This is a genomic window from Actinoplanes lobatus (assembly GCF_014205215.1).
GTDB lineage: Bacteria > Actinomycetota > Actinomycetes > Mycobacteriales > Micromonosporaceae > Actinoplanes > Actinoplanes lobatus.
The window spans coordinates 6,352,716-6,408,966 of the sequence record NZ_JACHNC010000001.1; the positions used below are offsets into that span (position 1 = coordinate 6,352,716).

Consider the following 56,251-nt stretch of genomic DNA (forward strand, 5'->3'; position numbering starts at 1 on the left):
CGTTCGCCCACTCCAGAGCCGCGGGCGTGTAACCGGAGCGGCTGTAGAAGAACGCGGTCGCGGCGGCCGCCTGGGCCACCCCGAACAGGTCCCGCAGCGACGGCTGACCGACCGGCTTGGCCCAGTGCTTGACCTGCGCCACCACACCGGTCGCCACCACGTCCACGCCACCGTCGGCGCCGCCCGCGGTGGTCCGCGCGTCGTGGAAGCCGAGCTCCCGGAGATGCCGCACGGCCAGTTCCTCGGCGGCCCGCCAGTCGGCGGCCGGCTTCGCAGTGGCCTGCCAGTCGGCGGCCGGCTTCGCGGCGGCCTGCCAGGCACCGGCCGGTTCCGCAGCGGCCCGCCAGGCACCGGCCGGTTTCTCGGCGGCCTGCCAGCCGTTGGCCGGCTTCTTGGCCTGCCAGTCGCCGGCCGGGCTCTCGGCGGGCCGCCATTCGCCGACGATCGGATCCTCGGCCACCGCGAACGCCCGGGACAGGCCGGCGAGCGCCCGCTCGCGTACGTCGGAGATGTCGAAACGCCCGGTGCGGCTCTCCAGCACCACGGTCGGGCCGGCACTGAACCGGACGGCCTCGACCGGCTGGTCGAGCCGGACCGGACTGGTCTGCCGCGCGGCGTGCCCCATGTCGGAGAAGAACCCGACCGCGACCACGATGACCCGGCCGTCGGCGACGGCGATGACCACCGCGTCCCGCCCGTGCCGGCCCCGGGCCAGCGCGTTCACCCGTCGTGCCTTGCCGAGCGCCGCCAGCACCGCCGGACTGTCCGTCACATCCTTGCAGCCGGAATCGGGGTACACGGAAGCGGTCCGGCGATCCAGCGACAGCAATCCTCCCAGTGCCACCGCGTAGTTCTATCGCGGCGGCCCGGACACCGGCATCCGCCGACCCGGCGATGATCCCGTTGGCTTCTCCGTCAAGATCCACCTATGGTGGTCTGATGCCGGCAGCGACAGTGCGTCCGCTCGCCGCCACCGTGGTGGCGGCCGTTCGTGCTGTCCACCGGCCGATGGCCACGACGGCGACCAACGGGCTGCCCCGCCCGGTGACCGCCGGTCGTGGCCCACCGGCGGATCCGCATCCTCGATCCGCCGCCAGGGCGAAGCTCATCAGCTTCGGCCCTTTTTCTTTTTCCGGCTCATTCATCGAACAGGAGCGACCATGAGTCTCCAGATCGAACGTCCCGGCCAAGACCGGCTCAGCACCGTACGATCGTTGCTGAGTGAGGAGTTCGCCGCCCAGACGGCACGGCTCAAGGACCTCACCGAGATCAACGCCGACACCGGCGACCCGGCCCAGGCCCACGACCGGGCGGCCATGCTGGCGGCCACCCGGCAGAGCCTCGACCAGATCACCAGCGCGCTGAGGCGCATCGCGGAGGGCACCTACGGCAGCTGCGATCGCTGTTCGACCCCGATCCCGGCCGACCGCCTGGAAGTGCTGCCACACGCCCGCTACTGCGTACCCTGCCAGCAGAAACAGCACGGCTGAGCCGACCGGCTGCCGCGCCACCCGGTGCGGCAGCCCCCGCCCTCGTCGTACCCCAGAAAGGATCTGCATTGACCACCTCACCGGTAGCGCTCGCCGTCGACCTGGGCAGCAGTACGGCCTCGGTGTGGGCCACCGGCCGTGGCGTCGTCAGCGCCCCCACCGGCGTCGGCGCGCTGGTCCGGCGCGGCCGTGTCACCGACGTCGACGGCTGCGTCGCCCTGCTGACCCAGCTCGTCGACCGCTTCCCGCGGCCGGCGCCGGTCGCCGACGTCGTCGTGGCCTGCCGGCCGGTGCTGTCCACCGAAGCCGACCAGGAGTTGATGCGCCGCGTGATCGACGGCGCTTTCGCGCCCCGCCGGACACTGTTCATCGACACGGTCCGTGCCGCGGCCATCGGATCCGGCGCGACCGCCGGAAACCTGCTGGTCGTCGACATCGGCGCCCAGCTCACCGAGACCGCCCTGCTCGAACACGGCCGGGTCACCGCCGCCCAGCGCGCCGACTACGGTATCCGCGACGGCGCGACCGGGCTGCTCACCGACATCGTCGCCCAGCACGTCGCGAACCTGCGCGCCACCGGCCACGCCGAAGCCCTGGCCGAGGCCACCGCCCGCGGCATCCTGCTGACCGGCGACGGCGCCCTGCACCCCGGCCTGCCGGAAGCGCTGGCCACCACCCTCGACGTACACGTACACCGCGCCGCCGACCCCCGCACGGCCGCCCTCGACGGCGCCGGCCGGGCCGCCATGTCCGCCCTACGCCATCCCGGGTTCGCTTGACCTCCCTCTGGCTGTCGTTCGGCGCCGGCACGGACCTCGCCGGCCTGCGGGCGTCGGCCCGGACACATCTTGACGGCCAGCTCGGCAGCGGGCACCTCGACGAGGCCCTCACGGTGATCGCCGCGCTCGTCGACCACGCCGGCGGCGAGGGCGAGCTGATCGTGAGCCGCCGCGACAACAACCTGCTCATCGAACTCGTGACCCGAACGGTCCTCGGCGGCTCACCGCCGAGCCCGCCCACACCGTGCTGGACCTACGGCGCCCACTCCACCGGCACCGGCGGCGTCATCTGGGCAGAGCTGGCTGCCCGGCCCTGCTCCAGCGGGGTCACCGCCGGGTGGAGACGATAGATCGCGCTCTCACCCTCACCGTCGTCCAGCGGTGCGAGGCTGAGCTGCTCGGCGGGGACCCGTCGTACGTAGCCGTGGCCGGATCCGCTGTCGATCCACACGTCGGCCCAGCCGTCGGCCGGCAGCACGCGCGGCCCGACCACCAGGACCGTTCCCGGGGTCACGGCTGTGGACCGGCTGGGCTCTGCTCGGCCAGGCAGTGGCCGGCTCCGTAGTCGAGGATGCGGCGTATGGCCTCCGAACGCTCGGCGGCCTGGTGCCGCTCGGCGTCACGCCACGCGCGCGCCGCTCTCGCCCGCCGCCGCCACAGCAGGCGGCGCATCGCCTCAGTCAGCATCTTCGCCTCCCGGTAGTCGGGCGGCGGCGAGGGAAATGACAGCACTCTCGCCGCCGCTGCACTGATCGTGCAGGGACGGCGGGCCGCAATGCGGGGGAACGCGTCCGGACACTGTCCAGGCCGGAGACTACGGACGCGGACACTGTCCGTGGACAGCGTGGACAGCTACGAGTCGGCCCGCGCCGCCCGCACCGCCTCGGTGTACAACTCAGTGGTCAGCTGACCCTCGTCGACACCGAGGTCGGCCAGCACCGCACGGACCGCGTCGAGCGCTTCGGCGAGGTCCTCCTCAAGGGCTTGCGTCTCCACTTCCAGGAAAGTGCCGTCCAGTTCGGGGACGCGGACCACGGTCGCCAGAAAGCTCCGCCCGCCGGAATCGAAGCGGAAATTCTCGCAATCCTTCGTCAACATCGTCGCCGGCGGGTATCCCAGCGCTTCGATGATGTACGCCACGGCGGCCGGGTCGGCCAGCGTGGTCTCGTACTCCGGCTTCGAGCCTGACCCGGCGTCCACCGCCGGCTCCTTGTACGTCAGCAGGTGTCGCACGCCGGCCACCGTTTCGACCGTGCGCACCCGCAGCTCCCGTCCGGCGCGGTCCAGGCTCCCGTCGGCCGTGTCGTAGTAGGTGTCTCGGTAGGTCGCCATCTCCGGCTCGGCGAACTCGGCAAGGGCGTCCCGGACGGTGGCAGGGTCGGCAAGACGGGCTTTCAGCTCGGCTTCGATCACGAAGACTCCTCAGATGACGCGGCGGGCGTGGGCGAACAGATCGTCGATCTGGCGCCGGAAACCCTGCCACAGTGAGCCCCGCTCGCTGTAGACCAGCTCGTGCATCGTCGACTCGTGCCCTTCCCAAGCGGCGGCGAAGCTGCCGACCCACATCAGCTGGTCGACGCGCAGAATTCGCCACACCGGCAGGCGGGTGTAGAGCCGCACTTCCAGGTCGAGCCCCGTGGCGGCCGCCGCAACCTCCTCCAGCCGTGCCAGCGTGTACTTGATTCCTGCCGTGAATGTTGCCGGCGACTCGCCGATCTCGGCAGCACGCTGGCCGGCGGCGTCGCAGTCCGGGTCGAGAAGCAGGATCCGGGCCCGCAGCGGCTTATCGCGGGAGTCGAGCCAGGATCGCAGGAGGGAATCGTTGAGCGCGATGAGGCCGAGGCCTCGGACGGCGAGCAGGTCGAGTTCCTCACCGACCGCGGCCCGTCGTCGGATCTCGGCCGCGACCCGCGCCTGGCCGGCGAAGTGCCGAGATATCTCGGGCACGAGAGCCGCCGTCACGGCTGTCCCGCCTATCTCGGCGGCGGCCCGTAGAGCACCTCCACCATGTAGCAGCGTGTCCAGCCGTTGCACGGTATCCCTGTCAGGCGTGGGTTTCCGATCCCGCTCCCACTCGGAGAGGATCGTGCGCGAGTGCTGGGTCAGTTTCGCAAGGTCACGCAGAGAAAGGCCTTGGCGGTCGCGAAGTCTGCGGAGCTCCTCGCCGAAGGTAGACGGTCGATCCACGGTCCAATCCCCTGCTAGCCGGTCAGGGCCCGGTCCGGCTAGTGTCCGGCCGCCGACATCGACGGTACGCCATGCAAACGCTCCGGCGGGCCGGTGGCGAGGTCGGCCGATAGGGTGAATATCGAGCAGATAGCCGTGCCGGAAGGCCGGGTCAGATCTCCAGGCGGGAGAGGCCGAAGGCCAGCAGGAAGCCGGCCACGGTGATCAGGCCGACCAGCAGGTGGGCGTTCTCGAAGGCCTCCGGGATCATCGTGTCGGCGACCATCGCCAGGATCGCGCCACCGGCCAGGGCGGTGATGGATGCCATCAGGCCGTCGGAGGCGTCACCGAGGACGGTGTAGCCGGCGACCGCGGCCAGGCCGCTGATGACGGCGATGCCGGTCCACAGGCCGAAGACGTACCGGCGGCTTCGGCCCGCGGCGCGCATTCCGGCGGCGCTGGACAGGCCCTCGGGGACGTTGCTGATGAACACCGCGCCGACCGTCACCGCCCCCACCGTACCGCCGGTGAGCAGGGTCGATCCGATGACGATGGACTCCGGAACGCCGTCCAGCAACGCACCGAGCGCGATGGCCGTACCCGAGCCGCCCTGGTCTTGCTCTGAAGGTTGTTGATCGCCGGAGCGTTTGCGGTGGCGGGCGCCGCGCCGGGCCAGCAGGACGTTGCAGCCGGTGTAGATCAACGCGCCGGCGGCGGCGCCGAACGTGGTGGGCCGCATGCCGCCCTGCTCGTAGGCCTCCTCGAAGAGTTCGAAGGCGACGGTCGACAGCAGCACGCCGGCGCCGAACGCCATCACCGACGCCAGCAGCTTGCGCGGCACCTTGACCAGGTAGCCGATCGCCGCGCCGAGCAGCAGCGCCGACCCGGCGAACAGCCCCCACAATCCGGCCTGCAACCACATGGGCATCATGCAGCGAGCGTACGAGCTAAACGGTGATCAACAGCGGCGGCGCGGCGATCGCTCACGTGGGAGGGCGCCGCGGACATTGACAGGGCCCGCCTCGGAGAATCACGCTGGCCGATACGAGGATGCGACTCTTCGAGGTGAGAGCCAATGTCGGCTGAGACTCGGGAACAGGTGGGCCCGCGCCCCCTTCCGCGCCTGCGACGTGAGGATCGTGGTCTGCCCTGGGTGGGCAATCTCTTCAAGTACCAGCGGGATCCGGTCGCGCTCTACCGGCGTCACTGGGAGCATTACGGGCCGGTCGCGCCGTCGTACATGTTCGGGAAGATCACGGCGATGATGCTCGGGCCGGACGCCTGCGGTGAGGTGCTGCAGAACCGGGACAAGGCGTTCGCCAACGGGCCGGCCTGGTCGCAGCTGGTCGGGCCGTTCTTCCGCCGCGGTCTCATGCTGATCGACTTCGACGACCACCACGGCCATCGGCGGATCATGCAGGAGGCGTTCACCCCGCAGCGGCTGGACGGCTACACCCGCCGCCTGCATCCGGCCGTCGAACGCGCCTTGGCGAGATGGGAGGCCGGCACCGAGATTCCGGCCTACTGGCGGCTCAAGCAGCTCACCCTGGACATCGCCGCCGACCTGTTCATGGGCGGTGTGGGCGCCACGGACACGGACGAGATGGACCGGATCAACCGGGCGTTCATCGCCTGTGTGCAGGCCGCCGCCGGCATCGTCCGGGCGGATGTGCCGATGACCCGCTGGGGACGCGCCTACCGTGGCCGGCGGAAGCTGGAGAGGTTCCTGCGCGGCTACCTGCCGGCGAAGCGGGCCACGGTCAGCGACGACATCTTCTCGGTGCTCTGCCACATCGAGACCGAGGACGGCGACCGGTTCAGCGACGACGACGTCATCAACCACATGATCTTCCTGATGATGGCGGCGCACGACACGTCCACCATCACCACCACCGCGATCCTGCAATACCTCGGCCAGCATCCCGGCTGGCAGGAACGCTGCCGGTCCGAGGCGCTGGCCCTCGGACCGGCCCCGGACCGGGCCGGCCTGGACTCGCTGGTCTCGGCCGACCTGGTCATGCGGGAGGCGCTGCGGCTGCGGGCGCCGGTTCCGGTGCTGGTCCGCTACGCCGTCAAGGACACGGTCGTGCAGGGAGTGCGCATCCCGGCGGACACGTTCTGCTCGCTCGGCATCCAGTTCACCCATCTGATGCCGCGGTACTGGACCGATCCCGAGGTTTTCGACCCGGAACGGTTCGGCCCGGATCGCCGGGAGGACCGGTCGCACCGGTTCGCCTGGATGCCGTTCGGCGGCGGCGTCCACAAATGCATCGGCATGCACTTCGGCGGCCTCGAGGTGAAGGCGATCCTGCACCGGCTGCTGCGTGAGTACCACTGGAACGTCGACCCGGACTATGTGGCGCCGCTGGACCACCACGCGCTGCCGTTCCCGAAGGACGGCCAGCCGATCACCCTGATCAGGAACTGAAGGGGACCAGGATGGATTTCGACGACACCCCCGACGAGGCGGCCTGGCGGGCGGAGGTGCGTTCCTTCCTGGACCGGCACCCGTCCGCCCCGGAGCAGCCGCGGGCCTGGCAGGCCATCCTGTACGACGCCGGGTTCGTCGGCGTCACCTGGCCGGTCGAGGCCGGTGGACGTGGCGGCACACCGATGCAGCAGGCGATCGTCGACCAGGAGACGGCCCGGCACGGCCTGCCCCCGCTGATCAACCTGATCGGGATCGGGATGTGCGGGCCGACCGTGATCGTGCACGGCAGCGACTCGCAGAAGCAGCGCTACCTCAAGCGGCTGCTGCGGGCCGACGACCTGTGGTGTCAGCTGTTCAGTGAACCGTCGGCCGGCAGCGATCTGGCCGCGCTGCGCACGCGGGCGGTCCGCGACGGCGACGGGTGGCGGATCAGTGGGCAGAAGGTGTGGACGACGCTCGCCCACCTCGCGGACTTCGGGATCCTGCTCACCCGTACCGATCCGGATGTGCCGAAACACCGCGGCCTCACGATGTTCGTGGTCGACATGAAGGCCCCCGGCGTCACGGTCCGGCCGCTGCGGCAGATGAACGGCGACGCCCACTTCAACGAGGTGTTCTTCGACGACGTACGGATCCCCGACGAGGAGCGGCTCGGCGACGTCGGCGACGGCTGGCGGGTGGCACTGACGACGCTGATGAGCGAGCGGCTGTCGCTCGGCGGCGGTGGCACGTCGATCGGCCCGAAACCGGAGGCGGTGGCCAGGCACGTCGCCGCGCACATCGGCGCGCTCCCCGAGGACCGGCAGGTGCTGGCCCGTCAGGAACTCGGCCGGGGGTACGTGGCCGCGCTCGGCGCCCGCTACACCGGCTACCGGCAGCTGTCGAAGCTGAGCCGCGGTGAACTGCCCGGCCCGGAGGCGTCGGCGGGCAAGCTCAGCGGCACCCGGTCGGCGCGGGACCTGACCGACCTCGCCGTACGCGTGCTCGGCCCGGACGCGGCGACCGCCGACGCCGCATGGCAGGACATGCAGGCACTGCTGCCCGGCATGGCCATCGCCGGCGGCAGCGACCAGGTGCTGCGCAACATCATCGGCGAGCGGGTCCTCGGCCTGCCCGCCGAACCTCGTGCGGACAAGGGCGTCACGTTCAGGGAGAGCATCCGATGAACTTCGATCTGGATCAGGAGCACCTCGACCTCGCCGACGGCGCCCGTGACTTTCTGTCCGCCTCGGCCTCCCCGGCTGCCGCCCGGTCCGCGCTCGACGAGGGCGCCGGTGTGCGGCCGGGCCGCGCCGAGCTGATCAAAAGCGGCTACGCGACGATCACCATCCCGGAGAGCGCCGGTGGGGGAGGCGGCACCGTTCTCCAACTCGCCGTGGTCGCCGAGCAGGCCGGACGGGTCCTCGCGGGTCCATCCCTGGTGAACTTCGCGCGCGCCGCCGTACTCCTGGAAAATGATCCGGACCGGCTTGCCGGACTCGCCGACGGCAGCCTGGCCGTCGCGGTCATCGACGACCATGACCCGGTTCTCGACGCGATCGGCGCCGACACCTTCCTCACCTTGCGCGACGGCACGCTGGTCTGCGGGCCGGGCCGGGTGACGGCACGCCGGCCGGTCGACGCGACTCGCGGTCTCGGTGACGTCACCCTGGGCGAGACCACCGATCTGGTACGCGACGCGCGCCCACGGTGGGCGAAAGCGGAACGCGTCGGCCGTACCATTCTGGCGGCCGAAGGCCTGGGGGCCGCGTCCCGGCTGCTGGGCATGGGTGTCGGGTACGCGAAGGAGCGGCACACGTTCGGCCGCCCGATCGGCTCCTATCAGGCCGTCAAGCACATGCTCGTCGACGTCTACGTGGCGGTGGAGCAGCTGCGGTCGCTGGTCTGGTGGGCCGCCTGGGCCGCCGACCGGGCACCCGGCGAACTGCCGCTGGCCGCGGCCGCCGCGAAAGCCGCCGCCGCGACCACCCTGGAACTCGCGGCCGAGACGGTGATCCAGGTGCACGGCGGCATCGGGTACACCTGGGAACACGACGCCCACCTGTACTGGCGGCGCGCCAAGACCGACCGTTTCCTGCTCGGTGACGATGTGGCGGCCTTCGACGAGGTCGCCCGGCTCGCGATGGGGGAGGCGGCCCGATGAGTCACCACCTCGGACTTCTCGCCGAGCAGGCCTACCAGCGTCTCGGCCACTACGAGTCGCTGTTCTTCGAGGGCCGGTGGCTGACCTCCACGGAGATTTACGAACGGTCCACCCGGGTCGCCGCCGGGCTGCGCGCGCACGGGGTGCGGCCCGGGGACCGGGTGGTCGTGATGACGATGAACACGCCGGAGGTGTTCATCTCCTACCGGGCGATCTGGCGGGCCGGTGCGGTGGTGACGCCGGTGATCTTCCTGCAGAGCGAGCCGGAGCTGCGGCACATCCTCACCGACTCCGGCGCCACCGCGGCGATCATCAGCCCGGAGCTGGCCGGACTGTTCGGCAAGGCCGCCGACGGGCTGGGCATCACCACGTTCGTCATCGGCGGCAACTACGCCGACCTCGAAACCGGGGAACCCGCGGGGATCGAACCGCGTGCCGACGACGACCTCGCGGCACTGCTCTACACCGGCGGCACCACCGGACGGGCCAAAGGCGTCATGCTCAGCCACCGCGGCCTGTGGGAGAACGGCCGCGGTCTCGAACAGGTCGCCCGGTCGGCGAACACCACCAGGTCGCTGCTGCCGTTGCCGCTGTCGCACGCGTACGGCCTGATCGTCGTCATCGGCGGCCTGCACTCCGAACGGCGGCTCGTGTCGGTGCTGCAACGCTGGTTCGACCCGGTCGGCTGGCTGGAACTGGTCGCCGAACACCGCCTCGAATCCAGCCCGGTCGTGCCCACGATGCTCCAGATGCTGCTCGCCCAGCCGTACGGGGATTACGACCTGTCGTCGCTGCGATCCTTCGGCTCGGGCGGCGCCACCCTGCCGCCCGCCATCCGCGCCGCCGCCGAGAAGGCGTTCGGCGTGACCGAGACCAGCGCCGTCGTGTCGGCGGAGACCCTCACCGGGCATCGTCCCGGCAGCGTCGGCAAGCCGCTGCCGCACGCCGAGGTCGCGATCGTCGACAGCGAGATCTGCGTCCGCGGTCCCGGCGTGATGCTCGGCTACTGGAACGACCCGGACCTGACCGCGCAGACCATCCGGGACGGCTGGCTGCACACCGGCGACATCGGCCGGCTCGACGACGACGGCTACCTCTACGTCGTCGACCGGATGAAGGACCTCATCATCCGCGGCGGCTTCAACGTCTACCCCCGCGATGTCGAGGATGTGCTGCTGGAACATCCGGCCGTGCAGGTCGCGGCGTGCGTCGGTCGACCGGATGCGGAGAGCGGTGAGGAGGTGGTCGCCGTCGTCCAGTTGGCGCCCGGGGAGCAGGCGACCGGGGCGGAGCTGGTCGCTTTCACCCGCGAGCGGATGGCCAAATACAAATACCCCCGCGAAATCACCGTCCTCGACGCGGTCCCGCTCACCAGCGTCGGAAAAATCAACCGCAAGGCGGTACGCGACATGCTGGCTCCTGAAAGCTGAGCGGGGTCGATGCGTCGGGTGGTGGCGGTGGGGCAGCTCTGACGTCCACGTCTCGATCAGGGCCACCATTTTCCTCATCCCCGGGTGACAGCAGACGATCAACGATCACGACTGCCTTCACCCCAAGGAGTGATCATGTCCGTAGGTTCCATCGGACCCGTCGCGTTCAGCGTGATCGCACCGGGCCAACTGCAAGACCCGCAGGCCCGGCAGGACCAGGTCAACGCCCAGGCCGACCTGCTCCAGGCGATGGTCAGTTCCGACCTGCCCATGAAGATGGTGCAGACCCTCAGCGACGGCAAAGGCGTCGACCTGTACCTGTGACCGCGTCCATGTGGTCACCTGACGGCTCGCAGGCTCCGCGCCAGGCTGGGGATCATCACCGCCGCCGGCACCAGGTGCAGCCCGACGAGGGTGACGGCGGTGGTGGTGGCCGCCCCGGAGATCAGGGGCGGGATCAGCGAGATCGCGGTCAGCGACACGGCCGTCCACACGAACAGTTCGGCCGGGCGGGCGCTCCAGCGCCGAAACGCGACCGCGATGACCACGCCCACGGCCGAGAAGAAGCCGGTCACCGTGGCGAACCCGGCCAGCGGGATCGCCTCGCCGCCGTCGGGGATCTCGAAATCGACACCGGCGGCCAGGGCGAGCGCGGCCGCGGCGGTGGTCGCCACCACCGCCACGACCACGGCGAGCAGGCCGGCGCCGACGAGCCTGATCGTGCTGTTCATCGCCGAACCTGCTCGGTGCCGTCCGCGGGCAGGCGCTCCGGCAGCCCGAGCCGTGCGAACCGGTCGGCGTGGAACGTGATGATCTCGGTGATCCGGCCGCCGACGATGCGCAGGACGTCGATCGTCAACGGCAGGTACGCACCCTCCCGCTCATTCCAGTGGTAGAAGGCGACGGCGGGCTGCCGGTTCACGGCCGTGGGGACGGCACGCAGGCCCGTCATGCCCTCGAAGCCGCACCTGGCCCAGAACCGCACGACCGTGTCGCGGCCGACGTACAGGCCCGGGGTCGGAGGCATCGAGGTCCGTACGTCCTCGCGCACCATCGCGGCGAGCGCCGGAATGTCGGTGGCCACGCTGGCGTCGGTGTAGCGGCGCACCAGCTCGCGGGTGGCGGCGTCGTCCGCACCGCCGGTCCAGTCCTGCCGTTCGGCCGGCAGGTGCTCGCGCATGCCGGTGCGGGCCCGCTGGAGCGCGCTGTTCACCGAGTTGACCGAGTCGCCGAGCAACTCGGCGACCTCCTTGGCTGGCCAGCCGAGCACGTCGCGCAGGATCAGTACGGCCCGTGGGCGCGGCGCGAGATGCTGGACGGCGACCAGGTACGCCAGCTCGATCGTCTCCCGCGCCACGGCGAGGGCCTCCGGCTCGTCGGCGGACAGTTCGTCGAGCAGCCGGTCCGGGTAGGGCTGGAGCCACAAAACCTCACCGCCGGTCGCCGGTTCCGGCCGGCACTTGGCGAGCAGGTCCAGGCAGGCGTTGGTGGCGATCCGGTACAGCCAGGCCCGGAACGTCGACCGCCCCTGGAAGGTCTCCCGCCGCCGCCAGGCCCGCAGGAACGTCTCCTGCACGGTGTCCTCGGCGTCCTCGAACGATCCGAGCATCCGGTAGCAGTGCACGTGCAGCTCCCGCCGGTGCCGCTCGGCCAGCCCCGAGAACGCCGGCTCGTCGATCTCACCCAGGTCCGCCGGCTGCGTGTCCGTACCCATGACGTCATCCTCCCGCTCATCGTGTGCCGTCACAGATAAGACGGGTACGGGCGGGGAAACTCATCACCGGCGCCGGCCGATCACAGCAGAGATGTCAGCGGGGCATCGGGCCCGACGGTCTCCAGGCCGAAATCAAGTTCCTCCCGTACGTTCTCGACGGTGTCGTCGTGGCCCAGCACCTCAGGAACGTCGTTGCTGAGTTCCAGCTGCTCGAGCATGTCGTAGGCCTCGCCCAGCGTCGTCGCGCCCATCCCGTACGCCCAGCGCAGCGTGTTCAGCGCCCCGGCCGAAGGGGAGAACTCCTCGTCCCACGTGTCAGTCACCGTCTGAAGATAGCGCCGGCGCCGACCAGGATGCGGACCGGCAGCTGTAGCAGCTTTGACCTGCGAAAACGCGCCGTAGATGGCCACCAGGGCCGTTTCGGTCGACCGGCGTGTGTTGTCGCCGAACGCTAGGCTCCTGCGGTGATCACCTGCGTCGTGCATTACACGATCGACCCGTCGAAGATCGAGGCGTTCGAACGCTTCGCCCGCGAATGGATGCGGCTGGTGACCGCCCACGGCGGCATCCATCATGGATACTTTCTGCCGGCCGAGGGCGCGAGCGACAAGGCCGAGGCCCTTTTCAGCTTCGAGAGCATGGCCGCGTACGAGCGTTACCGCACCCTTTTCGGCGTCGACGCTGAGTTCGTCGCCGCCGACCGGATCCGTGAGGAGTCCGGTTGTGTCCTGCGCTACGACCGCACCTTCATGCGCCCGCTCCTGCCGAACGGCTGAGGTCGAGGGATCGGTCATCCCGCGCCGAACGGCGTCCCGTCGCCTGCGTCACGCGGCGGAGAGGATAGTTGATCAACCTCCAGGGCGGAAGGTTGAGTCAAGATCAGGAGTGCTCTCACGCTGCCGCAAGGACGATCGGCGCCTCAACTCGGGCGGCGGAAGTCGGTGACGTCCGGGAGTCTCCGGAAGTCGGCTCGGTCTGATCGGGCCGGGCGTCCAGTCCGGAATGCCCTGTTATCCAGGGCTGGGTTAGGGTCGGCGCGTGCAGCCGGTTCCGTACGACCTCGCCGACACACCGACGAACCGTGCCGTGGCCGCGGCCCGATCGGTGGTGTCGTCACTCGGCCTGGCGGTCGAGGACACGGTCGTTCTCCAGGAGTCGAACCGGATCACGCTGCGCCTGCTGCCGTGCGACGTGCTGTCCCGGGTGTCCCGGGTGGGGCTCCAGGCCGCCCGGTTCGAGATCGAGATCGCGCAGCGGCTGGCCGCCGCGGGCAGCCCGGTGGCGGCACTCGACCCTCGTGTGGAACCGCGCGTCCACCAGTGGGACGGCCACGAGGTCACGCTGTGGGCCTACCACGAGCCGTCGACCCGGGAGATCACGCCGGCCGACTACGCCGGGGCACTGCGGCGGCTGCACGCCGGCATGCGGGGCCTCGACATCCCGGCGCCGCACTACACCGACCGGGTCGAACAGGCACAGCGCCTCCTGGCCGACCGCGACCGTACGCCCGATCTGGCCGACGACGACCGCGAGTTCCTCGACTCCACGATGCGGCGGCTGCGCCGGAGCATCGGCGAACGCGCCCGCGCCGAGCAACTCCTGCACGGCGAGCCGCACCCCGGCAACGTGCTACGGACGGGGACCGGCCCGCTGTTCATCGACCTGGAGACGTGCTGCCGGGGCCCGGTCGAGTTCGATCTCGCACACGCGCCCGAGGAAGTCGGCGACCACTATCCCGGCGTCGACCACGCCCTCTTGCACGACTGCCGGCTGCTCACGCTGGCGATGGTCACCACCTGGCGCTGGGACCGCGACGACCGGCTCCCGAACGGCCGCCACCTCGCGGCCGAGTGGCTCAGCCGGCTCCGAACACCGGCGCCCCGATGAACGTGGCCTCCGATGGCCTCAGAATCGGAACCGCAGGATGCGGCTGGACCGCCTGAAGCTTGGAATCAGATTCAGCAGGCGATATATACGACGTATGGTCGCAGGCGCCCGGTCCATCAGGACCGGCGAGTCGTTCATGGGCGCCTCGTCGACGTATTCGAGCAGCGGGTGCCAACTGGCCAGCGCGGCCGGGTCGTCGAAGCCGCACCGGAACACGGCGTTGTACATACGCCCGATCGGATCCCATCGCGAGCCGCGCCATGCCGAGACCGACACCGTGTCGAACAGCATCCGGCCGGTAGGGAAGGCGTCGACGACGCTGGTCAGGAGCCGCCGGACATCATCCTCCGTCAGGTAGGGCACCAGGCCCTCGGCGACCACGAGTACCGGACGGCCGCGCGGAACCTGCTCCAGCCAGGCGAGGTCGGTGACGTCTGAACCGATCAAGGTGCAGTGTTCGCGCGGCGGCAGGTGTTGCCTTCGCAGGTCGATGACGGAGGGAAAGTCCAGGTCATACCACTCCACGGTGACCGGCGGATCGATCCGGTACACCCGGGCGTCGAGGCCGCAGCCCAGGTTCAGCACCACCGCGTCGCGATGATCGGCGAGGAAGTCTCGTGCCCAGTCGTCGAGGGCCTTGGCGCGCACCACGGCGGCGAGGCCCAACTGACTGGCACGGAATCTGCCCTTGTCGTAGCCGGGGTCGAGACGGCGCATCACCCGCTCGGCGTGCGGGTCGCCGAGGATGGGTACCGGCAGCCGGTTGTCCAGCGCTTTGGCCTTGAGGACGGGGTTGAGGGTCTTCTGCACCCCGACGAGATCCACGTCAACGACGATACCTCCGGCGAGTACGCGTCCGTCGACGTCGACGACCTGTCCCAATGAGTCCGGCGTCACCCGCCGCATCGTGATCGACATGCGCCGACCCAACCACATCACGGCGACGGCGCAACCGGGTTTCACCGCCGACCACGGAATCGGGGATCTTGGATATTGTCTGTCGCATGTCAGTGGATCTCGTTGATAAAGCGGTCGAGCTGCTCTGCGACAACTACATCTTTCCCGCCAAGGCTCAGGCGGCGGCCGCGGGCATCCGCCGACGGCGGGCGGCCGGCGAGTACGACGGCTTGGACGAGGCCGCTCTCGGCGAGCGGTTGACCGCCGAGCTGTTCGAGGTGTGCAAGGACAAACATCTTCGGGTACGGGTACGCGAGGAGGGAATGCGCGCTGCCCTCACCGAGCCCGAGCTGGAGGCGGCGTGGCGTGAACAGCTGCGGCTCACCAACTACGGCATCGCCCGGGTGGAACGCCTGGACGGAAACGTGGGCCTGGTGGATCTGCGGTCGGTGACCTCAGCGGACGTCGGAGGGCGTGCGATCGCCGCTGCGATGGAGCTGGTGTCACAGACCCACGCCCTGATCGTCGACCTGCGCAAGAACCGTGGTGGCGCTCCCGACGGGGCCATTTTCTGGACCAGCTACTTCTTCCCCGACGGGGAGACCCACCTCAACAGCGTCTACATCGGTGCGACCGGCCACACTCGCCAGTACTGGAGTCATTCCTGGCTGCCCGGCGAGCGGTATCTGGACCGGCCGGTGTATCTGCTGACCAGCGGAACCACTTTCTCCGGCGGTGAGGAGATCTGTTACAACCTCAAGGCGCAGGGTCGTGCGGTTCTGATCGGTGAGACGACGCGGGGAGGCGCCCATCCCACGCAGCCGTTCCCGATCACGCCCACCTTCGAGATCACCGTGCCGGTGGCCCGTTCGGTCAATCCGGTCACCGACGGCAACTGGGAGGGCGTCGGCGTCGAGCCGGACGTGCCGGTGCCCGCCACGGAGGCGCTCGACGTGGCCTACCGGCAGGCCCTACAGCACGTCCTGGCGACCAGCATCTCACCCACCGTCCTGGCCGAGGCGCGATCCGCACTGAGCTGACCGTCCTGAGCGGCGGCGTAGGGTGCCATCGTGATCAATGCTTCTCGTTTGGTGGTCGTGTCCGGTGGTGCGACGGGGATCGGTCGGGCGATCGCCGGCGCGTTCGCGACTGATGGCGACCGGGTGGTCATCATCGGCCGGCGGGAGGAACTGCTGCGCCAGGCGGCCGAGGAGATGAACCGGGCGGCCGGCTCGGCTTCCGTGATTCCGATCGGGGCGGATCTGACGGAGCCGTCCGAGGTCGAGCGTGCGGCGGATCGGATCGCCGAGCTGGGCACGGTCGACGTGCTCGTGAACAATGCGGGCGCGATCATCACGCCGCCGGCCGAGAGTGGTCTCGGCGCGCTGGCCGCGTCCTGGCGTCACGACCTGGAGATCAACCTGATCACGGCGGTGTTGCTCACGAACGCGCTGCTGGACCGGTTGACCCGGCCGGGTGGGCGGCTCGTCATGATCAGTTCGGCGGCGGCCCAGCGGGGCGGTGCGGGTTCGCACTCGGCCGGCTCGTACGCGGCGGCGAAGGCCGCCCTGCACGGGTGGGCTCTCGGCCTGGCCCGGCAGCTCGGCCCGGACGGCATCACGGTGAACATCCTGGCTCCCGGCTACATCCAGGACACCGACATCTTCCGAGGCCAGGACACCCCGGAGTTCGTAGCCGCGAAGATCGCCGACACGCTGGTCGGGCGCCCGGGGACACCGGCCGATGTGGCGGCCGCGGTCCGCTACATCGCCTCCGCCGACGCCGGCTACCTCACCGGCCAGATCATCGGCCTCAACGGCGGAGCGGTTCTCGGCCGTTAGAGACCCTCCACGGTCGAGGTCCGCGTTTCGCTCGGGAACGGACATGCTCAGTGGTGCCGGCGGCGACCCCGGGACAACCGAAATGCGTGACGGCCGGGACCGCGGGGGAGAACCCGCGACCCCGGCCGGGGATCAGGCGCTCGCGGTGGCGAGCTCGCGCTCGGTGGTGGCCAGGTGCCGGGCGAGGGCCGCACCCTCGACGTCGACGTTCGGCAGGATTCGCTGGAGGCCGGCCGGCAGCCACCACGCGGCCCGTCCCATCAGGGAGAGCACCGCGGGCACGATCGTCATCCGTACGATGAAGGCGTCGACCGCGACGCCGACGGCGAGCGCGAAACCGAGCGACTTGATGATCGCGTCGTCGGCCATGATGAAGCCGGCGAAGACGCTGATCATGATGAGCGCCGCGGCGGTGACGACCCGGCCGCCGTGCCTCATGCCGCTGATGATCGCCTCGTCCGGCGCCGCGCCGTGCACGAAGTCCTCGCGGGTCCGGGTGACCAGGAAGACCTCGTAGTCCATGGCCAGGCCGAACAGGATGCCGACCAGGAAGATCGGCATGACGCTGACGATCGGGCCGGTGGTGTCCAGGCCGATCAGGTCGGCGAGGTGACCGTTCTGGAACACGGCGACCAGGGCGCCGAACGCCGCCGCGACCGACAGCAGGAACCCGGCGGTCGCCTTCAGCGGCACCAGGATGCTGCGGAACACCAGCATGAGCAGGACAAGAGCCAAACCGACAACAATGATCAGGTACGGGATGAGCGCACCCGACAGCTTGGCCGAGATGTCGATGTTGACCGCCGTGCTGCCGGTCACCGACACCCGGGTCCCGGCGCTCTCCGGCAGGTCCCGGATCGCCTGGACCAGGTCCTGGGTGGCCTCGCTGGTCGGCGCGCTCTCCGGCAGCACGGTGAGCATCGCGGTGCCGCCCGCCTTGTCGACCGTGGCCGGCAGCACCATGGCGACGTCGTCCATGCCGGCGAGGGTCTTCTGCACCTGTGCGGCGGCGGTCGCCGCGTCGTCGCTCTCGACGACCACGACGAGCGGGCCGTTGAAGCCGGCGCCGAAGCCCTCGGCCAGCTGGTCGTAGGCCCTCCGTTGGGTGGAGGTGACGGCCGCGGAGCCGTCGTCGGGCAGCGCCAGGCGCAGGTCGGTGGCGGGCAGCGCGACCACGGCGAGGACCGCGGCGGAGACCAGCAGGGCCGCCCAGCGGTGCTTGACGACGATGCGGGCCCAGCGCTCCCCGAACGGCATCCTCGGCGTACGGTCCGCGTGCTGTCCGCCGTCGCGCAGCCGCTTGGCGATGACCCTGCGGCCGGCGAAGCCGAGGATCGCCGGTACCAGGGTGAGGGTGACCAGTACGGCGACGGCCACGGTGCCGGCGGCGGCGATACCCATCGCGGTCAGGAACGGGATGCCGGTGACCGCCAGCGCCGCCAGCGCGATGACCACGGTGAGGCCGGCGAAGACGACCGCGGACCCGGCGGTGCCGACCGCCCGTCCGGCGGCCTCCTCGGGGTCGCGGCCCACCGCGAGTTCGCCCCGGTAGCGGGAGACCACGAACAGGGCGTAGTCGATGCCGACGGCGAGGCCGAGCATGGTGGCCAGGGCGGGCGTGGCCGCGGACAGGTCGAAGAAGCCGGTGGCGATCTGGATGCCGAGCATGCCGATGCCGACGCCGATCAGGGCGGTGAGCAGCGGCAGGCCGGCCGCGACGAGGGAGCCGAAGGTGAGCAGCAGGACCAGGGCGGCGACGGCGATACCGAGCGTCTCGCTGGAGTGGCCACCCTCGGCGAGCTTGCTGGCCTCACCGGAGAACTCGACGCCGATGCCGGCGGCCCGGGCGGCGGCACCGGTGTCCAGCAGCGCCTCGCGCGCCTCGTCGGTGACGTCCGCCGCGGCTTCGGTGTAGGTGACCGTGGCGTACCCCGTCCGCAGGTCTTGCGAGATCGTCTTGCTCTCGTAGGGGCCGGCCACCGACGCGACCTGGGGCGCCTTCGCCAGTTCGGCGATGGTGGCCTCGACGGCCGCCTTCTGCGGAGTGCCGGTGAGGGTGGCGTCCCCGGTGACGGTGAAGACGACCTTGACGCTGGCGGTGCCGTCGCCGCTGCCGCCGAACTTCTCGGTGATGACGTCCATGGCACGCGACGACTCGGTGCCCGGAATGGAGAAGGCGCCGCTGGTCGGGCCGGAGAGCGTGGCCGCGCCGAGCCCGAACAGGGCGAGCACGGTCACCCAGATCGCGAGGGTGAGCCGGCGGCGCCGGAACGAGAACCGGCCGAGCCGGTAGAGCAGGGTGGCCATGAGAGGGGCCCTCCGACGGTCGTGAACTGGGGACGCTCTCAACGATCGCGATCGCGGGGCCTTCGGTCGTCGTGTCAGCGCGGGCATCGGTGTACCGCGGACGCGGTATCTTCGCCGGACCCCGGATACTGCGGGAACAGGACGATCCCGGGGCCGCGGCCGCCTACCGTCGGGGCCATGCACGTCAACGGCACCGGACGGATCCCTCCCTGGCTGGGTGACGCGGCCCTGGCCGGCGGCCTGGTGGTGACAGTGCTGACGCTGGCGCCCCCGGCCGACACCGGGCTGACCGTCACGCTCGCCGCCGTCGCCGCGGGCGCGGCCATGCTGCGCCGCCGGTACCCGGAGCAGGTGCTGACCGTGGCCACCGCCGTCGTGGTGCTCACCCTGCTGACCGGCACCCCCGCCGCCGGGCTGTTCATCGCGCTCGGTGCGCTGAACTACTCGACCGCCCTCTACAGCCGGCGCCGCCGGCCCTGGTTCTACGCGGCGACCGTGTGGGTCGCCATCGTGACCGCCGGCACGATCATGAGCGGCGCCGCCTGGTGGACGTCCGATCAGTGGGCCCTGTTCGCGTTCATCTTCGGCGGGGCCGGTGCCGGTGACTCGACACGGATGCGGCGGGCGTACATCGCCGAGGTGACCGAACGCGCCCGCCAGGCCGAACAGACCCGTGAGGAGGAGGCCCGGCGGCGGGTCATGGACGAGCGCCTGCGGATCGCCCGCGAACTGCACGACGTCGTCGCCCACCACATCGCGGTGATCAGCGTGCACGCCGGCGCGGCCGGGCACGTGCTGCGCAACGACCCGGAGAAGGTGTGGCCGGTGCTCGGGCACATCCGGCAGGCCGCCGACACCGTCCTCGACGAGATCAAATCCGTGATCGGCGTGCTCCGCGACCCCGGTGAGCTGCCGGCCACCGAACCCACCTCCGGCCTCGACCGGCTCCCCGGCATGCTCGCCGGGCTCGAGGCCATGGGCTTCGAGGTACGCCATCGGCAGACCGGAACGCCCCGGCCGCTGCCCGCGGTGGTGGACCTGGCCGCCTACCGGATCGTGCAGGAGGCGCTCACCAACGCCCACCGGTACGGCGACGGCAGCGCCGACCTCGACCTCACCTACACCGACGGCGAGGTGACGATCGAGGTCGTCAACCGGGTGGCCCGGTACCGCGGCCGCTCCGGCTCCGGGTTCGGCCTGCTCGGGATGCGTGAGCGGGCGGCCGTCGCGCACGGCGCCGTCACCGCCGGTCCGGTGTCCGGTGGCCGGTTCCGGGTGCACGCGGTGCTTCCCGCCGCCGAGAACGGGCTGAGCTGGAACGACGAACCCACCGAACTGACGCCCACCACCGCCGAAGGACGCTGACCACCGTGCCGATCCGTGTGCTGCTCGCCGACGACCAGGCCCTCATCCGCGCCGGCTTCAAAATGATCATCGACGCCGACCCGGACGTCGAGGTGGTCGCCGAGGCCTCCGACGGGCGGGAGGCGGTGGATCTCGCGCACACCGCCCGCATCGACGTCGTCCTGATGGACATCCGGATGCCGAACCTCGACGGCATCGAGGCCACCCGGCGCATCTGCGCCGACGACCGGCTTGCCGGGGTACGGGTGCTGGTGCTCACCACGTTCGACAACGACGAGAACGTGGTGCTCGCGTTGCAGGCCGGGGCCAGCGGCTTCCTCGGCAAGAACGTCCACCCCGCCGAACTGGTGAACGCCATTCGGGTGGTCGCGGCCGGTGACGCGCTGCTGTCACCGAAGGCCACCCGCGGTCTGATCGGCGCCTTCGTGAGCCGCACCCGCCCGGCGGTCACGACGCGACCGCCCACGCTGGACCTGCTCACCGACCGGGAGAAGGAGCTGATGATCCTGGTCGCGCACGGCCTGTCCAACGACGACATCGCCCAGCGGCTCCACCTCTCACCGCTCACGGTCAAGACCCATGTCAATCGTACGATGAGCAAACTCGCCGCCCGTGACCGCGCGCAGCTGGTGGTGATCGCCTACCAGAGCGGCATGGTCCTGCCGGGTGACGCGCTGCCAGCGCATTGACGTCAATCTTTCTCGAAAAGTGTGATCCCGGTCGTCGTCACGCATCTGCAACACGATGGGAACGCTCCCAGTAGGAAGGGTTCAGCATGTCCGTGACCAGATCCGTCCTGGCCGTCGCCGCCGCCGGAATCCTCGCCGCCGGTGCCGTGGTGCTGACCGGCCCGCCCGCCAGTGCCGCCACCGTGGCGGCCTTCCCGGGCGCCGCCGGCCCGGCGATGTACGCCACCGGTGGCCGGGGCGGCGACATCTACCACGTCACCAACCTCACCGACAACGCGAGCAGCCCGGCCGCCGGCTCCCTGCGGTACGGCATCACCACCGCGCCCGGCAGCGGCCGGACGATCGTCTTCGACGTCGCCGGAACGATCAGACTGTCCCCGGCCGGGCGGCAGGGCTGGCTCGGCATCGGCACGAGCAACCTGACCATCGCCGGGCAGACCGCGCCGAAACCGGGCATCACGATCATGGGCCAGGCCACCAAGGTGACCGGGAAGAACATCGTTCTGCGGCACCTCAGGTTCCGGCCCGGCAAGGACCAGGCCAACCCGGAGGTGGCCACCAACGACGGCCTCTGGATCACCGGTGACCAGGTCATCGCCGACCACGTCTCGGTCAGCTGGCACGACGACGAGGGCATCAGCACCAGCGACGGCGCCGGACAGGTGTCGGTGCAGTACGCCATCGTGTCCGACGGGCTCAACTACAACGGCCACAGCTACGGGGCGCTGATCGGCAGCGACGTGACCGGGTCGAACATCGCCTACCATCACAACCTGTTCGCCCACCACATCAGCCGGCTGCCCCGCCTCGGCAACGAGACCGGCGCGGTCAACAACGTGGAGTGGAGCAACAACGTCGTCTTCGAGGGCAAGGGCTACAGCGGCACCGACCAGCTCGCCAACGCCAACTTCGCCGGCAACACCTACCTACGGCACAACTCCGGCAACCCGGAGGTCTACACCGGGGCGACCGGCACCAGCGCCTACCTCTCCGGCAACCGCGCCGACTACGACGGCGACGCCAACCTGACCAACGGGGTGGACATCGCCTGGGACCGGTACACCGGCATCCCCACCCACAGGACGGCGCGATTCGACGTACCGAACATGACCACCGAATCCGCCGGCGCCGCCCTCACCCGGGTGCTGAACAACGCCGGCGCCTTCTGGTGGGCCCGCGACGCCGTGGACACGCGGGTCGTGACCGAGACCAGGAACACCAGCGGTGGCGTGATCAACGACCCGAACGCCACCGAGTGGAACAACCTGTGGAACGCCTCGCAGGTCAGCAGCCCCAGCGGCTGGGACACCGACCGGGACGGCATGCCGAACGCGTGGGAGAGCGCCAACGGCCTGAACCCGAACACCGCCGACCACAACGGCGACGCGGACGCCGACGGCTACCGCAACATCGAGGAGTACCTGGACTACGCCGCCCAGGGCAGCCCCGCCCTGCCCAGTTCGTCGCCGACCACCTCGACGCCGCCGGTGACCGGCGCTTGCGCCGCGACCTACCGGACGACCAACTCGTGGAGCGGCGGCTTCCAGGGCGAGGTCACCGTGACCGCCGGCAGGGCCATCAGCGGCTGGAGCACCGGCTGGACGCTGGGCAGCGGCCAGGCCGTCAGTCAGCTCTGGAACGGCACGCTCAGCACCAGCGGAAGCGCCGTCACGGTGACCAACGCGAGCTACAACGGCGCGCTCGCCGCCGGAGCGTCGACCACGTTCGGGTTCACCGCGACCGGTACGGCGACCACGCCCGCCATCAGCTGCACCGGAGCCTGACAGGCGTCTGAACCGGGCCCGCACGGGGTAAAACGGGACACCGGACCCGCCGCCGTGGAAGACCAGCGGCGACCGGTCCGGCGGCCTACCCGATCGTTGACACATTAACTATCGCGACATATCGTGACCGCACACTGAGGCCGCCGGTCGCATGGTTCCGGCCGTCTGCCGAACAGTGAGCACCGAGAAACCGGGAGGACAACCGTGAACGACAACCCCCGCCGCGGTGGTGGCCGACACCGGCCGCCGCCGCAGGTCGTCGAGGTGGTCCGAGTCGACCGGGTCACGCCGAGGCTCGTGTCGGTGCACCTCGGCGGGGCGGATCTGAGCCGCTTCCAGACCGCGGCGCCGACCTCGCACATCAAGGTGTTCCTGCCGGCTCCCGGCCAGGACGCGCCGGTGATGCCGACGGTGACACCGGAGGGACGGATGTGGCCGGAGGGCGTGGCGCGGCCGGCGATGCGGACCTACACCCCGCGGGCGTACGACGCGGCGGCCGGCACCCTGGAGGTGCAGTTCGTGCTGCACGGGGAAGGCCCGGCATCGGAGTGGGCGGCCCGGGCGAAGCCCGGAGACCGGATCGCGCTCGGCGGCCCGGGCGGCCGGTTCGCGGCCGACCTCGACGCCCCACGCTGGTGGATCGCCGGCGACGAGAGCGCCCTCCCGGCCATCGGCAGCCTGCTCGACGCCCTGCCCGCCTCCGCGAGCGCCCACGTACACGTCGAGGCGGCCGGTCCGGCCGACGAGATCCCGCTGCTCAGCAAGGCCGACCTGACGGTCGCCTGGCACCACCGGCCGACCGCGGACGGTTTCGGCGACGGCCTGCACGCGGCCGCCGAGCGGGCGCCGATCACCGGAGCCACCCGGTTCTGGGTCGCCTGCGAGGCATCGGCGATGCGCCGGATCCGCCGAACCCTGCTGGACCGCGGCGTCGCCCCATCCGCGCTGATCACCCGAGGCTATTGGCGGCTCGGCGCCGCCGACCACCCCGACCACGACTACGGCGACGACTGATCCCGCCGAGCCCCGGCCACCACGACGTGCCGCCCGCCTCGGCGAGGAATCTCCAGCTGTAGGCCGCCGCCGGCCGGTGTCCACCACCGCCTCCTCGGAGACCGCGATCGTCAAGAACGCGCGGCAGGCCCTCGTTCGAGGTTCGCGTTTCGCTTTCCTCGTGTGTCGCCGCCCTTGCTTTCGGTCACGCTGGGCGGTGGTCGCGGTGTTGCTTCCCAGGCACGGGGTTGCCTGCTCCCGGCCGTTGCGCCGGTCGGGCTGGGTGGGTGGTCGCGGTTTGGCTTCCCAGGCACGGGGCTGCCTGCTCCCGGCCGTTGCGCCGGTCGGGCTGGGTGGGTGGTCGCGGTTTGGCTTCCCAGGCACGGGGCTGCCTGCTCCCGGCCGTAGCGCCGGTCGCCCTGGGTGGGTGGGCGCGCTTTCGCGAGGGTGGGTGGGCGCGCACGGTGGTGGTGTCGTGGTCGCCTACGTGTCCTATCGGGGCGATGGCCGCACACGTGGCGGCGTTCGTGTGCGCTCACCTCCGAAAGCCCGGCCGGCCGGAACTCCGTGTGAGCGAGGGACCCGGTTCACCGGCTCTTGTGGAGGATCGAGGTAGTCAGGGAGTCTCTTTCTCGGTTGTTGCCGGGGTGGATGTGTCACATGTTGGCGTGTTTCCCGTCTTTGCCGCGAGGTTCGGCCGGTCGCCGTCGGCCGCGCGAGTCATCTGCAGGCATCGATGTAGATCTTGGGTGATCGTCACCGAACGCGCGATCTTGCGCCATTGTGGCCATTCGGGAGCATTCTTCTTGGTCGCCCACGGCCGAATCCGCATCCCTCGACAGCAGGACGCGTCACCCGGAGCGATCTTGAACGATTTACCACCCGAGGCGGTGGTAAATCGTTCAAGATCGCACAACGGCAGCGTGCAAAGCGGGCGAAACGGGCGCCTGTTTCCGGCGGAAGCCCCATTTCCGCCCAGCGCGGCGGACGGCGCCCCCATTTGGTGGTTCGCCCGACCGGGCGCTTGACGTAGAACCGCAAACACCCGAGAAGAAGACTCCCGGAGGTATCCGATAACCCAAGGTCTTCCAGCGGAAATGGATCATGGGTGATGATTGACCGCTGGACAACAGTCAGGAATCAAGATTGGCCGGACAGCCACCATCGCCCAAGATCGCCGGTGAGTCGGGGTGACGCCGCAGCCATCCGTGGCGGGACCGGCATGAAGCGCCGCCACCGACCCAGCGCCACCGACGTAACGGCCGCGAGCAGCACCCCGGGTGCCTGGCGACCGCCACCGCGACCGCCCACCCGGAGCGAGCGACAGCACATGCGGGAGTGTCCAATCGATCTCAGCCCGGCGGGGGCGGCACAGGCTGGGGTAGGCGGCGAGATCGCGCCGACCGGACGGGACGGCCCTGGTGAAGGCGGGGCGAGGAGTCGCGTACCGGAAGAAGGAGCTGGAAGCGAAATGCGGACCTTGACCACCTGGCGTCTTCTGACTGAGCGGTGGGACGAAGCGATCAGCGGGGGCCGCGGAGATGGAGGACGGCGAGGGCGGCGGTGGAGCAGACGACCATGGTGGCGCCCATGGCGGTGGCGGTGACGTGGCCGGACAGGTTCATGGCGGCGGCGGCCAGGCTGCCGACCAGGAACTGGAGCAGGCCCTGCAGCGAGGAGGCCGCCCCGGCTGCGGAGGCGTGGCCGGCCAGCGCCAGCGAGGTGGCGTCGGCGAGCACGATGCCCAGCATGGATACCAGCAGGAACAGGCAGATCAGCAGCAGCGCCAACGGCAGGTCGAACAGCGCGCACGCCAGGACCCCGGCGGAGCCGAGGACGGCTACCGCGAGGCTGATCCGCAGCAGCGTGTGCTCGTCGGCGACCCGGCCGACGAGCATCCGGTTGAGCTGGCCGCACAGGATGATGCCCAGTCCGTTGACGGCGAAGACGATGCTGAACTGCTGGGCGCTCAGCCCGTACGCCTCTTGGAGAACGAACGACGAGCCGGAGATGTACGCGAAGACGGCCGCGAACATGAGCGCGGCGGCCAGTACGTAGCGCAGGTAGTGCCGGTCGGTGCCGAGTGTGCGGAAGGTTCGCAGCGTCGCACCCGGATGAGCCGGTGCCCGCCGGTCGCCGGGCAGTGACTCGGGGAGGGTGAAGACGACCGCGATCAGCAGGACGGCGCCGATGGCGGCGAGGACTCCGAAGACGGCCCGCCACGTGGTGAACGTCAGCAGTTGGCCGCCGATGACCGGCGCCACGATCGGCGCGACCCCGTTGACGACCATCAGGGTGGAGAAGAAGCGGGTCATGGCGGTGCCCTCGTACAGGTCCCGGACGACGGCCCGGGCCAGGACCGTGCCCGCCGCCGCGCCCAGCGACTGCAGGACCCGGCCGGCGAGCAGCCAGCCGACACCGGGTGCCAGGGCGCACCAGAGTGAGCCCGCCACGTACAGGATCAGGCCCGCCAGCAGCGGGCGGCGCCGGCCCCAGGCGTCCGAGAGTGGTCCGACGATCACCTGGCCGAGGGCGAGCCCGACGACGAAGACGGTGAGGGTGAGCTGGACCTGCAACGGGCTGGTGTGCAGTTCGCCGGCCATGCCGGGCATCGCCGGCAGGTACATGTCGATCGTGAGCGCGCCGAAGGCGCTCAGCGAGCCGAGTACGAGGGCGAGCTGTGCCCGGCGTCCCGGCGGAACGACGTCCTGAGTTATGAGCACATAATTATGCTGTCATAATCCAATACGCTGTGACCATGCGCCGTGACGAAACCATCACCGCCGACTCCGAGCTGGCGGACCTGGCCGACCTGATCCTCAACGTCGGCCGGCTGGTGCGTGCCCGGACGCCCGACGACGGGCCGGATGTGGTGCCGCTGACCGAGACGGAGCGGCAGGTGATGCGGGTCGTGGATCTGTACCCGGGTGCGGCGCCCAGCGAGATCGCCCGCCGCACCCGGTTGCAGCGCACCAACGTCAGCACAGCCCTGCGCGCCCTGGAGGGCAAGGGCATGATTTCCCGCGCGGCGGCCGCCGGCCGGGGCGTCGCGGTGCATCCGACCGAGCTGGCCGCCTCCAACCTGCGGGTGCTGCGCAAGGGTTGGACCAGGGAGTTCGCGGGCGTCCTGGGCGACGACACCGAAGCGGTACGACAGTGCGTGCAACTGCTCAGCCGCCTCGAACGGCACCTCACCGCCGACGGCGAAGCTTGATCGTTGCTCAGTCGAGGCCGGCGCGGCCGGCGGCCCAGTACGCCTTGCCGGTGATCCTGGCCGGTGGTGTGGACCAGGTGCGTACCTCGCGCCGGACGGCGTGCACGGTGGCCGCGTCGCCGGTCACGATCAGCCGGTACGGGCGGGGCATGGCCGCCGCGAGGCCGCGCAACCGGTCGAGCAGGGCGGCCGGGTCGTCGTTGCCGCACACGTCGGCGTCCAGGGCCGGTGACAGGCCGGCCAGAGTGCCGGTGAGCGCGGCCGGGTGGGCTGCCTCGAACAGGTGCGTGACCGTGGCGCCCGTGGTGGCGAAGGCGCAGGCCAGCGCCACACTGGACTCGTCGCCGACGAACAGGACCGGCTCGCCGGTGGCGGGCGCGTCGATGGATCGGCGCGGGCCCATGAACCGGACGCTGTCACCGGACTCGACCTGCCCGGACCAGGTGCTGGCCGGGCCGTGGCCGTGCCGGTAGGCGAGGAGTTCGGTCCGCCCGTCCTCGGCGTCCCAGAACAGGGGCGTGTAGGTGCGCATGGTCCAGCCGTCGCCCGGCAGGCGGAGCTGCACCTTCGTCCCGGCGGTCCACCGCACCGACCGCAATGCGGGCGAGTGCAGGCTCATCCGTACGAAATCCTGGCCTTCGGGGTTGATCTCGGTTATCTCGGCCTCGGTCAGCAGGGCGGCTTCGGCCATGTCCTTCAAGCGCGTGGCTATCCCCATCGGGGCTCCTCCTGAGTAGGGGCGGGCGCGCGGCTGCGTTTGGCGGGGGAGCGCCGTCATGATCGGCCCGGTGGCAGGTTAGCGGTCAGGGCGCGGGCATCGCGAGCACCGCCATGGCGGCCGCTGTGACGAACCGCTTCTCCGGCTCGGTGAGCCGGCGGCCGGCGGGGCTGTCGTCGAGTCCCTTGTGCGGGGGCGGCCCGATGACGCTGGCGAAGATGAGGCCCACGGCGCACCGGCCGCGCAGCGCGTCGCCGTCGTCGGTCCCGCTCAGGAGCTGCGCCAACTCGGCGAACGGGGCGCCCGCTCCGCGTCCTTCCAGTTTGCTGCGGCTGACCGCGGGGTCGCTGGACAGCGACCGCACCAGGGGAGCGTTGGCGTCGAGGAGGTCGACGAGTTCCCGGACCAGTTCGGGCCGGACCGTGCCGGCGTCGCGCACGTCGCCGACGAAGGCGCGCAACCCGCTCAGCAGGGGCGCCACGATTGCGTGGAGCAGCTCTTCCTTCGAGGTGAAGTGGTAGTACAGCGCCCCTTTGGTCATGCCGAGGCGCTCACTGATGTCACGGATCGACGTGCTCGCATAGCCGCGTTCGATGAACAGCGCGGTCGTCTCGCCGAGGATGCGCCGCCGTGTGTCCTCCGCGTCGCTGCCGACGGTGCGAGCCAATTCCGTCCACCTCTTCCTGTGTGTCGTATCCCATCGTCTCAGCCGGCTCTCAGGGGCCGGGACCTACTCTCGCCATGGACCATACCGGCCGTTCAATTAAATCTCCGGAGGATTCCTCATGGCATCCCTGCTGTACCGGCTCGGCAAGACCGCCTACCGGCGATGGCCACTGGTGCTGGTCGCGTGGCTGGTCGCCCTGATCGGGGTCGGCGCGGTCGCCACCACCATGTCGCAGCCGATGTCGGACCAGTTCTCCATCCCCGGCATCCCGTCGGAGAAGGCTACCGACCTGCAGCAACAATTGTTCCCCGGTTCCGGTAGCGCCATCGACGAGGCGTCCGTCTCGATCGTGGTGGCCGCGCCCGAGGGCAGCAAGCTCGCCGGCGAGCCGTACGCGGGCCGGATCTCCGCCCTGCTCACCGAGCTGAAGTCGGCGCCGCAGATGCCGCGGGAGCCGCTGGCCGGGCCGGTGGAGACGGCCGCCGCCATGAAGCAGCGGATCGTCGCCGCCAGCGGCGACGCCGCCGCCGCGGAGAAGAACGCCGCAGCCGTCCTGCCGCTGTCGCCGGACGGCCGGGTCGGGATCATCGAGTTCGCCTTCGACGTCGCCACTCCCACCGACGTCGAACCCGGCACCCGCGACAAGGTGCTGGAAGCCATCGAGCACGCCCGCGGCGACGGCATGCAGGTCGAGGTGTCCGGCTCCGGCATGGAGGGCGGCGGCCCCGGCGACGAGGGTGGTGTCAGCGTCGAGCTGATCGGTGTCGGCGTCGCCCTGATCGTGCTCGCGTTCACCTTCGGGTCGCTGGTCGCCGCGGGCCTGCCGATCCTGACCGCCGGCATCGGTGTGGCCCTCGGGGTCACCGGCATCACCGCCATGACCGCCTTCGCCGAGCTGGACTCCAGCACCCCGCTGCTGGCCACCATGATCGGCCTCGGCGTGGGCATCGACTACGCCCTGTTCATCCTGGCCCGCTACCGCAACGAACTGGAACACACCGACGACCGCGTCGAGGCGATCGGCGTCGCGGTCGGCACCGCCGGCTCCGCGGTCGTCTTCGCCGGCCTCACCGTCGTCATCGCGCTGGCCGCGCTCAGCCTGACCGGGGTGCCGTTCCTGGCCGCCATGGGCTGGGGCGCCGCCGCCACCGTCGTCATCGCCGTCATGGTCGCGCTCACCCTGCTCCCCGCCGTGCTCGGGATCCTCAAGTCCAGGGCGTTCGCCGGACGGTTCCGCCGCTACACCCCGTCCCGCGACGACTCCGGGAAGATCAACAACGCGGGCGTACGCTGGGCGCGTCTCATCGGCCGCGCCCCGGCCGTGTTCGCCCTGCTGGTGGTCGTCGTCCTCGGCGCCATCGCGATCCCGTCGTCCCGGCTGCACCTGGCCTTCCCGTCGGACTCCACCGCACCCACCGACACCACCCGACGTAAAGCCGCCGATCTGATCAACGGCGCTTTCGGTGAGGGCCGCCTGGCCCCGATGCTGACCGTGGTCGACGGACGCGGGGTGCCCGAGCAGGAGCGGCCCGCCGCGTACCAGGAGGTGGTCGCCTGGGCCGCCGGGCACGCCGAGGTCGCCAACGCCCAGCTCGGCGGCATGAACGAGCAGGGGACCGGCGCGCTCATCCTGATCACCCCGAAACACGGGCCGAACGACACCGCCACCGAGGCCCTGCTCGACGACCTGCGCGACACCCAGACCGACATCGAGAAGCAGACCGGTACGAGCATCGGCATCACCGGCCTGACCGCCATCCAGACCGACACCTCCCAGCGGCTCGCCGACGCCCTGCCGCTCTACCTCGGCGTCGTCATCGGCCTGGCGTTCCTGATCCTGATGGTCGTCTTCCGGTCCATCCTGGTGCCGCTGACCGCCACCCTCGGCTTCCTGCTGTCGGTCGGGGCCACCCTCGGCGCCACCGTCCTGTTCTTCCAGGAAGGCGTGTTCGGGCTCTTCCCCGGCCAGCCGATCATCAGCTTCATCCCGATCTTCCTGATCGGCCTGGTCTTCGGGCTCGCCATGGACTATCAGGTCTTCCTGGTCACCCGCATCCGTGAGGCGCACATCCACGGCGCCTCCTACCGGGAGGCCGTCGTCGACGGGTTCCGCAACAGCGCCCGCGTCGTCACCGCCGCCGCACTGATCATGACCGCGGTGTTCAGCGGGTTCATGTTCATGGGCGAGCCGATCATCCAGTCGATGGGCTTCGCCCTCTCCGCCGCCGTCCTGTTCGACGCGTTCGTCGTACGCATGTGCCTGATCCCCGCCCTGATGTATCTGATGGGCGAGCGCGCCTGGTGGCTGCCGAAGTGGCTGGACCGCATCCTGCCGAACATCGACGTCGAGGGCGAAAGCCTCGACCGCCCGCACCTGGCCGACCAATACCGCCCCACCGACTCCGTCACCGAGCCGGTCCGCGTCTGAAATCCCACGGGAAGGGACCCCAGAGGATGACCACCATCGCTGCCCAGCTGGGCGGAAAGATCACCGGGGTACGGCGTACCCGGGTGGAGGCCTCCCCGCAGTTCGCCGACGGGAAGTTCCGCAACAGCGTGCCCACCAGCACCGCCATGGACTTCGCCGCCATCCGCAAAGCCACCGCCGACATGCTGACCGGCGGCCTGGCCCGGCGCCGGCCCCACCAGCCGGTTCCGCTGGTGACCGCGCCCGCCGCCGACGCTGACGGCCTGCACGTCACCTGGTACGGGCACTCCACCGTCCTGGTCGAGATCGAGGGGCACCGGATCCTGCTCGATCCGGTGTGGAGCGAACGCTGCTCGCCATCGTCGCTGGCCGGTCCCAAACGGCTGCACGAGCCACCGGTCCCGCTGCCTGAACTGCCCGCCCTGGACGCCGTCGTGATCTCCCACGACCACTACGACCACCTCGACATGGAGACCGTCCAGAACCTCGCCGGCCTCCAGGCCACCGTGCTGTTCGTGGTGCCGCTCGGGGTGGGCGCACACCTGGAACGCTGGGGCGTCCCGCAAACCCGCATCGTCGAGCTGGACTGGAACGAGTCGGCCCGCGTCGGTGACGTCGAACTGACCGCCACCCCGGCACGGCACTTCTCCGGCCGCGGCTTCACCCGCGACGAGACCCTCTGGGCGAGCTGGGTGATCAAAGGCCCGTCCCGCCGGGCGTTCTACTCCGGCGACACCGGCTACTTTCCCGGCTTCGCCGAGATCGGCGAGCGGCACGGTCCGTTCGACGTCACCATGGTGCAGATCGGGGCGTACGGCGACGCCTGGGCCGACATCCACATGGTGCCCGAGGACGGTGTCGCCACCCACCTCGACGTCCGCGGCGGCCTGATGATCCCGGTGCACTGGGCGACGTTCACCCTCGCGCCGCACGCCTGGTCCGAACCCGCCGACCGCACCTGGCGTGAGGCCAAGGCCCGCGACGTCACCCTGGCGATCCCCAAGCCGGGGGAGCGGATCGACGTGGACAATCCACCGGAGATCGACCCCTGGTGGCAGCAGATCGCCTGACCGCGCCTGGCGTAGTGAATCTGAGAACCGGCTGTGGTGGCCTCGGCGAGGGAGCGATTCTGTTTACCGTTCGAGGCCGCCACCGAAGGAACTCCTCATCATCATGGGCGACGTGGTCACCTCGGAACCCGGCCGGGTGCGCGACTCACTGCTGCCGCTGACCCGGATGCGCGGGCGGCACGGGGTCTTCACGAGTACTACGTCGGCGCCGAGAACTGGACCGAGGCGGCCGCCGAACTGGACCTGCGGGTGTTGCGCAACGAACGCGTCGAGATCGCCCACGGCGGCGGGGCCATCGATCTCGCCGGCGTCAACGACATCACCGGCGCCCAGTACGCGCATCCGCCGGACTACGAGAGGACGCTGGCCGGGCGGGACCAGAGCCGGCCGGTGGTGCTGATGGCGCACCAGCCGGTCGCCGTCCACGACGCCGCCCCGTACGGGGTCGATCTCCAGCTGTCCGGCCACACCCACGGTGGTCAGATGTTCCCGTTCGACTACCTGGTCGGGTTGCAACAGCCGGTGGTGTCCGGGTTCGGCGAGGTCGACGGCACACCGGTGTACGTCACCAACGGCGCCGGTTTCTGGGGGCCGCCGGTGCGGGTGGGCGCCGACCCCGACATCACCCTGCTCACCCTCCGGTCCACCGCATAGACACCCGGAACCGGGATTCGCGGCTGATCCCGGGCAGGCGGAACCGCGTGGATTCCCGCACGGCTCGGTATCCGCCGAATCGGCAATCAGCCGGCCGCGTCGAAGAAAAGCGCTCGCACGCGCCGTAGCCAGGCCTCCACGGCCGCGCGGTCCGGCTCGTTCGGCAGGGGCGTCGGGGTGGTGTCGAAACGGGACTCGTAGTCGGCCATCGTCCGGCTGGCCATGTCCACGTCGCCGGCGGCGACCCGCTCGCCGAAGTCGAGGAAGCGCTGCGGATCGTCGAGGCGGATCCGCAGATGGCCGGTGGTGTACAGGTCGAGGCCATGGACGCACAGGCGCAGAAGATGTCTGGCGTGCTTCGCGGTGCGTTTGCGGGTGTCGGCGGAGAACGAGCCGTCGCCGCGGGCTTCGAGTCGTTTGAACTGCTGGGTGGCGTACCCGAGATAGGAGTCGCGGACGCGTTTCGCGGACAGGAAGGCGGTGCGGATGCCGATGAGTTCGTCGCCGAGCGGGTGCCGGGTCTCGTACAGGTCCTCGGGCAGCCACATCAGCTCGGACACCGTCGGGTTGCCGCTGAGGGCGAGGTTGGCGTACCTGCGGGCCTCGTGGAAGGTGGCGTCCGGCTTCTTCGACACCACGGAATCCTCGGGGAAGGTGAGTCCGTGGAAGGCGGTGGTCGGGGCGGCGAACAGACCGAGCCGGTCGATGTCGGATCCGGGGCCGGCCAGGCCGTAGGCGGTGGATCCGACGATGCCGGACAACAGGACGTTCGCGGGCTCGATCATGACCGCATCCTTCCGCCCGAGCAGGTCATCGGGCAACGCGAATTCGCGGCTGATCAGCACTGACCGTCGGCGAGCACGTAATGGTTCGGGCCGGTTCGGCGCAACGTGTGGAAGACGAAGGTGTTCCACAGGCCCATCGCCTGGCCGGAGCCGTTGGCGAACGTGTTGCCACCGGACTGCGTGGCCCGCCCGGCGACCGTGTGCGCATAGTTGCTGGCGGTGAAACATGGCTGCGATGTGCTCGGCGACGTCGACACCGACGGTGTGGGTGACGGCGGTGTGGTGCCGCTGGGCAGGCCCCACGACTGGGCGATGTAGTACGACGAGCAGATCGAGGCGAGGTAGTACGAGCCGGTCGTGCCGCACTGGTTCTCGGCGCTGCCCGGAGCGACCGGCGTGCCGTGCCCGATGCCCTGCACCCGGTAGAGCGCCACGGCGTCCTGGTAGTACTCGACAGTGGTGGAGCCCGGCAGCGTCGCCGTCGAGGTCGCGGTCTGCGGGACGCCCCACACGTTCGTCCACTGGTCACGCAGTTCGGTGGCGTTCGCGGGCACTACGGTGGTGTCGACAGCGCGTTGTTCGACGAGGTCTGTTCGGGAAGACGACGGCCGCCCGGTAGAGGTCGGCGTACTTGGGCCAGCCGGAGTGGCTGTAGTAGTCCTGGGCGCTCTGGGTGCATCCGTGCAGCGCCACCACCAGCGGGCGGCCGGCGGGCAGCCCGGTCGGCACGTAGAAGTACATGCGCAGGGCGCCCGGGTTGCTGCCGAACGAGCCGACCTGGGTGAGCGTGGCGGCCGCGCTGGCGGGGGAGACGGGGGAGAGCGGAGACAGGGCGAAACTGGCGACGGTCAGCACCGCGACGAGCAGCACCGACCCCAATCTGCGGGGATTCATGCTCGCGAACGTTGCGATCCTGTGAACCAGGCCGGAACGTGTGCGATCGCCACAACCCGTCATTCATCTATGTTGATGCGCTATGGATGTGTACGAAGCGGTGCGCAGCCGCCGGTCGGTGCGGGCGTTCAGCGACGAGCCGGTGCCCAGGGACGTGCTTGTCCGGGTGCTGGCCGCGGCGGCGCGGGCACCGTCGAGCGGCAACCTCCAGCCGTGGCATCTGTACGTCCTGACCGGCGAGCCCCTGGCCGAGCTGAAACGGCGGGCGACAGCCCGGGCCCGGGCGGGGGATCCGGGCGATGAGCAGGACTACCCGATGTACCCGGCCGACATGGTGGCGCCGTACCGGGACCGGTTCGCGGCCGCCGCCGCCCAGCGCTATGAGGCGCTGGGCGTCGACCGCGACGACCCGGACCGCCCGATGCGGATCGCCGCGCTCAACACGGCGGCGTTCGGGGCTCCGGTCGTCCTGTTCTGCTATCTCGACCGCACGATGGGGCCGGGCCAGTGGGCGGACGCGGGAATGTACCTCCAGACGGTCATGCTGCTGCTGCGAGCCGAAGGGCTGCACAGCTGCCCGCAGGTGATGTGGACGATGTACCGCGAGACCGTCAGCCGGATCGTCGGCGCCCCGGACGGACTGTCACTGCTCTGCGGCGTCTCGGTGGGCTTCGAGGATCCCGGCGTGCCGCCCCTGCGCACGGGGCGGGCCGACATGGGCGAGACGGTCCGTTTCGTGGGCTGGTGATCAGGGCGGCTCAGTGGCAGTGGCCGTCGCGGCCGAGGGTGGCCTCCGCGGTCACGCCGGGCCGGGTCCACTGCGCCGTGGGACGGCTCGCCGGACCCCACGACGGCGTGCCGTCCTCCTCCGTGCGCCAGTACCAGCACGGATGACGCCCCTCGGGGCGGCCGTCGGGCTGGTCCTCCCACGCCTCGCCACGCCCGTACGCCGTCATGTCGAGCAGCGCGAACGTCGGATTCGTCACCTCGTTGCCGCGCCCGGTGGTGGCGTAGGTGAGGAACGTCCGGTCGCCGTCGCGCAGGTAGGCGGTGAGATAGCCCATCTCGCCGCCGGCCGGGCCGTCCACACCGCGCACCGAATACCACGGTTGCGTGTACCCCATGAACGCGGTGAACGCCGCCACCTCCGGCCAGCGCCCGGTGGTCACCACCGCGAACGAGACCCCGCGCGCGTTGAGGTAGGCCGCGTCCCGCAGATGCCAGGCGGCGTTCGTGCAGCCTTCGCACTGCCCCTGGTGCGGCGCGCCGTCGTACCACATGTGTTTGTAGACGACGAGTTCGTCGCGGCCCTGAAACAGATCGATGAACGGCATCGGTCCGCCGGGCCCGGTGACCTCGACCGTACCGTCGAATTCCACCATCGGAAGCCGGCGGCGGGCCGCCGCGATCGCGTCGCCCTCCCGGGTGTGCGCCTTCTCCCGGACCAGGAGCTCGTCGCGCGCGGCCTGCCAGGTGGCCAGGTCGGCGACGGCGGGAAAGCCGGGCTTGGTGTCGGTCACGGTTACCTCCAGAGTCAGTGGGTCACTCTGATAGACCGACGGTCGAACCCAAACTCATCGGTACGCGTGCCGCGCGCTTGCGGGGACCCCGGTCCCGCGAATCGTCACGGAGCATGGAAGATCGAATATGGATTGGTCGCTATTACGCGTGAACATGCGATCAAGGAATAGTGCGGACCGGCCGAATGAGTGAGCCGTCCGGGGACGGTTCCGGAGTGGACCCGGCCTGGCGCGATCTGATCAGTTCGCGGTCGGGACACATCGGACGGAGTGTGCTCGGCCGTGTCGGCGAGAGGGCCACCCGGTAGGGCGAGCCTGCTTCCGGCACGTTGTGCGCCGCTCCGGGGGGCCGCTAGCTTCCAGACTCAGTAACCGCGACTGGTGAAATGGGGCGGCCAGCGGAATGAGCAGATCCGGCGGTAAGGAATCCTCGATCAACAAGGTGATCCAGGAACTGGCGAAATGTGATGTCGCCGGACTTCGTGGCGATTCGCGGGACGCGGTCGCGGAGCTGAAAGACGTCGTCGACCGGATCTCCCGGATCCGGCGGGGCGAGATCCGGATCGTCGCCGCCGGGCGGTGGCGTCGATGAAGTCCACCACCTTGGCGTTGCTGTTGGGCCGCCGCTCCGTGTTGCGGATCGGGACGGGATCGGTGACCGCCGCCCCGACCGAGTTGCGGCTGGTCCAGGGCGACAGGCCGACCGGGGCCGGTAGCGTGCAGATGCTCACCGAGACCGAGGCCACCGCGCGGGCCCGCGACCTGCTCGGCCTCGGCGTGGACGACACACGGACCCTGACCGAACTGGCCACGGTGGACCACCGCAATCAGCCGCTCCTGGCCGGGATGGTGCACAGTGCGGAGCTCTTCGGGTTCGGGACCCGGCACGATCTGGAGACCTATCTGACCAGCTGCGAGAAGGCCGGCGGCGACCGGATCGGCGATTTCGGCGCTCCGCTGATCCAGCGGATCGAGATCGACGTTCCGGTCCCGGCCGAGGTCTGGGATCTGTCCTGGGCCAGGGGCCGGGCGGTGACGCTCGTGGATCTGCCCGGTACCGGTGAGGGCCGGGCGCTGGAGAACCTGTTCCGGGACCGGCAGCAGGAACTCGCCCACATCGCGCTGAACATCGTGGCGGTCACCGGCGGTTCGTCGTTCACCCCGCCGGTGTTGCGCGGCTCGCCGAACTGCGTGTTCGTCGCCACCAAGATCGACCGGGTGGAGCAGCCGGAGCACCCCAACGAGGTACGGACCATCGAGGCGGCCGTCGCGGAGTGTCTCGCCGAATGGCGGATCGGCTCCCGGCGGGCCAGGGTCGCCGCGGTCAGCGGCATGTGGGCGTTCGCCGACGAGGCGTCCTGGCGGGAGTTCGATCCGGAGAATCCCACATGGCACGAGGCGCAGGCCAAACGGGCGGCGTGGGCCGCGGCCGGATGGAGCGACCCGGGTGCGACCGCCGGAGAGTTCCGTGCGGCTGTCGAGGCGGCCCTGGCCGACGGCGGTTCCCGGCGTCTGCGCGACCTGATCGAGGAACTCGCCGATCCCGGCGACGCGCGGATCGACGAGATGGAGGAGCAGCGGCTGCTGGCCCGCGCCGACGAGCTGATCGAGCAGGTGCTCGCGGGGGACGCGGCGACGGTGATCGGCGACGTCGTGGTCCTGCTGGACCGGTCGGAGAAGGACCCCGAACCGGTCTACGACCTGCGCCGCGTCGCTGAGGAGCACGCCGTCACGGCGATCTACGACCGCCCGGAGTGGGAGACGATCCGCCGGTTGTTCCGTGCCGACGGATCGCTGCGGGTGCCGCTGGAGGATGTTCGCACGCTCCTCGCGGCCATTGACCTGGGCGAGGTCGCCGGCGCCGTGATCCGCGACGCGACCACCGAGATGGACGACGTCCTGCGTGACTGGGCACGGCCGTACCTCGATGCGGTGCACGCCGACGCCGGGCAGCTCAGCGGGACTCGGGCGGGGAAGACGACCGGTGACCCGGCCGGCCGTTTCGTGGAGCTGTCGCGGGGGCTGTTCCGGGTCCTGACCGACAGCAGACGGGTGGACCTCGGTGACGGCCGTGCCCCGGCCCCGTCGAGCTTCACCTTCCAGCAGGTCGCCAGGGTCCGTGACGAGCTGGCGTTGCTGCTGGCGCGGATTCTCATCGACCTGCTCAAACCGGCGACCGAACTCGCCCGCACCGAGGTGCACGACGCACTGAGCAAGCCGGCCGCCCGGGGCGCCGCCGACACGGTGCAGCGCCAGCTCCGCCGGGTCCAGACCACGCTGCGGACGATGGCCCCGAGGCGGGCGTCGACATGATCGCCGAGCCGCCAGGCCCGGAACTGCACCGTTCCGCCGAGGTGGCCCGGCTCGTCCTCAGGCCGGGGACCGTTCCCGGCGTCGTCGAACGCGTCGATCTGCTCGACGGCGCGTCGACCGTCTCCACCACCCGATTCGCGCCGGCCGTCGACGTGGGCGGGCGAGCCACCCGGCTGGACCTGACCCCCTGGACGGGCACACCGGGTGAACCGACGCTCGTCGTCTACCACCGCAGCCGCCAGCCGGGCTGCCGCGGCGTCCCGCCGCTGTCCCGGGCCGCTTTCCGCCTCGACCCGACCGATATCAAGGAGCCGGTGATGACCCACCCGGAAACACCCGAGGACCCGGCCGTCGCGCCCGAACGTGCCGTCGTCGGCGTCGCGGCGACGGTCGACTTCGGCAGCACCCGCACCGTCGGCGGCGTGCACGATCTCCGTTCGGTCTTCTACCGCCCCCGGCAGTTGCCGGAGGAGGCCCGGCGGCGGGCGGCCGAGGTGGGCGCCTTCACCTACGACGCCGACAGCGACCCGGCCCTGCAGATCGAGGCCAAGACCGACTTCGACCCGGCCGTACGGGCGCGAGCGTGGCGTGAGGTGCTCGGCTGGCCGCCGTTGGCCCGCAACCACCTCGCCGCCACCCGGGCGGTGAGCAGCGACATCGTCGTCACCGACGGGGTCGTCGGGTTCGCCGAGGAGACCGTCGGCGACGCGTCGCGGATCCGGGGCAGCAAGCGGTACCTCGCCGACCTCGACCGGGAGGTGCCGGGAACCGGGATGACCGGCCGCGACCTGTTCCCGCGCATCTACCGGCGGTTCCTGGAACTCGTCGTCGAGGAGCTCGACCTCCCCGCCGGGCCCCGGTGGCTGAGCGTCACGTTCCCGACCCGGCTGCCACCGGACCGTCGTGACGCGCTTCTCGAACTGCTCGAGAAGGACCAGATCGCGTCGCAGATCGACATGCGCATCGACGAGGCGGCCGCCGCGGCCAGCTTCTACCTGCTCAAACGGTTCGGCAACGACGCGGTCCTGGGCGTCGAGGCGTTCCGTCTGCACGCCCGGTGCCCGCAGGGATTCCGGGCCTGGGACGAGCCGGAGACCTGGGACGCGGCCCGCGAATGGCACGAGAACCTGCTGGTGATCGACGTCGGTGGCGGCACCACCGACTGTGCGCTGGTCAAGGTGGCGGTCGCGGACGTCGGCCCGCCCGGAGCCGGCAACAACAGCCCAGGCCGTTACTACCGGCTCCAGCCGCAGGTGACCGCCTCCGGCGGCCGGCTGCATCTCGGTGGCGACCTGCTGACCCTCTCCATCTACACGCTGCTCAAGCAGCGGTACGGGCTACCCGACAGCGCCACGAAGTTCGCGGGCGTGGAGGAACAGATCGGCGCCGAGCGCCGGACCGCCTTCGAGACCCTGTGGAAAGCCGCCGAGCAGGTCAAGAAGATCGGACTGGGGGACGAGGAGCCGCGCCGTGTCGACGTCGTCTTCGGCACCGGCACGGGCGGCGACCGCAACACCGTGCACGTCGCGGTCGACAAGCTCGGGAAAGGACACGGCGACGGCAAGGCCGACCGGCTGATCGCGATCACCGCGGAGGACCTGGCCGCGATCGTCGACGACGTGGCGCTGCGGGTCGCCACGCTCGCCACCGGTATCGCCGCCGGCGGCCTGCACACGCTGCGGCCGACGGGCGACAAGACCCCGTACGCCGAGCAGGCGGTCGACGCGGTGCTGCTGTCCGGCGGGTCGATGCTGGGCACGGCCCTGCGTCTGCGGCTCGAGGACGCGCTGCGGGAACGGTTCGCCGGCGACGGACTGGACCCGGGTTTCGAGCTGCACTTCGACGAGACCTACTGCAAGGTCGGCACGGTGCTCGGCGGCATGTACCTCAACGCGGTCAGCCGGTTCAGCCCGCACCCGGAGGACCCCAAGGTGGTCGCCGGCCTCCTGAACGGCCGCTCCTTCTTCGGCGTGGACGTGACCCGGCTGCACACCAACCTGGCCGCCGACTTCTTCGTCCAGCACGACGCCGAGGGCGCGGACTGGTCGGAGCCGATCTTCCGGCGCGGCGACGCGCTGACCGGTCACGGCTCGGCCGCCTACGCCGTCAGCGGCTCCTACCCGCTGATCCCGCACATCCTGGTGCACCGCTTCGACGTGAGCCCGGGCGCGGACGCCGACCAGCACAGCGGTACGGGCACCGCGGTGACCGTGTGGGCCGAGGACGATCTGCAGTACCAGCTCGCCGGCACGCTGGCCGGGCGGGGGATCAACATGCGTTTCGAGATCGACCAGGACGAACGGATCACCCTGCAGATCGGCCGGGGAACCCCGCGCCCGGTGCTCGACGGCGAACCGGCCGTCACGGCCCCGGACGCGCCCACCGACCTGGTCCGGGACCGGACGCTCGTCCGTGACCTGTGCCTGGACGTCGTCAACGCCGGTATCGGCGTCCTGGACCTGGAACCGGGCGACTACCTGATGAGCGCGGGCACCCGGGTCAATCCCGGCGGCACCGTGCTGGCCGTCGACGGCCGGCTGCTGTACGCCGCCACCCCGGCCGGGACCCCGGACCTGCGGTTCGACCTGCTCCTGGAGATACCGGCCGGGCACCGCTGGTTGTCCATCGACGAGGGCGGCGTGCTGCGTACGCATGAGAAGCGGCCGCGACTGCAGACCGTCGACCGCCTGGAGGAACTGCTGACCGCGGACGAGGGCACCGTGTTCCAGCGGCGGCTCAACTCGCCGTCGCACTTCGACGAGGAGAAGGACCCGTTCAATGGCACGCGGTGAATCGCTCGCCGACGACCTGGCCCGCGACCTCGGCGAGGTGCTCGGGCAGCCGGTCGCGGCGGCCGGGTTCACCGGTCGCCGCGACGGTGCGGTCGCCCCGCTGATCGGCCTGCTCGCCGAGGCCGACCCGCTGACCCGGTCGATGGCGGCCCGGCTGGCCGCCGAATGGACCGCGGCCGGCAGCGTCGACAGCGTCCGCCCGGCGGAGTTCACCGCACCGTCCGGCTACGAGTTCCCGACGCTGCGTGCCGGTGAGACCACCCTGCTCACCGGGCTGCGAACGGTTCCCCCCACCGACGGCGACGGCGCGGCCGGTACGGTCGGCCGGCTCGCTGACACCGCCGCGATGCTGCTCGGCGGTGTCGCCGAGGTGGTGCTCATCGAGCCCGGCCGGCCCGCCACCCAACGGGTGCCCGGGTGGCTGGCCCGATTGCGCCTGCTCACCATCCGTGACGAGGTGAAGGCGGAGCCGGCCGACCAGTGGGCGGTGGCGACCCATGAGGCGGTCTCGTCGGTGTACCTGCCGTCGGCGCGGCACGGTTCGCTGTGGCGTGATCTTCTGGGTGCGCTCACCGCGTACACGATGAGGGTTTTGATCGAGAACGGCAGTGACGTGCAGGCCGACCTGTTCCGCCGCGACGACCCGAGCTTCCGCAAGTACATCGATCTCGCGCGATGTTCGGTGCTGTCCGGCCATCCTCAGGCCAACGGGCATGTGCTCCAGGTGGTGCGACCGCCGCGCATGGCCGGTGGCGACCTCACCCCCGGCTACGCGCTGCTGGCGCCGGAAGGAAACTGAGATGCCGGTCTTCCCGATCTACATCCTGGCCGACCGGTCCGCGTCGATGGCCCACGCCGCCGGGCCGGTCACCGCGATCACCGTCGTCAACGAGGTGATCCGGGACCTGCTCGCCAGCCTGTCCCGCGACCCGACCATCCGGCATCAGACCCGGATCTGCCTGGTCTCCTTCGCCGACGACGCCACCGTCGACCTGCCGCTGACCCGGCTGCACTCGACGACCGCCGTACCCGAGCTGAAGGCGAGCGGGCCCACCTCGTTCGCCGCGGCGTTCGACCGGCTCGCTGCCGCGCTCCGGGCGGACCTGCCGGTTCTCGGCCCGCACACCGACACGATGGTCTTCATGCTCACCGACGGGCAGGCCAACTCGTCGCGCGACGTGCGGTGCGGCTGGCAGAGCGAGTACGACGCCATGCTCGCCGCGGCCGGCGGTGCGGGCCGGTTGCGGCTGATCCCGTTCGGCTTCGGCCAGGTCCACACGGCCACCCTCACCCGGCTCGCCTCCGACCCGGCCGCCGCCTACATCTCCGCGCACGCCGCCCAGCCGAGCGAGGCCATCCGGCGGTTCGGTGAGCTGATCCTCAAATCGGTGGTGTCGAGTGTGGTGCACGGAGAACCGCGTACCGTCGCGCCGCCCGGCAGCCAGGTTCTCGGCGAGCCGGTGGAGCCGTGATGTCGGACCTGCCCAACCTCGGCGTCACCGACCGGCCCTGGCTGGAACCGCAGCTCTACCGGGGACCGGTGAACACCGTCCCGCCGGCGCTCGCCTACGACGGCGGCCAGGCCGGAGCACTCACCGTCCGGGCCGGCACGGTCGCCGGTGAACAGCGGCGGCCCTGGCACACCGGCAACGACGCGTTCGCCGTCTGGACCGACCCGCACGCTCGGATCTGCCTGCTCGCCGTCGCCGACGGGGTCGGCACCGACGAGGCGGCCGGCCGCGCCGCCCGGTGGGCCACCGGGTACGCCGTGAAATCCTGCCGGACCCGCCACACCCCCGGCGCCGACCTGCCCACCCTGCTGCGCGGCATCTTCGGCGACATCGACGCCAGCCTCGCCACCCACGTCGCCGAGCCGATGACCACGCTGACCATCGCCCTCGTCCCCACCGCCGTACCGGCCGGCGGCGCGGTCACCGCCGCCGTCGCCGCGGTCGGCGACTCCACCGCCTGGCTGATGCGCGGCGGCCGGGTCACCCCGCTGTTCGGCACGCGCGCGGCGAGCCGGCCGGCCCCACCCACCTTCGCCCTGCCCGGGCACGGCCACCGGCTCACCCTGCGGGAACCGGTGCTGCACGACGGCGAGACGCTGATCCTCGCCACCGACGGGCTGCTGAGCGGCGATCCGGACGAACGGGCGACCGGATTCCTCGCCCGGATGTGGGCCGTGCCGCCGACCCCGCTGGACTTCCTCGCCGCGCTCGGCGTACGCCGGCCCGACCGTGACGACGATCGCGCCGCCGCGGTGGCCTGGATCGGCCACCACGACCTGCCCGTCGGCGCCACGTGATCGAACCGGGCTGGTGGCTGATGGCCCTGATCGTGGCCGGCCAGATCCTCACCGCTCCGGTCCGGCGACTGATCGGCCGCCGCCGCGACGAGGCCGGCCACCTCTACCAGGCGGCCGCCGAACTGCGCCGCCGCGCCGCCGCCAGACGTGCCGGACACTCCGGCGCCCGTCGCGCCGACCCGGCGGCCGCCGCCGCCCGCAAGCTGCGGCGGCGGGCACGGCAGGCCCGGTCCGACGGGGTCACCGCCCTGTGCGGGCTGATCATCATCTGGCTCGGCGCCCAGATCACCGTGTGGCGTGCCGAGGTCAACGCGGACTGGGACGGGCTACCGCTCGACACCGACCGGGTGGCGACCGTCCTGACGGCCACCCTGCTGACCGGGCTGCTGTGGCTGTGGTGGGCGTTGCGCCGCGCCGGGGACCCGGCGGCCCGCGACCGGGCGCTGGCCCACACCCTGTCGCTCGCCGTGGCCGGCGCGGTCCTGGCGCTGATGTTCGGGCCCGCGCCCGAGACGACCGTGCTCAGCGCCGCCGCCGTCGCGCTGTCCCCCATCTTCCGGCGGGCCGTCGAACTCACCAGCGCACCCCGCGTTGCCGTACCGCTCTCCGACCGGGCGCGGGAGCTGGCGGACGGGTCCACCACCAGCGGCCGCACCGAACTCCTCGACGTGGTGGCCGCCGAACGGGTCCGGCACCAGGAAGCCATCGGCTGGCACGAGCACATCCGGGCCGCCACCATCGACGGGGACCCTCGATCGTTCGTTTACAAACAGTTCAGCGCCGACGGACGGCGGGAGCTCAAGCCGTACCTCAAGATGTTGTCCCGGATCAACCGGCTGCAACCGGACCGGCGGGATCTCGCCGCACGGATCCTGCTCTGGCCGGTCGCGGTCGTCGCCGACGGCGACACCGCCACCGGAGTCCTCTACGAACGGATCACCGCACCGTTCCTGCTGGTCGGCGGCGATCTGCAGACCGGTGACTACCTGTGCGACGAGGAGCCTGACTACACCGGCAGCCGCCGCACGACCGTCCGGCAGCGCGCCGAGATCGCCCGCGACGTGGCGGCCGCGCACGAGTTGCTGCACTCGCTCGGGCTGGCGCACGGCGACACGGCCTGGAAGAACTTCGCCTACGGGGTACGCGGCGACACCGGTGTCGGTCTGCTGATCGACACCGACGGGGTGGTGGCCGCGGGGGACCGGGAGGCGCCGCGGATCCACCAACCGCTGTGGGAGACCCCCGACGGGTTGACGCCGGCACAGCGCGACCTGGTACGGGTCGCGCTGCTGACCGCCCGGCTGGCCCATCCGGAACCCGACCTGTCCGCGGCGGGACCACCGGCGAAAGTGGTGCCGTGGTTCACGCCCGAACTGCGCGCCCTGGTCGAACGGATCCTGGCCGCCCCGACGCAGGGTTCGATCGGCGACCTCACGGACGCGCTGCGCGGCGCGGTCGCGGTGTCCGACCGCCGGAGCCCGGCGCGACCATGATCACGTCGGGACGGCGGGCGGCTTCGCCTTCTGTGGGTAGACGGTCTCGTGGCGGGCCAGCATCGCGACGAACTCGGCGATCTTGCGTTCGCGGGTCTCGGCCCGTTTGACGGCGTTGACCCGGTGGATGAGGGCGAACCGGTTGGCCTTGGTGAGGACCTCGAACATGGCCTGCGCGGCCGGGACGGCGGCGATCGCGGCCAGCAGGTCGGCCGGCACCTCGGCCTCCGACGGCGGGGCGTAGGCCGCCGCCCACCGGCCGTCCGCCCGGGCGGCCTCCACCGCGGCCCGGCCGGCGGGCAGCATCCGGCCCTCCGCCTCCAGCCGGGCGACATGGCCGACGTTGCGCTGCGACCAGGAGCTACGGGCCGTACGCGGGGTGAACCGGATCCACGACGAGTGCTCGTCCCGCTTGCGGGCCTGCCCGTCGATCCAGCCGGCGCACAGGCCCTCGTCGACGGCCTGCTGCCAGGTGAGCGTGGTGACCGTGCCGCCCTTCCTGGTCAGGGCGAGCCACACCCCGGGCGACGTGGTGTGGTGCTCGGCCAGCCAGGCCCGCAGCTCCGTGGCGTCCGCGACGATCAACTCTTCCAGCTCCGCTTTCCCCATGGCGGCAGGGTAGTCGAGCGGATGCCGGCGTCACCGCGGTGGCGAACCGGGCCCGGCGTCGTGGGTGCGGTACCGGCCGGAGAAGGAGACCGGTGCCGCCGCGGTGACGGTGAACTGCTCCCCGTAGTGCCGGGCGGTCAGCGGCTCACCGTCGCGTATCGAGTAGGTGACCCGCTCCTCCTCGATGTCGACCTCGAGTACCGACCCGCGGATCCGCAGCGGAAACCGCAGCCGGCGGGCCCGGGTCGGCAGCATCGGGGAGAACTCGGGTTCCGGTGAGCGCCAGCGGTACCCGGCGAACGCGTAGACGAGCGCCATCCAGGTGCCGCCGGCCGACGCGATGTGGACGCCGTCGCGCAGGTTGCCGGCGGTGTCGGCCATGTCGACGGCCGCGGCGTCGACCAGGTACTCCTCCGCGGTCCGGTACTTGCCCACGTCGGCGGCCGCGATCGCCTGTACGCATTCGGACAGCGAGGAGTCGCCGGTGGTCAGCGGGTCGTAGTGCTCGAAGATCCGGCGGCGCTGCTCGGCGGTGAAGCGTTCCGGGAGCAGGACCGTGGCGAAGACGACGTCGGCCTGCTTGATCACCCGGTGCCGGTAGATGACGAGCGGGTGGAAGTGCAGCAGCAGCGGGTACCGGTCGCGCGGTGTGCCGGCGAAGTCCCACGGCGCCTGGTCCATGAAGCCGTCGTCCTGCAGGTGCACACCGGCCTGCTCGTCGTAGGGGATGTAGATCTCGTCCGCGGCCCGCCGCCAGACCCGCACCTCCTCGTCGACCAGGCCGGTGCGGTCGACGAGCCGGTGGTGATCCGGCGGCGACTCCACCCGCAGACGGTCCACCACGTCCGCGGCGAGCCGTAGGTTCTCGGCGGCCATCATGTTGGTGAACAGGTTGTTGTCGACGACCGTGGTGTACTCGTCCGGCCCGGTCACCTTGTGGATCACGAACCTGCCGTCCCGGCGTTCCGAGAAGAAGCCGAGGTGCGCCCACATCCGGGCGGTCTCCACCAGCAGTTCGGCGCCGTGCCGCATCAGCAGGTCGGTGTCGCCGGTGATCCGGACGTACTGGTCGAGCGCGTAGGCGATGTCCGCGTCGATGTGGTACTGGGCCGTCCCCGCCGCGTAGTACGCCGACGCCTCGTCGCCGCCGATGGTGCGCCACGGGAACAGCGCGCCGGCGCAACCCACCTCGCGGGCCCGGCGCCGGGCGTCCGGCAGCATCCGCACCCGGTGCATGAGCAGGCTGCGCGCCACCTCGGGGCAGGTGTGCACCAGGAACGGCAGGACGTACACCTCGGTGTCCCAGAAGTAGTGGCCCTCGTACCCGGTCCCGGTCAGGCCCTTGGCCGGCATCCCGTGCCCCTCGGCGCGCAGCGTGGCCTGCATGACGCTGAACAGGCTGAAACGCAGCGCCTGCTGGGCGGCCGGCCCGCCCTCCCAGACCACGTCGCTGCGATCCCAGAAGGCGCGGACCTGATCCTGGTGCGCGGCCAGCGTGGCCGGATAGCCGGTGCTCCGCGCCCGGTGCAGGGTCACCGCGGCGCGTTCGATCAGGTCCGTGTCGGTCGCCGGGCCGTAGTGATAGGCGAGCCATTTGGTGAGCGTGACCGTACGGCCGGCCGGCACCTCCCCCGCGAACCCCACGATGGCACGGTCGTCATCGATCTTCGTGCGGAGGTGGGCGAGCACCTCGGTGTCGAACTCGTGATCCATTCCGGCCGCCACCCGCAGCGCGCTGCGCGCCGTCCGGTAGGTGCGGATCACCCGGGCGCCGTCGGTTCGGTCGCCGTCGGGCACCAGGGCCCGGTCGTCCAGCGCCCGGGTCTGCCGCGGGTCGAAGGCCGCCGTCTCCGTCGCCGGACGGGGCAGGATCATCTCCGAGGAGATGACGACACGTCCGGGGGCGTCGAGTGCGGTCAGCTCGAAGCGGATGCCGGCCAGGTGGCGCTGGGCGAGGGACACGAACCGGGTGGTCACCAGCCGGAACCGCCGCCCGTCGGCCAACTGGTAGACCACCGTGCGGTCCAGGACGCCGCGGCGCATGTCCAGGGCCCGTTCGAACTCCCGGACCTCGGTCGTCTCACAGGTCACCGGATCGTCGTCGATGTACAGCCGCAGGGCGGTGCCGTCCGGGACCGGCGCGATGGTCTGCCCGGTGGTGGCGAATCCGTGCGCGTTCTCCGGATAGACGATCGGCCAGGTCTCGTGGAAGCCGTTGAGCAGCGTGGCGGGCCGGAAGGACGGCTGGCCCTCCTCGAAGGCGCCGCGAATGCCCAGGAAGCCGTTGGCCACCGCGAACAACGTCTCGGTCTGCTCGACATAGCCGGGGTTGTACATGCGCTCGACGATGCGCCAGGGATCGGTCGGATAGTCCCCGGCCGCGGCCAGCAGGCGGCGGCTGGCGGCCAGGAGGCGGTGCTCCTTCGGCCCGGCCCGGTGCACGTCGTCGGTCGCCGCGACGAGCAGCTCACCGAGGTCGGCGACCACGAGGTCGGCTCCGTTCCGGGTGAGTGCCGCCGCGGCCCCGTCCCGGTCGACCCCGATGACCAGGCCGAACCCTCCCGCCCCGCCGGCCGCTACGCCTGCGGCCGTGTCCTCGACCACCACCGTGCGTGCCGGCGCGGCACCGAGCCAGCGGGCGGCCTCCAGGAGCATGCCGGGGCCCGGTTCACCCGAGAGCCCCAGCTCATGTGCCGCCCGGCCGTCGACGCCGGTGTCGAACAGGTTGGTCAGGCCCGCGACGGCCAGAACGGCGGTGCGGTCGGAGCGGTCGGTGACCACGGCGGTCCGGAGACCGGCCTCGCGTAACTCACGGACCCAGGCGATGGATCCCGGGAACGCCTCGATCTCGGCGCCCGGCCCGTCCGCCGTGCCCGGCGTGCGCGGGATCAGGACTCCGTCGAGGCCGAAGAGCACCGCGTCGAAGTCCCGACCGGTCACCGGCGTACCACCCATGAACGACAGGATGGGCCCTCATGATCGCGGTGCCATCACCCCCAGCGGATGGCATCGCCGCTGGTCAGGTGGTGAAGATGGTGAAGGCCACCTGGTGGGTGGCGCCGCCGGCCCGGAACTGCAGGAACAGGCGTTTGTCGCCGCGTTCGGCGAAGGCGGCGTGGAACGCGAGGACGGCGTCGGGCGGGGCGGCGCCGTCCGGGCCGGCCGGGATCGGGTGCAGATGCTTGAGGCCCTGGGTGCGCACCTCGAAGTTCGACAGGTGGGCGTAGGCGCCGAGATACGGTTCGAGCACCGCGGGGCGGCCGTCGCGCAACACCTGGAACCGCAACGCCGTCTGGGTGCCGGAGACCAGGTCGGCGGTGCCGTCGAGACGGCGTACGACGTAGGGCCCCGAGCGTGCCTCCGCCCGCGGGGCCGGGACGGGCACCATGCTGGTGTCGCCGGCGATGACGAACGGGACCCCGAGAACGGTGGGGTCGGCGCCCGCCGGACGGCCGTGCGGGACGAACTCGATGTACACCCGGTAGGCGCCGCCGTCGGAGATGGACACCGGGGCGGTCCAGGCGCCGTCGGCCACCTCCGGGTGCAGGTGCTGATATGCGGAGAGGTCGTCGCGGAGCACGTACATGTGCATGGGTTTGGTGTGCACCTGCTGGAAGTCGGTGGCGGCGCCACCGGGCCCGGTGACCCGCAGCGACACCCGGCCCGGGCCGCGGCCGGTGGGCAGGGCCAGCGGCTCCACCCGGAAGCCGTCGTAGCTGTCGGAGAGCCCGTCGCTGTGATAGGCGACCGCCGAGGCGGCCGGCGCCGGAACCGTCGCCGGGGACGGGCCGCGGCTGTCGGCGAAAAGGTAGGCGGCCGCCACGAAACCCGCCAGCGTCACCGCCGCCGAGAGGCGGCGGTGACGCGATCCGGCGCCGGTCAGCTGACCGCCGCCGTTCCGGTCGGCCGGACCAGGAACAACCCGACGCCGATGCTCTGCACGGCGACGACACCGTTCTTCAGGTACGGCAGTGCCATCCAGCTGCCGCTGTACCCGCTGGCGTTGGAGCTGGGGTCGACGTCGAAGTAGCCGACCTCGGGCAGCGAGGCCGAGGCGGCGTTCGTGGTGTCGAGGATGCGCAGGCCACCGCGGTACGAGGCCTGGAAGTGCCGGTTGCCGACGGTGTACCCGTTGTGGTTGACGAACGTGCCACGCGTGCCGTTGTCCCTGCCCACGTACCGGGCGGCGTCGAGCTTCTCGATGTTGTAGACGAAGTCCGGGCTGCCGGAGGCGGTGCTGATCGTCTCGTCGTTGACGATCATGTGCTTGTAGTCGCTGGTGGCGAAGCCCTGGTGGATGAAGCTGGCGCCCGGGTGGGTCACGCTGGACAGCACGACGATGTTCGACTTGTTCGTCACGTCGAGGATCTGGAACCGCTTGCCCTGGCCGGTGTAGTTGAAGGCGATCTCCCGGCCGGTGTAGCGGGTGTCCGGGCCGGCGTAGGTCACCACGATCGACTCGTGCGAGTAGACCTCACGGCTGTAGCACGCCGCCAGTGTCAGGGTGAGCGGCGTCTTGATGTCGTAGATCGTCAGGCCCTTGCTGCACGTGTTCGCGCCGGAGACGTACAGGAAACCGGTGTTCTGATTGATCTGCAGCGTGTGGCTGTTGGTCAGGCCGGTGAACCGCGCGTCCGCGGTGAACGTCTGGGTGGTCGTCACGCCCTGGAGCTTGTTGAGGTTGAAGATCTGGATGCCGTGCGACACCGAGTCCTTGCCGATGTAGGCGTAGTTCTTGTACGTGCGGACGTCGCACCAGGACGAGCTGACCCCGTTCGACGACGGCAGGTTGCCCAGGTAGCGCGGGTTCGACGGGTCTGTCACGTTGACGAACGAGACGCCGTTGGACCGGCAGTACAGGATGTACTCGTTGCTGTCGCGGGTGTCGGTCCAGTACCACATGCTCGACGAGCCGCCGCCGCCCAGCGCCGACTGCGGCAGGAAGCTGAGCAGGTCGACGTTCTTGCACGGGTACTTGTCGGCCATCCCGTTGACGCAGGTGATCGGCGCGCCGGCGAGGAGTTCGCCGCTGCGCCAGGTGGGCTGGTAGATGCGCAGCATCTCCGCCTGCTCGGCTCGGCCCTCCGGGGTGTCCGGGTCGTGCGCGGTGGCCGGTGGGCCGGCGACGGCGAGCAGCAGCAGGAATCCGGTGACGGCAAGGATGGTGCGACGTACGCCTCGGAGCATGTCGACGCCCTTTCGCGCGGGGGAGCCGGCGCGCGCGGGGGTGTGGCACGCACCGGATGCGTGCCTGAACGCTAAGCGGCACTTCGACAGCAGTCAATGTCTTGGCGGTTTGGCAGGCGCACATGCGGAAGCGGCGCCCGGTGGTCACCGGGCGCCGCTTCTCTGGGATTCTCAAATGTCAGGCAAGGGGAGCCGGGTCGGTGGCGGGGCGCCGGCCGATCAGGAACAGCGCGTAGCCGGCCAGCGAGATCACGAAGCCCAGGCCGACGACCATCGCGGCGATGCCGAACGAGACGACCGAGGTGAACAGCGAGGCACGCAGGAAGGAGCCGTTCATCACGGTGGCCCGGACCGGGTCCTCCTTGTCGAGCTCGGCGTAGGTCTTGCCGCCGCTCGCCTTGAGGGCGTGCTTCTCGATGATCTGGGCCTCGGAGTAGGCGGTCAGCGGGCCGTCGATCTTCTCACCGGCGAACCAGTCGGCGTCGGCGGAGACGGTGATCCGCTCGTCCGCGAGCTGCGACTGCACGGTGAACCAGGTGGTGGCTCCGGCGGCCACCATGACCAGGCCGGCGAGCGACAGCAGGATGCCGATCCAGCGCACAGGACTCATCGAACCGCGAGCGGCCTTACGCGAACTGCGAACAGCACTACCAGAAACGGTCCGCCCGACCTCGTGGGTCATTGCGCTCATGACTAACTCCCCGTTAAGTAATCGTTCTATTCCTCGTCGGTCCCTCCGGCCTGCTGTTCGGCCGGGGTTCGATCGTCGGCTTACGCAAATAAGAATGCGGTCCCGGGGCACTCGGCAGTAGGGCCGACAGGTCCGGGCCTAAGGTCCTAACCTGGGAAAGGATCCGCCGGCGGCCCATTTCGAGGAGTGGCCATGTCGATCACCGTCGAAACGCTCGCCGGGCAGCCGTTCCTGGACGGCCTGACCGGGCATCAGCTGAGTCTGCTGGTCCCGCTGGCCGGCCGGTCGACGTTCCACGCCGGGGACCGGATCTTCCGGGAGGGCGCCACGGCCGATCAGTTCTGGCTGCTCACCTCGGGCCATGTCTATCTCGACAGCGAGGTGCCGGGGTACGGCTACTTCGTGCTGGAGAAGCTGCGGTCGCCGGCGGTGCTGGGCTGTTCCTGGCTGTTCCCGCCGTACCGGTGGCAGTTCGGTGCGGTCTCGGTCGACACGACGCACGCGCTCACCTTCGACGGGCCGCCGGTCCGGGCGCTGCTGCAGAGCGATCCGGGGCTGGGCTACCAGCTCACCACCCGATTCCTGCACGTCATGGGGGACCGGTTGCATGCGGCACGGCGGCGGCTGGCCGACTGTCAGCGGGCGGCCGGGCACCGTACCGAGCTGTGACCGGCCGTGCTCCTGCCGGGCGCTGAACGCCGCTTCCGGAAGAAGACTTGCCGAACTCTCGATGAATCTCACCGCCTGTCCGTCCCGGTGCCCCCGTCCCGGAGTTAGCTTCCAGACATGCGGCTCGGCGTACTGGATGTCGGATCGAACACCGTGCATCTCCTCGTCGTGGACGCCCACCGGGGCGGCCATCCCGACCCCATGCGGTCCGAGAAGACGCAACTACGGCTCGCGGAACAGGTCGACGCGGGACGGCTGACCGACGCGGGCGCCGGCCGGCTGGTGCGCGCCGTGGCGCGGGCCAGAGCGACCGCGACCATCGCGGGATGCGAGGAACTGCTCGCCTTCGCGACCTCCGCCCTGCGCGAGGCGGACAACTCGGCGGCCGTGCTGGCCCGGGTGCGGGCCGAGACCGGCGTCGACCTCCAGGTGCTGTCCGGCGAGGACGAGGCACGCTACACCTTCCTCGCCGTCCGCCGGTGGTACGGCTGGTCCGCCGGACGGCTGCTGGTGCTGGACATCGGCGGCGGATCCCTGGAACTGGCGGTCGGCCGCGACGAGGACCCCGACGTGGCACTGTCACTGCCCCTCGGCGCCGGACGGCTCACCCGGCAGCGGCTACCCGGCGACCCGCCCGCCCGCACCGTCGTCGAGGCACTCACCGCGGACCTCGACGCCGCCCTCACCCCGGTCGCCCGCAGGATCCGCGAGGCCGGACCGTACGACCTCGCCGTCGGCACCTCGAAGACGTTCCGCTCGCTGGCCCGGCTCGCCGGAGCCGCCCCGTCCAGCAGCGGACCGCGGACCCGCCGCTCCCTCACCGATGTGGGGCTGCGGCAGGTGTTCGGCTTCATCAGCCGGATGGCGTCACCCGACCTGGCCGACCTGGACGGCGTGAGCCCCGGCCGCGCCCACCAACTCGTGGCCGGCGCGCTGGTGGCCGGGGCCGCGATGCGGGCACTGGAGATCAGTGACCTGCAGATCTGCCCCTGGGCGCTGCGCGAAGGGGTGATCCTGCACCGGCTGGACACCCTCGGCGTACCGACCCCGTCCCACCGGCGGTGGCCCCTCACCGACCGGAAGCCACGACCCGTACTGAAGATCATGGATGGCCTACGTTGACGGAGCCGTCGATACTCTAAGCATGGATGTGAATACGGGGGGCAATCCCGCCGGCGGTCCCGCGCCCGTCGTCGTCGAGCTGACCGCGGCCGAGGCCGCGAGCGGTGCGACGAAGGCGGTCGCCGCACCCCCGGACGGTCAGCCCACAATGATCTATTTTCCGCCGGGCGCCACGGACGGCGTGATGCTGAACGTCGACCTGCCCTGGGTCGACCCGGCCACCGGCACAGCCTCCACAAGAACCGTGCCCGTGCTCATCCGGGTGCTTCCCGCCGGCGCCTTCCCCGGGTACGGTCCGCCGCCCGGTTTCCCGCCGGGTGGCCCGCCGCCCGGCTTCGCCGCTCCCGCCCGGTCGCGGTTCAGCACGCGGACCCGGATCCTCGCCGTCGCCGCGGGAATGGTCCTGCTCAGCGCCATCCTCCTGGCGCCGAGCGTCTTCGGAGCGAGCGACACCGAGACCACCGGCGGCACCACCACGACGTCCACCACCACCGCGACCCTGCCGACCGAGGAAGCCGCCGCCGTGGCGACGCCGCTCGACCCGGTCGCCTTCCAGGCCTCACTGGACGCCGCCGACAAGGAGCTGGCCGCGGGCGTCAACACCCTGCGGGCAGCCACCACGCCCCGCGCGGTGGCCGGCGCTGCCGACGCCCTGGCTGAGACAGCCCGTACCCAGGAATCCGCGCTGTCCGCGTTGACGGCGCCGGCCGCGGCCAGCACCGCGCACGGTGACCTCGTCTCCGCGCTCTCCGCACTGGCGGACGAACTGTCCTCGGTGTCCGGGGCCGCGGAAGGCCGCAGCGTCTGCACCGGCGGCTCCGCCGCCGCCGCGCTCGGCCGCGCCGATGCCGCGACCGACCTGAGGACCGCGATCGCCGCGCTCGCCGCCTCCGACCCGGCCGCGAAGTACCGGTTCGGCTCCTTCGTGCCCGCCGTGGCGAAGGATCAGAACCGCCGCAAGCCCAACGCGACCTACCTGACCCGCATCACCGGTGGCAGCGGCCAACTCAAAGTCGACAACGGCAACGCGGTGGACACCGTGGTCAAACTGGTGAAGGTGGGCGCCAAGAAGCCGACCGTCGCCGTCTACATCCGGGGCAACAAGAAGGTCACGACCGGCCGCATCAAAGACGGCACCTACCAGGTCTACCTGGCCAGCGGCGTGGACTGGGACGGCAAACGCTTCACCCGCGATTGCGCGTTCAGCAAATTCGACGACAGCCTCAAATTCACCACCACCTCCCGCCAGTACACGATCTGGGAGCTCAGCCTGAAAGAGGTCTTCGGCGGCAACGCCTCCTCATCCGACGTCGACCCCGACGAGTTCCCGGCCTGACCCCATCGCGGCCTAGACTCCGCGCGTGACGACTACCCCCGCACCCGCCGACATCGCCTTCTCGCTGCTGCGGGAGGGGCGATTCGGCGACGCCGAGAACGTGATGGCCCGCGAGGTTCAGACCGTCACCGACAAACACGGGTACGGCAGCCCGGAGTGGGCCTCGGCCCAGTGCGACCTCGGCAACGTGCTTCTCAACGCGGACCAGCTGGCCCGCGCCATCGAGTGCTTCCGGCAGGCCGCGTCGGTGACGCCGGTCGACCAGGAGTCCCGTAAGGACCAGCTGACCTATCGGCTCAACGTCGCCATGGCGCTGCGGATGGCGGGGCGGCTGGAGGAGGCCGAGGAGCAGCTGCGCCAGGGTGTGCAGGAGCGGCTGGCGTTCTACGGCCGCGAGCACGCCGGGTACGCCTTCGGCCTGGAGCCGCTGGCGTCGCTGCTGCTGGAGCGCGGCGACGTCGGCGGGGCCCGGCAGGTGGTCGAGGAGACGGTGGCGATCTTCTGGAACAACGGGCACGAGCGGGTCGCCTCAGCGCTGGCGCTGCGGGCCGCCGTGGTGCAGGCCGGCGGTACGGGGGAGCCGCTGTTCATCGGCCTGGAGCAGCTGCCCGACCAGGTCGTCGAGCAGATCGGCCGGGTCGTCACGCAGATGCCGGTGGCGGGCGCCGCAGCCCGCAAGGAGCTGCTCACCACGGTGGCCGCGGTGCTGGAGCAGCGGCTCGGGGCGGACCATCAGGGCACGATCAACGCGCTGTCCGCGCTGGCGAACCTGGGCCGCGACATCGGGGACCAGGCCGGCCGGGTGGAGGCGATCGAGCGGGTGCTGGCCTCCTACGAGCGGCAGGGCCGTACCGAGGAGGCGCTGATGGCGGAGCTGGGCCTGGCGATGGCGCGCGACGACGCCGGCGACACCGGGGGTTCGCTGCGCGCGTACGCATCGGCGTTTGAACGTTCGCAGGTCATCGGGCGTCCCGAGGTGATCAGTCAGGTACTGCGCAACTGGGGCCTGGCTCTGCGGGAGGCCGGGCAGGCCGGCCCGGCCGAGGAACGGCTGACCCAGGCGCTGGAGCAGGCCCGCCGCGGTGCCGACCACGACACGGTCGGCCGGGCGGGGGTGGCGCTGGGCCTGTTCCTGCAGCACGAGGGCCGGCTCGGCGAGGCCCGCGCGATCCTGGAGGAGGGCCTGGCCGTGATGGACCCGGTGCATCCGGACGCGCTGGTCGGGCGCAGCCACCTCAGTGCGGTACGCGATGGGCGTACCTGTGGTTGTGGTGACATGCCGTCGACGATCGCCGAGGCGTTCCGCGAGTTCGTGATCACCCGGCTGCCGTCCGACCTGCTCGACCGGCTCGAGGTCGAGATCGTCGACAACGACTTCAAGATCGACGTGCATCTGCTGCGGGAGCCGGCGGAGGCCGAGATCGGGCGGCTCAACGAGGTCTTCGCCACCGCCCAGGCCGAGTTCCGCCACCGCATCACCGACCGGCGCTGAGCTTGGACCCGGGCGGCCTGACCGGCCCGGACGCATATTCGAAGCGGGCTCACCGGAGGCACACCATGCGAGAAGATCATCCGGTCGACCGGCTTGTCGTCGCGCTGGAAGGGGACGCGACGGCATCGATGGTTCAGGTGATGCGCGCCTCGGCTCAGCGGTTTGCTGATCGGCGGGCCTGGGTCCTCGGCCCGCCCAGCTTCCTTGACCGATCGGATGAGCCTGGTGATCGCTGGGTCGGGTTCGGGTTGCGGATCTATACGGCTCTGCCACCATGGGGCGACGAGATCGACCCGCAGGTGGACCGGGCTCACCTGGAGGAAGTCAAGGAGCTGGTCGCCGAGATCTGTCGAATCTCGGAGGAGCATTGTGC

General features: G+C 70.9%; 53 protein-coding genes and 3 pseudogenes (2 of these 56 only partly in view). 33 read left to right on the forward strand and 23 right to left on the reverse strand.

Annotated features, from left to right (window positions below; translation table 11 throughout):
* On the reverse strand, positions 1–772 hold the 5' portion of the coding sequence (locus BJ964_RS29110; RefSeq protein ID WP_188123660.1) for a restriction endonuclease. 365 nt of this gene lie to the left of the window's left edge; only the first 772 of its 1,137 coding nucleotides appear in the window; it begins with the start codon at positions 770–772; the stop codon falls past the left edge of the window.
* 388 nt (positions 773–1,160) lie between these two features.
* Here BJ964_RS29110 and BJ964_RS29115 point away from each other — a divergent pair, with 388 nt between their 5' ends.
* The 3 genes from BJ964_RS29115 to BJ964_RS29125 all read left to right on the forward strand — a co-directional run bounded on the left by BJ964_RS29115 (position 1,161) and on the right by BJ964_RS29125 (position 2,619).
* Positions 1,161–1,490: a TraR/DksA family transcriptional regulator gene (locus BJ964_RS29115; protein WP_188123661.1), complete on the forward strand. Its 330-nt coding sequence runs from the start codon at positions 1,161–1,163 to the stop codon at positions 1,488–1,490.
* A gap of 68 nt (positions 1,491–1,558) precedes the next feature.
* Positions 1,559–2,269: a rod shape-determining protein gene (locus BJ964_RS29120; RefSeq protein ID WP_188123662.1), complete on the forward strand. Its 711-nt coding sequence runs from the start codon at positions 1,559–1,561 to the stop codon at positions 2,267–2,269.
* On the forward strand, positions 2,266–2,619 hold the full coding sequence (locus BJ964_RS29125; protein ID WP_188123663.1) for a hypothetical protein: 354 nt from the start codon (positions 2,266–2,268) through the stop codon (positions 2,617–2,619). The genes BJ964_RS29120 and BJ964_RS29125 overlap by 4 nt, the downstream gene beginning before the upstream one ends.
* Positions 2,620–2,779: 160 nt before the next feature.
* Here BJ964_RS29125 and BJ964_RS29130 read toward each other — a convergent pair whose 3' ends face one another.
* The 5 genes and pseudogenes from BJ964_RS29130 to BJ964_RS29145 form a co-directional block, all read right to left on the reverse strand.
* Entirely contained in the window at positions 2,780–2,956 is a 177-nt protein-coding gene (locus BJ964_RS29130) for a hypothetical protein (RefSeq protein ID WP_188123664.1), read from the reverse strand.
* Positions 2,957–3,121: 165 nt separating this feature from the next.
* Positions 3,122–3,682 (reverse strand): class IV adenylate cyclase, encoded by a 561-nt coding sequence (locus BJ964_RS29135; RefSeq protein WP_188123665.1) that lies wholly within the window; start codon positions 3,680–3,682, stop codon positions 3,122–3,124.
* Between the two features lie 9 nt (positions 3,683–3,691).
* Positions 3,692–4,231 (reverse strand): hypothetical protein, encoded by a 540-nt coding sequence (locus tag BJ964_RS29140; RefSeq protein WP_229806784.1) that lies wholly within the window; start codon positions 4,229–4,231, stop codon positions 3,692–3,694.
* Positions 4,232–4,264: 33 nt separating this feature from the next.
* Positions 4,265–4,456, reverse strand: a pseudogene (locus BJ964_RS49570) (helix-turn-helix domain-containing protein); the annotation flags it as partial.
* Positions 4,457–4,607: 151 nt separating this feature from the next.
* Positions 4,608–5,366 (reverse strand): ZIP family metal transporter, encoded by a 759-nt coding sequence (locus tag BJ964_RS29145; protein WP_229806785.1) that lies wholly within the window; start codon positions 5,364–5,366, stop codon positions 4,608–4,610.
* Positions 5,367–5,510: 144 nt separating this feature from the next.
* Here BJ964_RS29145 and BJ964_RS29150 point away from each other — a divergent pair, with 144 nt between their 5' ends.
* The 5 genes from BJ964_RS29150 to BJ964_RS29170 all read left to right on the forward strand — a co-directional run bounded on the left by BJ964_RS29150 (position 5,511) and on the right by BJ964_RS29170 (position 10,763).
* Positions 5,511–6,863 (forward strand): cytochrome P450, encoded by a 1,353-nt coding sequence (locus tag BJ964_RS29150; protein ID WP_188123667.1) that lies wholly within the window; start codon positions 5,511–5,513, stop codon positions 6,861–6,863.
* A gap of 11 nt (positions 6,864–6,874) precedes the next feature.
* Positions 6,875–8,032 carry an acyl-CoA dehydrogenase family protein gene (locus BJ964_RS29155; protein ID WP_188123668.1) on the forward strand — a complete coding sequence of 386 codons (1,158 nt, stop codon included), beginning with the start codon at positions 6,875–6,877 and terminating at the stop codon, positions 8,030–8,032.
* Positions 8,029–9,009, forward strand: a complete 981-nt coding sequence (locus BJ964_RS29160; protein ID WP_188123669.1) for an acyl-CoA dehydrogenase family protein — start codon at positions 8,029–8,031, stop codon at positions 9,007–9,009. The genes BJ964_RS29155 and BJ964_RS29160 overlap by 4 nt, the downstream gene beginning before the upstream one ends.
* On the forward strand, positions 9,006–10,439 hold the full coding sequence (locus tag BJ964_RS29165) for a class I adenylate-forming enzyme family protein (protein WP_188123670.1): 1,434 nt from the start codon (positions 9,006–9,008) through the stop codon (positions 10,437–10,439). Before BJ964_RS29160 ends, BJ964_RS29165 begins: the two co-directional genes overlap by 4 nt.
* Positions 10,440–10,574: 135 nt before the next feature.
* Entirely contained in the window at positions 10,575–10,763 is a 189-nt protein-coding gene (locus BJ964_RS29170; protein ID WP_188123671.1) for a hypothetical protein, read from the forward strand.
* A 14-nt stretch (positions 10,764–10,777) separates the two neighbouring features.
* Here BJ964_RS29170 and BJ964_RS29175 read toward each other — a convergent pair whose 3' ends face one another.
* From BJ964_RS29175 to BJ964_RS29185, 3 genes are all read right to left on the reverse strand, one after another.
* Complete coding sequence (locus BJ964_RS29175) at positions 10,778–11,170, reverse strand: DUF6069 family protein (RefSeq protein ID WP_188123672.1); 393 nt, start codon at positions 11,168–11,170, stop codon at positions 10,778–10,780.
* Positions 11,167–12,153: an RNA polymerase subunit sigma-70 gene (locus BJ964_RS29180; protein ID WP_188123673.1), complete on the reverse strand. Its 987-nt coding sequence runs from the start codon at positions 12,151–12,153 to the stop codon at positions 11,167–11,169. The genes BJ964_RS29175 and BJ964_RS29180 overlap by 4 nt, the downstream gene beginning before the upstream one ends.
* An 80-nt stretch (positions 12,154–12,233) precedes the next feature.
* The gene (locus BJ964_RS29185) at positions 12,234–12,476 is read right to left on the reverse strand and encodes a hypothetical protein (protein WP_188123674.1); all 243 of its coding nucleotides are present in this window, start codon (positions 12,474–12,476) and stop codon (positions 12,234–12,236) included.
* Positions 12,477–12,617: 141 nt separating this feature from the next.
* Between BJ964_RS29185 and BJ964_RS29190 the strand changes: the two genes are divergently transcribed.
* Both BJ964_RS29190 and BJ964_RS29195 read left to right on the forward strand, forming a co-directional pair.
* Positions 12,618–12,929 carry an NIPSNAP family protein gene (locus tag BJ964_RS29190; RefSeq protein ID WP_188123675.1) on the forward strand — a complete coding sequence of 104 codons (312 nt, stop codon included), beginning with the start codon at positions 12,618–12,620 and terminating at the stop codon, positions 12,927–12,929.
* Positions 12,930–13,191: 262 nt separating this feature from the next.
* Positions 13,192–14,040, forward strand: a complete 849-nt coding sequence (locus BJ964_RS29195) for a phosphotransferase enzyme family protein (RefSeq protein ID WP_229806786.1) — start codon at positions 13,192–13,194, stop codon at positions 14,038–14,040.
* An 18-nt stretch (positions 14,041–14,058) separates the two neighbouring features.
* Here the strand turns inward: BJ964_RS29195 and BJ964_RS29200 are convergent, their stop codons facing one another.
* Positions 14,059–14,946: a class I SAM-dependent methyltransferase gene (locus tag BJ964_RS29200; protein WP_188123676.1), complete on the reverse strand. Its 888-nt coding sequence runs from the start codon at positions 14,944–14,946 to the stop codon at positions 14,059–14,061.
* Positions 14,947–15,044: 98 nt separating this feature from the next.
* On the opposite strand from BJ964_RS29200, the gene BJ964_RS29205 reads away from it, so the two are divergent.
* Both BJ964_RS29205 and BJ964_RS29210 read left to right on the forward strand, forming a co-directional pair.
* Entirely contained in the window at positions 15,045–15,977 is a 933-nt protein-coding gene (locus tag BJ964_RS29205) for a S41 family peptidase (RefSeq protein WP_188123677.1), read from the forward strand.
* Between the two features lie 30 nt (positions 15,978–16,007).
* Positions 16,008–16,778 (forward strand): SDR family NAD(P)-dependent oxidoreductase, encoded by a 771-nt coding sequence (locus BJ964_RS29210; RefSeq protein WP_229806787.1) that lies wholly within the window; start codon positions 16,008–16,010, stop codon positions 16,776–16,778.
* 132 nt (positions 16,779–16,910) lie between these two features.
* Here BJ964_RS29210 and BJ964_RS29215 read toward each other — a convergent pair whose 3' ends face one another.
* Positions 16,911–19,085: an MMPL family transporter gene (locus tag BJ964_RS29215; protein WP_188123678.1), complete on the reverse strand. Its 2,175-nt coding sequence runs from the start codon at positions 19,083–19,085 to the stop codon at positions 16,911–16,913.
* A 177-nt stretch (positions 19,086–19,262) separates the two neighbouring features.
* On the opposite strand from BJ964_RS29215, the gene BJ964_RS29220 reads away from it, so the two are divergent.
* The 4 genes from BJ964_RS29220 to BJ964_RS29235 all read left to right on the forward strand — a co-directional run bounded on the left by BJ964_RS29220 (position 19,263) and on the right by BJ964_RS29235 (position 23,937).
* Entirely contained in the window at positions 19,263–20,450 is a 1,188-nt protein-coding gene (locus BJ964_RS29220) for a sensor histidine kinase (RefSeq protein WP_188123679.1), read from the forward strand.
* A gap of 5 nt (positions 20,451–20,455) precedes the next feature.
* A complete protein-coding gene (locus BJ964_RS29225; protein ID WP_188123680.1) occupies positions 20,456–21,139 on the forward strand; it encodes a response regulator in 684 nt (227 codons plus the stop codon).
* Positions 21,140–21,225: 86 nt separating this feature from the next.
* Entirely contained in the window at positions 21,226–22,923 is a 1,698-nt protein-coding gene (locus BJ964_RS29230) for a cellulose binding domain-containing protein (RefSeq protein ID WP_188123681.1), read from the forward strand.
* 204 nt (positions 22,924–23,127) lie between these two features.
* On the forward strand, positions 23,128–23,937 hold the full coding sequence (locus tag BJ964_RS29235; protein ID WP_188123682.1) for a siderophore-interacting protein: 810 nt from the start codon (positions 23,128–23,130) through the stop codon (positions 23,935–23,937).
* 1,502 nt (positions 23,938–25,439) lie between these two features.
* Here the strand turns inward: BJ964_RS29235 and BJ964_RS29240 are convergent.
* The gene (locus BJ964_RS29240) at positions 25,440–26,639 is read right to left on the reverse strand and encodes a multidrug effflux MFS transporter (protein ID WP_188123683.1); all 1,200 of its coding nucleotides are present in this window, start codon (positions 26,637–26,639) and stop codon (positions 25,440–25,442) included.
* A 35-nt stretch (positions 26,640–26,674) separates the two neighbouring features.
* On the opposite strand from BJ964_RS29240, the gene BJ964_RS29245 reads away from it, so the two are divergent.
* Positions 26,675–27,130 carry a MarR family transcriptional regulator gene (locus tag BJ964_RS29245; RefSeq protein ID WP_188123684.1) on the forward strand — a complete coding sequence of 152 codons (456 nt, stop codon included), beginning with the start codon at positions 26,675–26,677 and terminating at the stop codon, positions 27,128–27,130.
* Positions 27,131–27,137: 7 nt separating this feature from the next.
* Here the strand turns inward: BJ964_RS29245 and BJ964_RS29250 are convergent, their stop codons facing one another.
* Positions 27,138–27,848 carry a siderophore-interacting protein gene (locus BJ964_RS29250; RefSeq protein ID WP_188123685.1) on the reverse strand — a complete coding sequence of 237 codons (711 nt, stop codon included), beginning with the start codon at positions 27,846–27,848 and terminating at the stop codon, positions 27,138–27,140.
* An 85-nt stretch (positions 27,849–27,933) separates the two neighbouring features.
* Positions 27,934–28,515, reverse strand: a complete 582-nt coding sequence (locus tag BJ964_RS29255) for a TetR/AcrR family transcriptional regulator (protein ID WP_188123686.1) — start codon at positions 28,513–28,515, stop codon at positions 27,934–27,936.
* Positions 28,516–28,633: 118 nt separating this feature from the next.
* Between BJ964_RS29255 and BJ964_RS29260 the strand changes: the two genes are divergently transcribed.
* From BJ964_RS29260 to BJ964_RS29270, 3 genes and pseudogenes are all read left to right on the forward strand, one after another.
* Positions 28,634–30,943, forward strand: a complete 2,310-nt coding sequence (locus BJ964_RS29260; protein WP_188123687.1) for an MMPL family transporter — start codon at positions 28,634–28,636, stop codon at positions 30,941–30,943.
* A gap of 26 nt (positions 30,944–30,969) precedes the next feature.
* Complete coding sequence (locus BJ964_RS29265; protein WP_188123688.1) at positions 30,970–32,013, forward strand: MBL fold metallo-hydrolase; 1,044 nt, start codon at positions 30,970–30,972, stop codon at positions 32,011–32,013.
* Between the two features lie 88 nt (positions 32,014–32,101).
* Positions 32,102–32,667: pseudogene (locus tag BJ964_RS29270) on the forward strand (metallophosphoesterase); the annotation flags it as partial.
* Between the two features lie 86 nt (positions 32,668–32,753).
* Here BJ964_RS29270 and BJ964_RS29275 read toward each other — a convergent pair.
* The 3 genes from BJ964_RS29275 to BJ964_RS48235 are packed head-to-tail and all read right to left on the reverse strand — an operon-like array spanning position 32,754 to position 34,346.
* Positions 32,754–33,452 carry a nucleotidyltransferase domain-containing protein gene (locus BJ964_RS29275; RefSeq protein WP_188123690.1) on the reverse strand — a complete coding sequence of 233 codons (699 nt, stop codon included), beginning with the start codon at positions 33,450–33,452 and terminating at the stop codon, positions 32,754–32,756.
* Between the two features lie 53 nt (positions 33,453–33,505).
* Positions 33,506–34,006, reverse strand: a complete 501-nt coding sequence (locus tag BJ964_RS48230; RefSeq protein WP_229806788.1) for a hypothetical protein — start codon at positions 34,004–34,006, stop codon at positions 33,506–33,508.
* On the reverse strand, positions 33,978–34,346 hold the full coding sequence (locus tag BJ964_RS48235) for a PHB depolymerase family esterase (protein ID WP_229806789.1): 369 nt from the start codon (positions 34,344–34,346) through the stop codon (positions 33,978–33,980). Before BJ964_RS48235 ends, BJ964_RS48230 begins: the two co-directional genes overlap by 29 nt.
* Before the next feature lie 82 nt (positions 34,347–34,428).
* On the opposite strand from BJ964_RS48235, the gene BJ964_RS29285 reads away from it, so the two are divergent.
* Positions 34,429–35,094 carry a nitroreductase gene (locus BJ964_RS29285; protein ID WP_188123691.1) on the forward strand — a complete coding sequence of 222 codons (666 nt, stop codon included), beginning with the start codon at positions 34,429–34,431 and terminating at the stop codon, positions 35,092–35,094.
* Between the two features lie 10 nt (positions 35,095–35,104).
* On the opposite strand, the gene BJ964_RS29290 is transcribed toward BJ964_RS29285, so the two are convergent.
* Entirely contained in the window at positions 35,105–35,866 is a 762-nt protein-coding gene (locus BJ964_RS29290; RefSeq protein WP_203832705.1) for a DUF899 family protein, read from the reverse strand.
* 403 nt (positions 35,867–36,269) lie between these two features.
* Here BJ964_RS29290 and BJ964_RS29295 point away from each other — a divergent pair, with 403 nt between their 5' ends.
* From BJ964_RS29295 to BJ964_RS29325, 7 genes are read left to right on the forward strand one after another with little or no spacing between them, the layout of a single operon-like run.
* The gene (locus BJ964_RS29295; protein ID WP_188123692.1) at positions 36,270–36,458 is read left to right on the forward strand and encodes a hypothetical protein; all 189 of its coding nucleotides are present in this window, start codon (positions 36,270–36,272) and stop codon (positions 36,456–36,458) included.
* Positions 36,455–38,179 carry a hypothetical protein gene (locus BJ964_RS29300; protein WP_188123693.1) on the forward strand — a complete coding sequence of 575 codons (1,725 nt, stop codon included), beginning with the start codon at positions 36,455–36,457 and terminating at the stop codon, positions 38,177–38,179. Before BJ964_RS29295 ends, BJ964_RS29300 begins: the two co-directional genes overlap by 4 nt.
* Complete coding sequence (locus BJ964_RS29305) at positions 38,176–40,971, forward strand: hypothetical protein (protein WP_188123694.1); 2,796 nt, start codon at positions 38,176–38,178, stop codon at positions 40,969–40,971. Before BJ964_RS29300 ends, BJ964_RS29305 begins: the two co-directional genes overlap by 4 nt.
* A complete protein-coding gene (locus BJ964_RS29310) occupies positions 40,958–41,770 on the forward strand; it encodes a hypothetical protein (RefSeq protein ID WP_188123695.1) in 813 nt (270 codons plus the stop codon). The genes BJ964_RS29305 and BJ964_RS29310 overlap by 14 nt, the downstream gene beginning before the upstream one ends.
* Position 41,771: 1 nt before the next feature.
* On the forward strand, positions 41,772–42,443 hold the full coding sequence (locus BJ964_RS29315; protein WP_188123696.1) for a vWA domain-containing protein: 672 nt from the start codon (positions 41,772–41,774) through the stop codon (positions 42,441–42,443).
* On the forward strand, positions 42,443–43,279 hold the full coding sequence (locus BJ964_RS29320) for a protein phosphatase 2C domain-containing protein (RefSeq protein ID WP_188123697.1): 837 nt from the start codon (positions 42,443–42,445) through the stop codon (positions 43,277–43,279). The genes BJ964_RS29315 and BJ964_RS29320 overlap by 1 nt, the downstream gene beginning before the upstream one ends.
* Before the next feature lie 20 nt (positions 43,280–43,299).
* A complete protein-coding gene (locus tag BJ964_RS29325; RefSeq protein WP_188123698.1) occupies positions 43,300–44,772 on the forward strand; it encodes a protein kinase family protein in 1,473 nt (490 codons plus the stop codon).
* Here the strand turns inward: BJ964_RS29325 and BJ964_RS29330 are convergent, their stop codons facing one another.
* The 5 genes from BJ964_RS29330 to BJ964_RS29350 form a co-directional block, all read right to left on the reverse strand.
* The gene (locus BJ964_RS29330) at positions 44,773–45,381 is read right to left on the reverse strand and encodes a YdeI/OmpD-associated family protein (protein WP_188123699.1); all 609 of its coding nucleotides are present in this window, start codon (positions 45,379–45,381) and stop codon (positions 44,773–44,775) included.
* Positions 45,382–45,411: 30 nt separating this feature from the next.
* Complete coding sequence (locus tag BJ964_RS29335) at positions 45,412–48,336, reverse strand: glycosyl hydrolase family 65 protein (RefSeq protein WP_188123700.1); 2,925 nt, start codon at positions 48,334–48,336, stop codon at positions 45,412–45,414.
* Positions 48,337–48,400: 64 nt separating this feature from the next.
* Positions 48,401–49,222: a hypothetical protein gene (locus BJ964_RS29340; RefSeq protein ID WP_229806790.1), complete on the reverse strand. Its 822-nt coding sequence runs from the start codon at positions 49,220–49,222 to the stop codon at positions 48,401–48,403.
* A gap of 38 nt (positions 49,223–49,260) precedes the next feature.
* Positions 49,261–50,568 (reverse strand): choice-of-anchor B family protein, encoded by a 1,308-nt coding sequence (locus tag BJ964_RS29345; RefSeq protein WP_188123701.1) that lies wholly within the window; start codon positions 50,566–50,568, stop codon positions 49,261–49,263.
* Between the two features lie 178 nt (positions 50,569–50,746).
* On the reverse strand, positions 50,747–51,178 hold the full coding sequence (locus tag BJ964_RS29350) for an aromatic ring-opening dioxygenase LigA (RefSeq protein WP_188123702.1): 432 nt from the start codon (positions 51,176–51,178) through the stop codon (positions 50,747–50,749).
* Positions 51,179–51,451: 273 nt separating this feature from the next.
* Here BJ964_RS29350 and BJ964_RS29355 point away from each other — a divergent pair, with 273 nt between their 5' ends.
* From BJ964_RS29355 to BJ964_RS29375, 5 genes and pseudogenes are all read left to right on the forward strand, one after another.
* Positions 51,452–51,928: a Crp/Fnr family transcriptional regulator gene (locus BJ964_RS29355; RefSeq protein WP_188123703.1), complete on the forward strand. Its 477-nt coding sequence runs from the start codon at positions 51,452–51,454 to the stop codon at positions 51,926–51,928.
* Positions 51,929–52,045: 117 nt separating this feature from the next.
* Positions 52,046–52,963 (forward strand): annotated as a pseudogene (locus tag BJ964_RS29360) (Ppx/GppA phosphatase family protein); the annotation flags it as partial.
* Positions 52,964–53,072: 109 nt separating this feature from the next.
* Positions 53,073–54,386, forward strand: a complete 1,314-nt coding sequence (locus BJ964_RS29365; RefSeq protein WP_188123705.1) for a hypothetical protein — start codon at positions 53,073–53,075, stop codon at positions 54,384–54,386.
* A gap of 25 nt (positions 54,387–54,411) precedes the next feature.
* Positions 54,412–55,878: a tetratricopeptide repeat protein gene (locus tag BJ964_RS29370; RefSeq protein ID WP_188123706.1), complete on the forward strand. Its 1,467-nt coding sequence runs from the start codon at positions 54,412–54,414 to the stop codon at positions 55,876–55,878.
* Positions 55,879–55,943: 65 nt separating this feature from the next.
* Positions 55,944–56,251, forward strand: partial view of a hypothetical protein gene (locus tag BJ964_RS29375; RefSeq protein ID WP_188123707.1) — the 5' portion only. 130 nt of this gene lie beyond the right edge of the window; only the first 308 of its 438 coding nucleotides appear in the window; the start codon lies at positions 55,944–55,946; its stop codon lies beyond the right edge, outside the window.

What these genes read in the sequence shown, in the direction of transcription:
- BJ964_RS29115 (WP_188123661.1), top strand. Translation starts at nt 1,161, where the DNA reads ATGAGTCTCCAGATCGAACGTCCCGGCCAAGACCGGCTCAGCACCGTA.
- BJ964_RS29130 (WP_188123664.1), bottom strand. Translation starts at nt 2,956, where the DNA reads ATGCTGACTGAGGCGATGCGCCGCCTGCTGTGGCGGCGGCGGGCGAGA.
- BJ964_RS29145 (WP_229806785.1), bottom strand. Translation starts at nt 5,366, where the DNA reads ATGATGCCCATGTGGTTGCAGGCCGGATTGTGGGGGCTGTTCGCCGGG.
- BJ964_RS29150 (WP_188123667.1), top strand. Translation starts at nt 5,511, where the DNA reads ATGTCGGCTGAGACTCGGGAACAGGTGGGCCCGCGCCCCCTTCCGCGC.
- BJ964_RS29155 (WP_188123668.1), top strand. Translation starts at nt 6,875, where the DNA reads ATGGATTTCGACGACACCCCCGACGAGGCGGCCTGGCGGGCGGAGGTG.
- BJ964_RS29160 (WP_188123669.1), top strand. Translation starts at nt 8,029, where the DNA reads ATGAACTTCGATCTGGATCAGGAGCACCTCGACCTCGCCGACGGCGCC.
- BJ964_RS29165 (WP_188123670.1), top strand. Translation starts at nt 9,006, where the DNA reads ATGAGTCACCACCTCGGACTTCTCGCCGAGCAGGCCTACCAGCGTCTC.
- BJ964_RS29170 (WP_188123671.1), top strand. Translation starts at nt 10,575, where the DNA reads ATGTCCGTAGGTTCCATCGGACCCGTCGCGTTCAGCGTGATCGCACCG.
- BJ964_RS29175 (WP_188123672.1), bottom strand. Translation starts at nt 11,170, where the DNA reads ATGAACAGCACGATCAGGCTCGTCGGCGCCGGCCTGCTCGCCGTGGTC.
- BJ964_RS29180 (WP_188123673.1), bottom strand. Translation starts at nt 12,153, where the DNA reads ATGGGTACGGACACGCAGCCGGCGGACCTGGGTGAGATCGACGAGCCG.
- BJ964_RS29200 (WP_188123676.1), bottom strand. Translation starts at nt 14,946, where the DNA reads ATGCGGCGGGTGACGCCGGACTCATTGGGACAGGTCGTCGACGTCGAC.
- BJ964_RS29205 (WP_188123677.1), top strand. Translation starts at nt 15,045, where the DNA reads ATGTCAGTGGATCTCGTTGATAAAGCGGTCGAGCTGCTCTGCGACAAC.
- BJ964_RS29215 (WP_188123678.1), bottom strand. Translation starts at nt 19,085, where the DNA reads ATGGCCACCCTGCTCTACCGGCTCGGCCGGTTCTCGTTCCGGCGCCGC.
- BJ964_RS29220 (WP_188123679.1), top strand. Translation starts at nt 19,263, where the DNA reads ATGCACGTCAACGGCACCGGACGGATCCCTCCCTGGCTGGGTGACGCG.
- BJ964_RS29230 (WP_188123681.1), top strand. Translation starts at nt 21,226, where the DNA reads ATGTCCGTGACCAGATCCGTCCTGGCCGTCGCCGCCGCCGGAATCCTC.
- BJ964_RS29245 (WP_188123684.1), top strand. Translation starts at nt 26,675, where the DNA reads ATGCGCCGTGACGAAACCATCACCGCCGACTCCGAGCTGGCGGACCTG.
- BJ964_RS29250 (WP_188123685.1), bottom strand. Translation starts at nt 27,848, where the DNA reads ATGGGGATAGCCACGCGCTTGAAGGACATGGCCGAAGCCGCCCTGCTG.
- BJ964_RS29260 (WP_188123687.1), top strand. Translation starts at nt 28,634, where the DNA reads ATGGCATCCCTGCTGTACCGGCTCGGCAAGACCGCCTACCGGCGATGG.
- BJ964_RS29265 (WP_188123688.1), top strand. Translation starts at nt 30,970, where the DNA reads ATGACCACCATCGCTGCCCAGCTGGGCGGAAAGATCACCGGGGTACGG.
- BJ964_RS29275 (WP_188123690.1), bottom strand. Translation starts at nt 33,452, where the DNA reads ATGATCGAGCCCGCGAACGTCCTGTTGTCCGGCATCGTCGGATCCACC.
- BJ964_RS48235 (WP_229806789.1), bottom strand. Translation starts at nt 34,346, where the DNA reads ATGAATCCCCGCAGATTGGGGTCGGTGCTGCTCGTCGCGGTGCTGACC.
- BJ964_RS29285 (WP_188123691.1), top strand. Translation starts at nt 34,429, where the DNA reads ATGGATGTGTACGAAGCGGTGCGCAGCCGCCGGTCGGTGCGGGCGTTC.
- BJ964_RS29295 (WP_188123692.1), top strand. Translation starts at nt 36,270, where the DNA reads ATGAGCAGATCCGGCGGTAAGGAATCCTCGATCAACAAGGTGATCCAG.
- BJ964_RS29300 (WP_188123693.1), top strand. Translation starts at nt 36,455, where the DNA reads ATGAAGTCCACCACCTTGGCGTTGCTGTTGGGCCGCCGCTCCGTGTTG.
- BJ964_RS29305 (WP_188123694.1), top strand. Translation starts at nt 38,176, where the DNA reads ATGATCGCCGAGCCGCCAGGCCCGGAACTGCACCGTTCCGCCGAGGTG.
- BJ964_RS29310 (WP_188123695.1), top strand. Translation starts at nt 40,958, where the DNA reads ATGGCACGCGGTGAATCGCTCGCCGACGACCTGGCCCGCGACCTCGGC.
- BJ964_RS29315 (WP_188123696.1), top strand. Translation starts at nt 41,772, where the DNA reads ATGCCGGTCTTCCCGATCTACATCCTGGCCGACCGGTCCGCGTCGATG.
- BJ964_RS29320 (WP_188123697.1), top strand. Translation starts at nt 42,443, where the DNA reads ATGTCGGACCTGCCCAACCTCGGCGTCACCGACCGGCCCTGGCTGGAA.
- BJ964_RS29325 (WP_188123698.1), top strand. Translation starts at nt 43,300, where the DNA reads ATGGCCCTGATCGTGGCCGGCCAGATCCTCACCGCTCCGGTCCGGCGA.
- BJ964_RS29330 (WP_188123699.1), bottom strand. Translation starts at nt 45,381, where the DNA reads ATGGGGAAAGCGGAGCTGGAAGAGTTGATCGTCGCGGACGCCACGGAG.
- BJ964_RS29335 (WP_188123700.1), bottom strand. Translation starts at nt 48,336, where the DNA reads ATGGGTGGTACGCCGGTGACCGGTCGGGACTTCGACGCGGTGCTCTTC.
- BJ964_RS29345 (WP_188123701.1), bottom strand. Translation starts at nt 50,568, where the DNA reads ATGCTCCGAGGCGTACGTCGCACCATCCTTGCCGTCACCGGATTCCTG.
- BJ964_RS29350 (WP_188123702.1), bottom strand. Translation starts at nt 51,178, where the DNA reads ATGAGTCCTGTGCGCTGGATCGGCATCCTGCTGTCGCTCGCCGGCCTG.
- BJ964_RS29355 (WP_188123703.1), top strand. Translation starts at nt 51,452, where the DNA reads ATGTCGATCACCGTCGAAACGCTCGCCGGGCAGCCGTTCCTGGACGGC.
- BJ964_RS29365 (WP_188123705.1), top strand. Translation starts at nt 53,073, where the DNA reads ATGGATGTGAATACGGGGGGCAATCCCGCCGGCGGTCCCGCGCCCGTC.